Raw genomic sequence first — 54,169 nt, 5'->3', positions numbered from 1 at the left:
TTCGAACGCCAGCCAGCCGACGAAGCCGCAGGCGATAGCAAGCGCCGCGGCGAGCGCCAGCCTCTGCATCGCTCCCTTCAGGTCGCCGCGCTTCCAGGCCAGCAGCGGCCCGGCCGGCAGGATCAGGAAGGCCACAGCCATCAACGGCGTGAAGGTCAGGGCGAAATAGGGCGGGCCGACCGAGATGGTGGCGCCCGTCGCCGCTTCCAGGATCAGCGGATAGAGGGTGCCCAGCAGCACCGTCACGGCCGCCACGGTCAGGAACAGGTTGTTCAGCACCAGCGCCCCCTCGCGGCTGACCGGGGCGAACAGCCCGCCGCCCTTCAGCTGCGGCGCGCGCCAGGCGAACAGGGCGAAGGCCGACCCGGCTGTGAAGCCCAGGATGCCCAGCAGCATCAGCCCCCGCTCCGGATCGACCGCGAAGGCGTGGACGGAGGTCAAGACGCCCGACCGCACCAGGAAGGCCCCCAGCATGGAGAAGGTGAAGGCCAGAAGCGCCAGGAACACAGTCCAGCCCGCCAGCGCCCCGCGCCGCTCGGTCACCACCGCACTATGGAGAAGCGCCGTACCCGCCAGCCACGGCATGAAGCTGGCGTTCTCGACCGGGTCCCAGAACCACCAGCCGCCCCAGCCGAGCTCATAGTAGGCCCAGAAGGCGCCCAGCGTGATCCCGGCCGTCAGGAGGACCCAGCTCGCCAGGGCCCAGGGCCGCACCCAGCGCCCCCATGCGGGCCAGAAGCCGGAAAAGGCCTTGCCCTCGATCAGGGCGGCGACGGCCAGGGAGAAGGTCACCGAGAAACCGACATAGCCCGCGTAGAGCAGGGGCGGATGGATAGCGAGCGCCGGGTCTTGCAGCAGAGGATTCAGCGACATGCCCTGGAACGGCGCCGGGTCGATCCGCGCGAACGGGTTGGAGGTGAAGACCGCGAAGGCCAGGAACAACGCCCCCAGCCCGCCCTGCACCCCGATCGCGGAGGTCTTCAGCCCGAACGGAAGCCCCCTGGCACGCGTGAGGGCCGCGCCGAACCCGGTCATGACCAGGCACCACAGGACCAGCGACCCCTCGTGGCTGCCCCAGGCGGCGGCCACCTTGTAGAGCATCGGCTTGTCGGTGTGACTGTTGCTGGCGACGTTGGCGACGGAGAAGTCCGACGTCGCAAAGGCGAAGATCAGGGCTCCGAAGGCCAGGGCCGTGGCCAGGGCTGCGCCCATCGCCGCGCCTTCGGCTCCGCCGGCCAGCAGCGGACTGCGACGAGAACGGCCGGTCGCCGCCAGACCGGTCTGCAGCAGCGACAGCATCAGGGCGAGGATCAGCGCGAAGACGCCGAATTCGACGATCACAGGGCTTGGCTCTGCACAGGCCGTGCCGTCGACGCGCCGCCCTCGGGCCGCCATTCGCCCTTTTCCTTCAGCCGGTCGGCGACCTCGCGCGGCATGTAGGTCTCGTCGTGCTTCGCCAGAACGGTATCGGCGTGGAACACGCGGTCGGGGCCGAACCGGCCTTGCGCAACGATCCCCTGCCCCTCGCGGAACAGGTCCGGCAGGTCGCCTTCAAAGATCACCTGGCTGGTCGCGGCATTGTCGGTGACGGAGAAGGCGACGATCGTACCGTGTTGCTCGACGCTGCCGGCCTCGACCAGTCCCCCAAGGCGGATGACCCGACCGGCCGGCGCGGCATCCGCCGTCGCCTCCGACGGCGAGAAGAAATAGGTCACGCTGTCCTGCATGGCCCACAGCGACAGGCCGACGGCGAGCGCCAGCACCGGTGCGGCGGCGGCCGCGACCCACAGGCGACGACGCGCTTTCGGCGATTTGGGAAGCCAGCTCATGGGCGGACGACAGGTTCCAGGAACGGAGAAGTCGCGCCGTATAGCGCCTGTCCCGTCGGGCTCCAACGGGTCATGCGGCCGCGTCCAGGCGACCGACCAGATCGGTCCGGCGCGGATCGGCCGGATCCAGCACGGCGATCAGGGGCGCCCAGACCTCTCGCGCCTTCGCCACATCGCCCCGGGCCAGGGCCGCTTCACCGAGGAAATAGCGCGCGCCCAACTGGTCCGGGTCGAGGGAAAGCGCGCGGGTGAAGGCCGCCTCGGCGTCCACACCAACCTCCCCGTCCTGCGCCCGCACCAGACTTTCGCCCAGACGGGCCCAGCTGGTCGCGTCGTTTGCATCCAGCGCCAGAGCCCGACGGAAGGCCGAGGACGCGCCGATGGGATCACCGGCCTCAAACCGGGCCGCGCCCAGCATGATCAGGGCGGTGCGGTTGTCCGGCTCGCGTTCGACCGCCCGGCCGAGCACGGCGGCGATCCGGGGCGCGTCGAGGGTCTCCGGGCTGGAGGCCCATTCGTCGATCCGGCGCTCATAGGGCTGGTCCGGCAGTCCCGGGTCGCCGAAGACGAGATACAGGCCCAGAACCGCCGCGACCGCCACGACCAGTCCGACCAGAACGATCGTCCGGTCCCGCCCGCCGACGCGAGGCGCGGCGTCCGGCGACGCGCTCGTCAGCAGCCGCCGTCCCGCCTCGGCCCGTGCGGCGGCCCAGGCGTCCTCGTCCAGCAAACCTCGCGATTTCAGGCGATCCAGTTCGGCCAGCTCGGCCGCGCCGGTGTCAGACAGGGGCGGCTCATGGTCCGCGCGGAGCCGGGCCACGCTCAACACCAGCAGCCCGGCCAGCGCCGTGGCGAGCCCGGCCAAGGTCCAGAAAACGATCATCCGCCCTGATTAGCGGATCAGGCGGCCCGGGGCGAGCGCTCCTGCGTCGCAGCGGACGACGGGCGGGCCCCGGCGGCGGCGGCACGGCGGCGGGCGGTGCGGGCCGCGTCGGTCGCCTCGATCAGCGACAGGCATTTGGCCAGGGTCTCGACCAGGGCGAGCGACTTCCGCTGGTCCGGCGCATCGCCGGCGTTCACCGCCTCGACGACCTGATCGACATAGACGGTGACCCGCTCGGTCACCGACTGCACCAGCTGATAGCGCAGGGATTCACAGCCGAAGACCTGGGCCGCCGTGCGGATCGCGCCCAGCAGGGTCAGCAGGACGATTGCGGCCTGGACGGCCTCCAGCGGCGGCGCCTCGGCCTCCAGATCGGGCGCCTGACGGGTCATGCGGCCCGTGGTCTTGACCGACTTGGACGGCATCAGCCGGTCCAGCGCCTTGTCCAGAGATCGGAGCGACTTGGACAGGGCGCCGTTGATCCGGTCACGGGCCTCCCGCGCCTGCTTGCCCCATTCCCCCTCGGGATCCAGTTTCAGCGTGGCGTCCAGCTCGCCCAGGGTCTCGGCGCACCAGGCGATGTCGGTGCGCACCCCCGGGCCTGGGTCCGCCTTGGCGCCCGGCTTGTAGGAGGCGATGCGGGTGATGCGAGCCTCGACCTCTGCGATCAGGCGATTGACGAAACCGGCCATCTCCGATTCCGAAAGGAAGCCTTCCTTGGCCGCCGCATGGGACGAATGCACCACCAGCCGCAGGATCAGGGAGGCGTCGCCCAGGTGGGCGAACATGATCTCCAGCATGCGCGGCCCGCCGTCGACGGTGATCTCGGCGCAGTCCCGGATCAACAGACGCAGCTCGGCCAGCTGGTCGCCCGTCGGTCTCAGGATGAGGTCGGGCAGGTTCAGCAGGCCGCGCCGGGCCATGGCCGCCAGGTCAAAGCACAGGGCCAGTTCGTCCAGCCCCTTGATGCGGGCCCCCTCGTCGCCGCCGTTCGACGGCCAGACGACCTCCGGCTTGTCGCGCACGGCGGCGGCGGCGGCCACGCAGATGCGGTCGGCGACCGCGCACATCTTCGGATTTTCCTCGATCGGACGATAGTCGTCGAGCGCCAGCAACAGCTCCGGCTCCAGGCTCGAGGCCGCCTTCCACAGGCGAGGCAGCACGCCGGCCGGGAAGGTCAGCGATTCGACACCGTCGGGGCGCCGCTGAAACATCGGCAACAGGGGGGCGAAGGCGATGGCGCGGCGGCGGCGGTCGATGCTTTCGTCAGCCAGCATGATGCTGAGCGCGGCGGCACGCTCTCCGGGCATCTGGGCGACGGCGCCCGAAAGGATCGTCAACACGCGGTCGGGCACACGCTCCAGCATCTGGGCGAGCACTGCACGCTGCGCGACCGAAAGCTCGGCCATGCCACACTCCGTCGACCGCGAAACGGCGGCCAGGACTTACGGTGAAGGCGCAAGGTTAAGATTCCGGAAGCGGAGAATACGGCTCCGTCGTTTCAGGACTCGGCTGCGGGCAGTTCCAGCACGGCCTTGAGCCCGCCCAGATCGCTGGCCGCCAGCGTCAGCCGCCCGCCGTAGGCGCGGGTCAGGTCGTCGACGATGGCCAGCCCCAGACCCGACCCCGGCGCATCTTCGTCCAGACGGGCGCCCCGCTTCAACATGCCGTCGCGCTGACCGGCCGGGACGCCCGGTCCATCGTCCTCGACCACCGCGATCATCTGGCCCAAGCCGCTGGCGCCGGCGGAGACCCGCACCCGGCGCGTCGACCATTTGCAGGCGTTCTCCATCAGATTGCCGAGGATTTCCTGCAGGTCCTGGCGCTCGCCGAGGAAGGCCAGGTCGTCGGGCGCGCGCCAGTCGATCTCCACGTCCTTCGACTGGAACACCCGCTCCAGCATGACCGCCAGTTCGTCGATCACCTCGCCCACCGGCGTCTTTTCGCCCAGACCATGGGCGGCGCGGGCGGCGGCGCGGGCGCGGCGCAGGTGGTGATCGACCTGGCCCTTCATCACGTCGGACTGGCGCCGGACGATATCGGCCAACGGCCCGGCGTCGGTCCCGGCCTCGGCCAGCATGACCGACAGCGGCGTCTTCAGTGCGTGTGCCAGGTTGCCGACGTGGGTGCGCTGGCGCTCGACGACTTCCTGATTGTGGTCCAGCAGGCGGTTGACCTGTTCGGCCAGGGGCTGGATCTCGGTCGGATAGTCCTTCTCGATCCGGGCGGCCTTGCCCTTGCGCACATTGGCGATCTCGACGCGCAGATCGAACAGCGGCCGCAGCCCGATCTGGACCTGCAGGAAGACGGCGATGACCAGGCCGATCCCCAGGATCAGCAGCGCCGTCCAGGTGAAGGTCGCGAACTGGCGGGTATCGACATCGATCTCGGACCGGTCGAGACCCGCCATGAAAACGAACGGCCGTCCGTTCAGCGACTTCATGCTGGACGCGATCTGCAAGGGCTGGGTCCCGTCCGCCAGGATGCCGGGATCGTTGTAGCTGAGGGTCGCCCCCATCGCCGCCCGCAGCCGCTCGGGCAATTCCGGATCGACGTACAGGCTCTCACCCGCCAGGGACGGAGACTTCGCCAGCACGACGAAGCCGCCCTCGGCGTCCACCTCTCCGACCATCCAGTATTTTCCGGACAGGCCGCGCAGTGTCGGGGCGTCCTTGATCTCGGCGACTCGCAGGCCGTCGGGCGTCATGACGCTGGCGATCACCACGTCGTCGATCACGGCGCTCAGCTGATTGTCCAGCCGGCGAAGGGCGCTCTCGCGATACTGGCTGGTCAGCATCCAGCCGGTCAACATCAGGGCGACGACGATCCAGGCCGAGGCGAGCCAGATCAGACGGCGCGTGAGGCTGCGGCCCGGCCGACCGAACCAGCGTCCCCAGGACGGTTTTGGAACCGCCGGCGTCTCTGTCACGCCGCCTCGGACTCCCCGGCGAGCGGCGTCAGGCGATAGCCGAGTCCGCGCACGGTCTCGATCCGGTCCGACCCGACCTTCTTGCGCAGCCGGCCGATGAAGACCTCGATGGTGTTGGAATCCCGGTCAAAGTCCTGGTCGTACAGGTGCTCGACCAGTTCGGTGCGGCTGATCACCCGACCCTGGTGCATCATCATGTAGTGAAGCAGGCGGTACTCGAGCGACGTCAGCCGCAGGGGCTCGCCGTTGACTGTCGCCCGCGCCGCGCGCGGATCCAGCCGCAGCCCGCCGCAGGCCAGGGTCGCCGAGGCGATTCCTGCAGACCGCCGCAGCAGGGCCCTCAGGCGCGCCAGCAACTCCTCGGTATGGAAGGGCTTGGTCAGATAGTCGTCGGCCCCGGCGTCGAAGCCCGCGACCTTGTCCGACCAGGCGCCGCGCGCCGTCAGGATCAGGACCGGCGTCGCCTTGCCGTCGCGACGCCAGCGCTCCAGCACCGACACGCCGTCGATCTTGGGCAGGCCCAGGTCCAGCACCACAACGTCATAGGGTTCGGTGTCGCCCAGGAAATGGGCTTCCTCGCCGTCGGCGGCGTGATCGACCGCATAGCCGGCGTCGCCGAGCGCCTGTTTCAGCTGGCGCGACAGGTCGGCGTCGTCTTCGACCAGGAGAACTCGCATCGTGTTGGTCCCTCGTGTCCGTCAGCCGCGCGAGTCGACGGAGATGTCGATGATCTGACCGTCGCGCTCGAAGCGGAAGACATAGCTGTTGCCGCGCAGGCCGAGCGAGCCGACGAAGCGGGCGCCGCGAGCCCGCGACTGGGCGATCCCCTGGGCCTCCGCCTCGCTGATGCGACGCGGCTCACGCTGGAACTCCTGCCCGTTCCTGTCGCCACCGCGATCGCCACGGTTGCCACGGTCCTGCGCGTTCGCGGCGCTCAGCGGCGCTGCGGCGATCAGGACGGACAGAAGGAGGACGGTCAGGCGGGTCATGGGGCGTCTTATGGGGCCGGCGCTCTGAACGGCGGCTGAACACGAAGCTTAGGGACGTTTAACTTCCGGGGAAACGGGCCTCTCGCAGGGGATGAACGGAACCTGACCCGGCCCGTTCAGGATCGGCTCAGTGGCGATCAGCTTTCATCAGGTCAACGCAGCCGATCGCGGTTGCGGCGATCTGAGATGGAGAGATCCGATGATGAAGAAGATGCTCGTTCCCGCCCTCGTCCTCGCCGCGGTCTCGGCCGCCGCCCTGCCCGCCGCGGCCCAGAACTACAATCGTTCCGGCCAGCACCAGAACGACAATCGCGGCGCCTACGGCGGCTGGCAGTCGATCAACGTGCGTCAGGCCAATCTGGACCGCCGCATCGACCAGGGCGTCCGCAACGGCCAGTTGAGCCGCCGCGAGGCGACCCGCGTCCGCAGCGAGTTCAACGCCTTGCTGCGCCTTGAGGCGAATTACCGTCGCGGCGGCCTGACGGCCTGGGAACGGACCGACCTTGATCGTCGTTTTGACCGTCTGTCGGCCTCGATCCGCGAGCAACGCCGCGACCGCGACAATCGTCGCCACTAGCGGTTCGTGAGCTTCGTGCGGCTGTGCCGAAGACACGGTCGCTCGCAAGACGAGGGGCGCGGTCCGAAAGGGTCACGCCCCCTTTCCGTGCGTGGATCAGAATCGCAACACCGACCCCATGACGGTCACGGCATGCCCGCGGATCAGCACCCGGTCGCCCGCAAGGTCGGTCTCGAACCGCGCGCCCCGCCCGGGATAGGCCTGTTCGAAGGTGACGTTGCTCCGATCGAGCTTCATCGCGAACAGGGGCGCCAGGCCGCACCGGGCTGAGCCTGTCGCCGGATCCTCGTCGATTCCGCAGCCCGGTCCGAAAAACCGATCCACGACATCGACCCCGTCATCCGACAGGGCCGCAGCGATCACCTGTCCCCGCTCCATCGCCCCGTCTCCGAACGCCAGCAGGGCCGGGATGTCCGGGGTCAGACCGCGCACTGTCGCCGCATCCGCCATGACCGCGATCAGATACCGGCTGGCCCAGACCTCGACCGGCGCGGCGCCCAGGGCCTTCGCCAATCCCGCCGGGGTCTCGACGCGGCTTAGAGGATCAGCCGGAAAGTTCATTTCGTAACCCTCGCCGAACCGCCCCACAGTCAGCGGGCCCGACGCGGTGTCGAAGGTCAGTTGACGCGCCTCCACACCCAACTCGCGCCACAGCACATGCGCCGCCGCCAGGGTGGCGTGACCGCACAGGGACACCTCCACTGTCGGAGTGAACCAGCGCAGGTCGAACCGCTTCCGATCGGCCGTGCTGCGCAGAAAGGCGGTCTCCGAGTGATTGTTCTCCGCCGCCAGCGACTGCATCCATCCGGTTTCAGGCCAGGCGTCCAGCGGCTGAAGCACGGCGGCGGGGTTGCCCATGAACGGGCGTTCGGCGAAGGCGTCGACAGTCCACTGGCGCATGCCGCCGGGCTTAAGCTAGGACGCGAGGGGAGACCAGACGGACCCGCCCATGACCGCCGCCCTGACCAATGATTTCAACGAGGCCCGCCTGCGCACGGCCTGGCGCTGGATCGCCGAGGAAAGCTACTGGGGCGCCCGCATTCCGTGGGCCACGTTCGAGCGGGCCTGTCGCGGCTCGCTCTGCTTTGGTCTGGTCGAGGACGGAGACCTGCTCGCCTTCGCCCGCGTCGTCACGGATCAGGCCACCTTCGCCTGGCTGTGCGATGTCTTCGTCGACGACCAGGCGCGCGGCCGGGGTCTGGGCAAGCAGCTGATGCAGGAGATTCTCGCCGATCCACGCCTGCAGGATCTGCGTCGCTGGGGCCTCGCCACCGCCGACGCCCACGGCCTCTATTCGCAATACGGCTTCGAAGCCGCGGACCCTCTGCGCCATATGGAGCGGGTCGACCGGGACATCTATCCGGTGCTGTCGCCGACGACCTGAAGCTCGGGCCAGCGCGAGCGGGCGCTGGCGACGACCTTGCCCCAACCCCGGGCCAGCGGCCGGTTCGGATTGGGCCGGATGACCATGTCGAACACGTCCTGAAGCCCGAACGGCGCGGCGACGCTGATCGTATCGTCGTCCTCCAGCCGCACCCCGATCCCGAAGGCCGGCGCCACGAACCGGGCCAAGGCCGCATCGGTATCCGGCAGCGGCTCATAGTCCTCGCCGAACCGGTCGTGGAACCACAGGTGCACCCGCGCCTGGTTCCTCACCTCGACATCACTGCGGAAGGGCTCGTGGAAGGCCGCCGCGACCCGCTTTATGACCCCGTCCTCGGCGTCCCACGACGTGTCCGGATCGAAATAGCCGAGGTCGAAATCCTTGCGGCCATACCCCACGGGCCGCCCCGTCACTGCGTTCCACACCGACTGATAGACCGCGCCGGAAAAGACACGCCAGTCAGGCAGGCCCAGCCCGCGCACAGTCGTCAGCACATGCATCAGGTCGGCGTCCGCCCGGACGATCTCGACCAGCCGCGTCTCAAGATTGCTCATCGCGCGTCCCGCAGCGGCCAGCCGTGATCCAGCGGGCCGTGTCCGCCGCCGAGACCTGGCGCCCGTCGGATCGCCTCGGACACATACGCCCAGGCCTCGGCCACCGCGACCTCGAGCGGCCGGCCTTGCGCCAGACCCGCCGCGATGGCGCTGGCCAGGGTGCAGCCCGTGCCGTGGGTCGAGGTCGTTTCGATTCGCGGCCCCTCCAGCAGGGTCTCGCCCGACGGCGTGACCAGCAGGTCGACGACAGTCTCGCCCGGCACATGGCCCCCCTTCATCAGCACCGCCCGGGCTCCGAGCCCCAGCAGCGCCGCCCCCGCCCGACGCTGCCCCTCCAGATCCTCGACCGCGATCCCGGTCAGGGCCTCGGCCTCCGGCGCATTGGGGGTCAGCAGGGTCGCGCGCGGGATCATCAGGCTTCGCACCGCCTGCACCGCGTCGTCGTCCAGCAGGGCCGCGCCGCCCTTGGCCACCATGACCGGATCGACCACGAGCGGCGCACGCGACGTATCGAGAATGGCCGCGACCCGCTCGACCACCGCCACCGATCCCAGCATGCCGGTCTTGATCGCATCGGCCCCGATGTCGTCCAGCACCGCCCGCGCCTGGGCCTCGATCAGGTCCAGCGGCAAGGGGTGCACGCCGTGGACGCCGAGCGTGTTCTGCACCGTGATTGCGGTGATCGATGTCGCCGCAAAGCCCCCCATGGCGGTCACAGCCTTGATGTCGGCCTGGATCCCCGCCCCGCCGCCGGAATCCGATCCGGCGATGATCAGGACGCGGCCGAGGAAGGGGGATGATTCTGACATGGCGGCTGGATGCGTCACCGGCGCGGAATCGGCAAGGCCCGCCCTCTACCTGGCGGCGGCCGCCACCGCCGCCTGGACCGCCAGGGCCTGCACCGTCTCGCGCACATCGTGGACGCGGATCACCGACGCACCGCGACGGGCGCCTTCCAGCGCGAGGGCGATCGAGCCGCCCAGCCGGTCTCCCGCCTCCGTCGCCGACGGGTCGATATTCCGGATCATGCGCTTGCGACTGGCCCCCAGCAGCACCGGGAACCCCAGTTCCGCCAGCGTCCCCAGCCTGGCGATCAGCGCCAGATTGTGCTCGATCGTCTTGCCGAAGCCGATGCCGGGATCGAGCGTGATCTTCTCGCGCGCCACCCCCGCCGCCATCGCCGCCTCGGCCCGGCCGGCCAGGTAGTCGCGCACCTCGGCGACCACGTCGGCATAGCGCGGCTCGACCTGCATGCTGCGCGGTTCGCCCAGCATATGCATCAGGACGACGTCGCAGCCCAGTTCCGCCGCGACCTGCGGCGCATCGGGCGAATACGTCAGCGCCGTCACGTCGTTCCAGATCGTCGCCCCCGCCGCGACCGCCGCCCGGGCCGCCTCGGGCTTCATCGTGTCGATCGAGATCGGCCCGTGCCAGCGCGCGTGCACCGCCGCGATCACCGGCGCCGTCCGCGCGATCTCCTCGTGCACAGCGACCGGCTCGGCCCCCGGCCGTGTCGATTCTCCGCCGATGTCGAGGATGTCCGCCCCGTCCCCGATCAGCCGCATCGCCTGGGCCAGGCCGCGCTCGATCGAGGCGTGCAGGCCCCCGTCGGAAAAACTGTCCGGCGTGACGTTCAGGATGCCCATGACGCGGGGCCGGATCGAACTCATGCGCTGTTCCCGGCCAACCCGTCGTGGCAAGCCTTGCCGTCCTCGAACAACTGCACCCGCTCCGCATCGACCACCATCGGTGCCATCAGTCCCTCTTTCCGATCAGTCCGCCCAGGGCTTCAAGATAGGCGGCGAAAGCCTTTCGGCCAGAGGGTGTCAGGGTGACGCGGGTCAAGGGCTTGTTGTTCTGGAAGCTCTTGTCGATCGCGACATAGCCGGCCTCGTCCAGCTTCTTCAGATGGACCGACAGATTGCCCTGGGTCGCCTCCAGCACCGTCTTCAGCTCGGTGAAGTCGGCGGTCTCTACGTCGGCCAGATAGACCATGATCCCCAGCCGCATGCGGCCGTGGATGACCTCGTCGATCCGGCCAAGATCGGTCAGGGCCATGGAGTCAGGCGGCCCGGCCTGCTTGCGCTTCGCGCAGCATGATCCAGCCCGGCAGGGCGAACAGCAGGAACAGGGCGGCGGTGCAGACATAGAGATACTGGTCCGGCTGGCGCACCAGCAGGCCCAGGGCCACCGCCGTCAACCAGCCGCCGGCCGACGTCGCCAGCATCCACGCCTTCTTCTTCAGCACCCAGGCCACGGACCACGCCGCCGCCTGCAGCCCGAACACCACGGCCGGATAATAGAGCCAGAGGGCGAAGTCATTGTCCCGCCACGCCCCGACGCCGAAGATGATGATCATGGCCAGATTGACCATGCCCGCGCTGGAGAAGCCCGCGTTCAGCGTCCGCGTCGCGAGCGGCCCGCGATTGCCGCCGCCTTGGCGCATGTCCCGGATCGAGGCCCAGGCGATGGTGGCGCAGACCGCGACGGTGATGCCGATCACGAAGGCCAGATTGGCCAGGTCGGGCCAGCGGATCACACCGACCATCTGGCCGATGTGGAACAGGCACTGCAGTCCGTACAGCAGCCCGCCCGCAAGATAGCAGATGGCCATGGTGATCGACGGCTTACCGCCGCCCTCGACGATCGAGCGCAGGAAGGCGAGGTCGGCTTCCGCAGAACGGGGAGCGGACGGCTTGCTGGAGCTGGCGGGCATGGGCGATTCTCTCGTGCGACCGGCCCGCCCGGGGTGGACGAGCCGGCCGGGCTTGGCAAGCTATTCGGCGGGAACGGCCGCGACGGGATGAGCCTTGCGCCACGGCACGCGCCGCCCGTTCAGCCAGCGGCCCATGAAGCTGTGGCGGATCAGCAGCTCGTAGGTGATCAGGCAGACGGCGAAGACGACCAGCGACACCCCGCCCAGCTTCAGCCACCACGGCCCGGCCCAGTCCTGCACCCAGACCTGGGCCAGCATGACCAGCGGCAGGTGCAGGATGTAGATCCAGTAGGAGGCGTCGGCGAGGTAGCGCCGCACCGCGCTGTGCCCCGACAGGAAGCGCAGGCACAGTCCCATGGCCGAAAAGGCGGAACTGTAGACCGCCAGGGCCGTCACCGCCGCTGCGATCGCCTTCTCGTCGGTCAGCTCGACCATGGGCGTGATCTTCGGTCCGCCGGCCAGACTGTAGGCGGCGGCGCCCGACACCACGGCGATGGCCAGGAACGGGGGCGTCCAGGCGGCGATCCGGTTCAGCAGGTCGCGCCGACGGTCCAGCAGGAAGCCCAGGCCGAACGCCAGGCCGAACCCGACCAGCGACGCCGTGTGCGGAACCAGCCCCGCATCCGGCGTCGGCACGGCGAAGAAGGCGATCCATTTCGGATCCAGATACAGGGCCAGGGCCAGGGGCGCAGCCAGAACGGCAGGGGTCCATGGGCCGATCAAGGCGCCGGTGAACCGGTCCGCGACCCGCCCCCAGCCGCCGTCCTTGTCCAGCATCGCGAACGGCGCGCGCAGGATCAGGACCGTCGCGTAGAACAGCGTCAGCACATACAGGAACCAGAGATGGGTCAGCGGGACGTTGGTCCAGTCGTAGGTCGGCGGCGGAGGCGGCGGGGCGCCCGGCACGATCAGGCCGTTCATGTGCGACGTCCAGATCAGGGCTCCGACGATGCCGACCATGACCGGGAACCAGAAGGCGGCCAGCGGTCCCGTGATCCGCAGGACCCGGTCCTTCGCAAAGCTCAGCCACCCCCGACGCGCCAGCATCATATGGGCGAACAGTCCGGCGATCAGGAAGAAGGCGGTCATCCGGAACAGGTGGATGACGAAGAACAGCCCCGCCACGCCGATGGACCGGCTGTCGTCCGCGACGATCCAGATCTGCTGCGGAAAGAAGGCGAGGCTGGCGTGCAGGACGACGCCCAGCAGCAGGGCGCCCGCCCTCAGGGCGTCCAGTCCATGCAGCCGTTCCGGCCGGTCGGTGTCGGTGGTCATGATGGATCTCCCCTCGTGTGGAGAGCGGTTTCTCACAGACTTGTTTGAAATGCAAACCTGTTCACCAAGAAGAACCCCGCCTCGATCTCTCAAGGCGGGGTTCCAAAGGCCTAGTGGACGGTCGGGTGCTGTTCCGAGGCCACGACGCTGACGCCATCCGACACGGGGGTGACCGGCACGGAGACCGAGGGACCGGCGTTGGGGAAGTTGTTCTCGTCGCGGTTCGGCGCGGCGCCCTTCTCCAGCAGATCCTTGATCTCCTCGCCCGACAGGGTCTCGTACTCCAGCAGGGCCTGGGCCAGGGTTTCGAGGTCGGCAGCCCGGTCCGTCAGGATCTGGCGGGCCTCGTCCCAGCCCGAGGTGACCAGTTTGCGGACCTCGGCGTCGATAGTGCGCGCGGTCTCTTCACTGATGTTCTGGCTGCGGGCGACCGAGTGACCCAGGAAGACCTCCTGCTCGTTCTCGCCATAGGCCACGGTGCCCAGGACGTCGGAGAAGCCCCACTGGGTCACCATGCGGCGCGCCAGCTTGGTGGCCTGCTGGATGTCGGAGGAGGCGCCGGAGGTGATGTTGTCCTTGCCGAAGATGATCTCCTCGGCGACCCGGCCGCCGGCCAGGATGGCGATGCGATCGATCATCTGCTGGTACTTCATGGAATAGCGGTCGCCTTCCGGCAGCTGCATCACCATGCCAAGGGCCTGCCCGCGCGGGACGATGGTCGCCTTGTGCACCGGGTCGGCCATCTTGACGCTCATTGCCACGAGGGCGTGGCCGCCCTCGTGATAGGCGGTCAGGCGGCGCTCCTCCTCGTTCATGGCCATGGATTTGCGCTCGGCGCCCATCATGACCTTGTCCTTGGCGTCCTCGAAGTCGCGCTGGGTGACCATACGCCGGTCCTTGCGCGCCGCCATCAGGGCCGCCTCGTTGACCAGGTTGGCCAGGTCGGCGCCGGAGAAGCCGGGCGTGCCGCGCGCGATGGTCTTGGTGTTCACGTCGGCGGCCAGGGGCACGTCCTTCATGTGCACGCGGAGAATTCGCTCGCGACCGGCGACGTCCGGGTTCGGCACCACGACCTGACGGTCGAAGCGGCCGGGACGCAGCAGGGCCGGGTCCAGCACGTCGGGACGGTTGGTGGCGGCGATCAGGATGATGCCTTCGTTGGCCTCGAACCCGTCCATCTCGACCAGCAGCTGGTTCAGCGTCTGCTCGCGCTCGTCATTGCCGCCGCCGAGACCCGCGCCCCGGTGACGACCGACGGCGTCGATCTCGTCGATGAAGATGATGCAGGGCGCGTTCTTCTTGGCCTGTTCGAACATGTCGCGGACCCGCGACGCACCGACGCCGACGAACATCTCGACGAAGTCGGAGCCGGAGATCGAGAAGAAGGGCACGCCCGCCTCACCCGCAACAGCGCGGGCCAGAAGCGTCTTGCCCGTACCCGGAGGGCCCACCAGCAGCGCGCCCTTGGGGATCTTGCCGCCCAGTTTCTGGAACTTCGCCGGGTCCTTGAGGAAGTCAACGACCTCCTGCAGTTCCTCCTTGGCCTCGTCCACGCCGGCCACATCGTCGAAGGTCTTGCGACCCTTGTGCTCAGTCAGCAGCTTGGCCTTGGACTTGCCGAAGCCCATGGCCCCGCGCGCGCCGCCCTGCATCTGGCGCATGAAGAAGATCCAGACGCCGACCAGCAGCAGGATCGGCAGCAGGCCGATCAGCAGCCCCTGCCACCACGACTGGCGCGTGGTCTTCACATCCACCTCGGCGCCCGAGGCGCGGATAGCCTCGACCAGACCCTCGTTCGGATAGGGGGTGGTGGTCACGAAGCGGGTGTCATTGCGATAGGTCCCGGTGACCTGATCGCCGCGAACCGAAACATCCTTGATCTGACGGCCTTCGACCGCAGTGACCAGTTCTGAATAGGTGATCGGATCGGGCCGGCCCTGCGCCTGGGCGCCGGGGGCCTGGCCGGGCATCGTCGCGCCGCCATTCTGGCTGATGGCGGCATAGACGGCCAGCAGGCCCAGTATGATCACGCCCCAGATCGCCAGGTTACGCAGGTTCATTGGTCTGAAATCCTCGTCGCCGCCCTCGTGAGCCGGCAGATGTTACGTCGTTGTCGTCAAAATAGGTCAGGCGGCGGCGTTTCGCCATGGATGGTTCCGGCAAGGTCGCTTTCCTGCGTCGTTTCGCCCGAGGACTCCCACTGGGCGAGGCTCAGACGGCGCGGTCCCAGGGTGCGAACCTCGGCCTTTCTCCATGCAAGAACCGGCGCACCCCCGCCGTCCCGGATCAGGACCGGCAGGGCCGCCCGCGCCCAGGCCGGAACCGCATTCCCGATGGCGCGATCCGCCTTCGACAGGGCGTTCAGGCGACCCAGCGCGGCGGCAGCGGTCCAGCCGGGTTCGCGTCCGGTGATCTCATAACGACCGTCCCAGACGACAGACACGCCGGCCTGAAGCGCGACGTCCGGGACGGGACGGCGCCGCATCTCTCCGGCCTCGCGACCGACGATGACGCTCTCGCCGAGCGCCTCGATCCGTGCGCCGACGAGGGTGGCGATGAAGTCTTCGCCTGACGCCAGCCGACCAGCGAGCGCCTGCAGCCGATCCCCGCGCGGCGGCGTCTCGTTTCCGGACGCACACAGCAGGGCCGCGGCCAGAGCCGCAGAGGTGGTTGAGCGATCCACCACGAATCCCTCTCCCAGTGGGAGAGGGATTGAGCGCACGACGGCCTGCCGTCGTTCTTGCGCGAAAGGCTGAGGGGCAAGGCCCTCACCGGGACGCACCGGCCCCCTCACCCTTTCGGCTGAAGACGCATCGCTACGCTCTGCGAGCCTCAAGCCCTCTCCCCCCGGGAGAGGGCTCAATGCTGCACGCGCTCGTCCTCGCCCGAACGCCGCATTCCCCGGGTCCTCGATCCAGTCCTCCCCGGCCTCGCGCAGAACGGCACGCAGCGCCTCGCGCCCCTCCCCGAGCATCGGGCGCAGCAGCATCAGCCCCCGCCCCTCAGGCCAGGCCGGCGATGGCGACCATTCCCGCAACCGGCCGAGGGTCGTGCCCCGCTCCCGCATCCAGTCGCCCTCGGCGATGTCATCGACCGTGTGGGCGAACAGCACGACCTTCGCCCCCGCCTCGCGCGCGGCCTCCGCAATCAGGCCATGCCGGGCCCGGCGGGCGGCGGCGGGCAGGCCGGTCGACGGCTTCGCCCCCTCCCAGCGACGCTCGATCCAGTCCGCCCCCGACGCCCGGGCCGCCGCCTCGCAGCGCCGGCTCCAGTCGCGGCTGTCGGGGTTCAGCCGATGATCGACCGTGATCGCCAGCAGCCGTCGGCCGGACGCCCGGGCCCAGGCCGCCGCGATCCGCAGCAGCGCCATGGAGTCCCCGCCGCCGGACAGGGCCAGGGCCACGGGATGATCGACGTCCTTCTGAAGCCGCGCCTCCAGCCGCGCCGCGACCCGCCCTTCCAGCCCGGTCGGGTCGGTCGGGTTCAGCGGCAGCCTGCCCGCGTGCGGGTATCGGTGGCTATGGCGCGCAGGGCCGGCGTCGAGGTCGCCTGATAGCGCCGGACGTATTCGCCCAGGGCCGCACAGGCCTGAGCGTCCCGGTTCGTCGCTTCCAGCCCGCGCGCGAGCTTCAACGTCACTTCTCCGGCCCACGGCAGGGTCGGCCAGCCCGACAGGGCGGTGGCGTACTGCTGCACCGCGCCGGCCTGGTCTCCCGTGGCGCGGATGATGTCGCCGATGCGCCAGACGGCTTCCTTGCCCGACGGCGTGTCCGGCCAGTTGGTCGCCACAGCCTCCAGCGCGGCCCGCGAGGCGGCCGGGTCGGTCACGGCGCGGGCGGCGGCCAGGTCGGAAACCGCGTCCCCGGTCGGCGAGCGCGGCCCGCGCGCGGCCTCCTCGGCGGCGGCGGCGGCTCGGGCGGCGTCCTCGGCAGCGCTCTCGATCCGTTCGACGCGGGCGTCCGCATCGTTCAGCCGGCTGCGCAGGGCGGCATTGTCACGGTCGCTCTCGTCAAGCTGGAAGGTCAGTCGCTCGATGTCGCCGTTCACGCGCTGGACGGTCGCTTCCATGTCCTGCAGCCGGCGATCCATCTGGGACACGCGTCCCTGCAGGGCGATCAGTTCGGGATCAGACTCGACCAGCAGGGGCTCGCCGACCTGATTGTTACGCTGGATAAGGGCGCGCTCCAGCCGGCGTACGTTGCGGTCCAGAGTGTCGAGGCGGCGCACATCCCATTGGATGGCCGGCAGGGGCTGGGTCTGGGCGATGACCGCGCCGCCGATCAGGCCGCAGCCGACGACGGCGAGGGCGATGTTCCGGAACGAAAATGGGCTCTTCATGAGGCTACAGCTTTCATCGATTTGAGGCCGCCGCAAGGCGTCAGGAAGTCAGCCCCAGAACGATGATGCCCAGGATGAAGAAAACCACCACAAGGAAGCTGAAGATCAGCAGGGCGACCGTTCGCCAAAGCGCCGAAAAGATCGAAAGCCCGTAGGTCCCTCTGAGTTGTGCGAACATGTGGACCGGAACCGTGAGGGTCAGCAGGCCGCCGATCGTTCCCCCCGCCATCGCGCGCCAGTCCTTGCCAGTCCCGGCAAAGGCGTCGAGCGCGATCAGCGTCATGCTCAGGATCGCCATGAAGGTCAGCGAATACAGCACGAAGACCCCGTGATCATACCAGGTGAAGCCCCGCTTCCAGGCGAACAGCAGCCAGACAAACGGGATCGACAGCGGCACCAGCAGGAAGGCGAATTTGTAGAGGGTCTGCTGGATTTTGTAGAGGGCGAAGTCCGGGTTCGCGAGCTTGTGCAGGATCTTCTCCTGCAGCTTCTTGTCGCCGAATCCGATGGTGACGTTGCCGTCGTGGACGGCGTCGGCGACGCTGGCCTGCCAGCTGCCTTGTGTCAGGCCGTCCGCGCGCGGCCCGGCCGTGCGTGCGGCCTCGAGAGAGGCCAACTGGGACTGGCTTGCGGCGAGCCCGGCCCGCATGCCCGCGAGCGCGCCTTCCGCCCCCGGCTCGCCCGCTACTGCTCGCGCCTCTGCGGCGATGATCGATGTCTGCAACTCGGCGACGCCTGTGCGGGCGTCCGCGATTCGTTCTTCCAGGCTTTCGGTCTGGATGACCTGGGAGCCGCTGAAGCTCAGCAGGAAGAACATCAGGAAGACAGTGAACAGGAAGATGGCCAGGGGCGAGACGTAGCGGGTCCGGGCCCCCGCGATCCATTCGCGGGTCAGCCTGGAGGGATTGAGCAACAACAGCGGCAGGGTGCGCCAGATTCGGGCGTCAAAATGCATGACGCCGTGCAGCAGCTCCTCGCCGAGGTGCAGGAGGCTGCGATGCACGTGGGTCGGCTGGCCGCAGTTGGCGCAGAAATTTCCGGTGGTCGGCTCGCCACAGTCGCTGCAGGTCCCGGCGTGGTGCTCGCCGGCCTTGCCCGTCGGCTTCTCGACCGCCCCCGCGATCAGGCCGCCGGTCGCCAGACCGCCCGCCGCATCGATATCCACCATGGCCCCCTCCGGCGCTGTGTCGACCCTATGTGCAGCGCAGCGGGGGAGCGAGCAAGGGCGCAATGTCTCCTCCCCCTGCGAAGCATGGGGAGGTGGATCCGTAGCAAAGCGAAGGAGACGGAGGGGTTCTTGCCGCTCCTCAGAACCCTCGGTCAGCTCGCAAAGGGGCTCGCCGCCACCTCCCCATGCGCAAGGGCGCACCGGGAGGAGACAGGCTTCTTACTGGGCGCCTGAAACGATCGCCGTGTGGCCGTTACGGTTGCGGGCCCACGAGTCCTCGCTGGCGCCTTCCGCGATCGGGCGCTCCTTGCCGAAACTGATCGTGTCGATCCGGCCGGCCGAGACGCCGCGTTCGATCAGATAGTTGCGGATCGATTCGGCGCGGCGGGCGCCGAGGGCGAGATTGTATTCGCGGGTGCCGCGTTCGTCGGCGTTGCCCTCGATGCGGACCGTGATCTGCGGATAGCGGGCCAACCAGGCCGCCTGGGCGTCCAGGCGCGGATAGGCCTCGGGGCTGACCGAATAGGAATCGAGATCGAAATAGATCCGGTCGCCGACATTGACGACGAAGTCCTGTTCCGAGCCGGGCGCGCCCGAACCGATATTGCCGCCGTCGATGCCGCCGTTGCCGGGGCCCGGGTAGGCGGGGTTGTCGATCGCCGGTCCGTCCGTGCCGTCAGCCACGCCGGTCACCGGGCGGCGGGGCGCGCAGGCGGCCATCGAAAGGGCGACCAAACCGACCAATGCGAACCTGGTCATGTTGGATGCGGTCATCATCGGGTCATCTCCTCATTGGCGGTCCTGCGAAGCTTGAGCATAGGTCGCGAACCGTGGCTTTTGTCTGCGCCGTCACCGGCGATAACGCATTGTTGTTCGGGAAGGTCCCGAGCGGTCTAGGAAGAACAGCTGTCGGCGCCCTGGCCGCCGCCGAGGTTGTTCGGGCTGTCGTCCAGCAAAGGCGACCAGGCGGGGTCGGACCCCCGCCCCTGGTAGCCTGACTGGGCGATGACGCGGCCGGACAGATCGACCATCCACAGGTTGGTGTTTCCGCCCCGCGTCTGGCGCGAGAACATCAGATAGCGGCCGTTGGGGGCCCAGGACGGGCCTTCCTCGAAATAGGACCGGCTCAGCATCCGCTCGCCGGAGCCGTCGATGTTCATCACCCCGATGCCGAACTGACCGCCGCCGGACTTGGTGAAGGCGATCAGGTCGCCGCGCGGGCTCCAGGCCGGCGCCGTATAGCTGCCGCCGCCTCTGCTGATCGGACGCTGGCCCGAGCCGTCGGCATTCATGACATACAAGCGTGGAGTCCCCGTCCGGTCGGAGTTGAACACGATCCGCGTCGCGTCGGGGCTGAAGGACGGCGAGGTGTCGATGCCGGGATCACTGGTCAGGCGCGACAGCTGCCGGGTCCTCAGGTTCATCACATAGACGTCGGTATTGCCGCCCCGGATGATCGAGAAGGCCACCTTGGACCCGTCGGGCGAATAGCGGGGCGCAAAGGCCTGGCCGTCGAACTCGCCCAGGCTTTCACGACGGCCCGTGGTCAGGTTGTAGAGGTAGATGCGGCTGTAGTCCTCGCCCAGCGCCATATAGGTGATCTCGTCCGGGTTGGACGAGAAGCGCGGCGTCAGGATGATCTCCGAGCCATCGGTTAGGAAGACGGGATTGTACCCGTCCTGGTCCACGATCGCGAGGCGCGACAGGCGGTTCAGCTCGGTGCCGCTCTCGGCGACATAGATGATGCGAGTGTCGAAGATGCCGGTCTCGCCGGTCATCCGGGCATAGACGACATCGGCGATCTTGTGCGCGATCCGGCGCCACTGCTCTGGCGTAGCGGTGAAATTGTAGCTGACCAGCTGACACTGACGGTAGGGGTCGTAGAGGCGGAAGCCGAAGTCGTTGCGGCCGTCCGGGCGCGGCGTGACCGAGCCGTAAAGCACCGCCTGGGCGCCGATCTGGGTCCACTGCTGGAAGTTCGGCGCATTGGCCAGGCTTAGATTGGTCTCGATGAAGCTGGCCGGGTTGATCGGCTCAAAGAAGCCCGAGCGCCGCAGATCGCCCGACAGGACGTCAGCGATCGACGTGCCGTTCTGGCCGCTGAATGGCGCGACCGCGATCTGGAACGGCCGCAGCACCCCCTGGTCGATCTCGACCTCGATCGGTTCCCCGGTCTGGGCCGGCTGGGCCTGGGTCTGCTGGCGCGACGGACCGTTAGGGTCACGGGCGGACTGGGCCTGCGCGAAAGAGGTCGCCGCGATGCCGATAGCCGCGACGGTGCTCAGAAGCAGGTTCAGACGCATCGATGTCTCCAGGCGCAGCGGGAATGTCCCGGTCCTTATCGCCAGACCGTGTGACAAACGCCAGCATGGCGGCGAATGGGGCGACTTTCGGGACGGCAACCTTTGCCGGGCGAAGCGTCAGGGACGGTCAGGATCGCAATCAACGGTTCCGGCACGCCCGTTCGGTGACGAACACCGGGCGATAGGCGCCGCCGGGGAAACCCGCGGGCACGTCGAAGGGCGCGGTCTGACGGATGGCGCGCAGGGCGCCGTCGGCGGCGGCGCGATAGACGGAATCGGAGCGCGGATTGCGCAACGTCGGCCCCGCCGTGATCCGCCCGTCGGCCGACAGCGTCAGGTCCATCTCGATCCGCAACTGGTTCGCGCCCGGGATGTCGCAGGGCAGGGTCCAGTTCGGATAGACCTGGTTGAAGATGGCGGTCAGCTGCGGCCCCGTCGCCTGGGCCGCCTGTCCCCGCCCCTGCTGCCCCGTGGCCGGACGCGGACCGCGGGTCGGCGCGGGTCGGCGCGGACCGGCCAGGGCGTCCAGATCCAGCGACGGCTGCGGCTGGGCCGGGGCCGGGCGCGGCGGCGTGGGACGCGGCGGAGTCGGTCTGGGCGGCGTGGGCCGAGGCGGGACAGGTCTCGGGGTCGGCGTCGGCGTAGGCCGGGGCGTCGGGGCGGGCGGTGTGGGCGTCGGAGGAATCGGCTCCGGGGGCGTCTCGACCGGCGCGGTCGCCGCCTCGTCGGTGACCAGTTCCTCGGACGGATTGTCCGGCGCGGCCGCCTCGACCACCATGTCGGAGACGATCGACACCGGCACCGACGACACCGTCGGCAGGATCTCGGCCTCGCTCTCGGGCCAGCGGATCAGGAACATCGCCGCCACGCCCGCGTGCAGCAGGATGGCGCCGAAGATCGCCGGTGACGGACGCGTGGCCGCCATGGCTCAGCCTTCCCCGCCCGGAGCCGGTTCCGCCGTGTCGGTGATCAGGTTCAGCTTGGTGAAACCGGCCGCCGACAGCCGCGCCATGACCCGCGCCACGGCCTGATAGGGCGCCCGCCCGTCGGCCCGGACGAAGATCGACAGCTCCTCGCGGTCCACGCCATCGGCGGCCTCGGCCACCCGGTCGGTCAGGGCGTCGTAGGCCGTCTCGTCGCGCTGGACGAAGATCGCGCCTTCGCGGTCGATCGACACCGTCACCGGCGGCTTGTCGGTCTCGACCGCGCTGGCCTCGGTCTTGGGCAGTTCCACCGGAACGCCGACGGTCAGCAGCGGCGCCGAGATCATGAAGATGATCAGCAGCACCAGCATCACATCCACCAGGGGCGTGACGTTGATCTCGCTCAGCGGCCGTTTGCGGGCGCGGCGTCGGCCCCGAACGTGGCCTCCGCCTCCGCCTCCACCCATCGCCATGGCTCAGACGCTCCGGCGGAAGGACAGGTCGGGAGCGGACGGCGGCGGCGGGGGCGGCGGAGCGACCGGGGCCGGGCCTCCGCCCAGACGGCGCGCCACGGCAGCCTGCAGGTCGTCGGCGAAACTTTCGAGCCGGCCGGTGAACTTGCCCGCGTCGATCGAGAACTTGTTGTAGGCGATATAGGCTGGGATGGCCGCCGCCAGACCCACGGCCGTGGCGAACAGGGCCTCGGCGATGGCCGGTGCGACCGTCGTCAGATTGGTGTTTCCCGCCGCCGCGATCCGCCCGAAGGCGTTCATGATGCCCCAGACCGTGCCGAACAGGCCGATGAAGGGCGAGGCCGTAGCGACCACGGACAGCACGCCCAGGCCTTCCTCGATCCGCTGGCCCTCGCGTGCGATCAGGGAATCGAGGCTGCGGTCGATCCGCGAGATCAGGAGATTGCCCTCGGTATCGGTCAGCGGCCCCTTGCGCCGCGTCTCGCGCCAGTCCGACAGGGCGATCACCAGCATGCGCGGCAGGGCGTGGGCGGGCTCCGGTCCCGCCTGGGCCGCCACATCTTCCAGCGACCGGCCCGAGGCGATGGCCTTTTCGAAGGCGTTCGCCTGGGCGTTCAGGGCGGTGAAGCGGAAGGCCTTGTCGATGATGACGGTCCACGACCACACCGAGGCGACGGCCAGCCCGACCATGACGCTCTTCACCACCCAGTCGGCGGTCAGGAACAGGGTCACCGGGTTCAACATCGAGGCCTCGGAGGCGACAGTGGCGGCGACAGTCATGGGCGGATCCTGGGGAGAACAGTCGGATTCTATCGAGCCACGTGGCGTGGCGGTTCTATGGCCGAAGGGCCGATGGAGCGCCGTCGATTCCTGACGACCGCCGGTCTGCGGCGGAATGGCCACGGAAACGGGCACCGACGGAGTCTAGCCAGCGCCGCCCGGTTGCGCCAGCCAGGGTGTCACCGCCTCGACCAGCGCCCTGGTCGGACGTCGCGGCCGACCGTCCAGGTGGATGCAGACGGCGGTGACATCGGCCCGGCACAGCGCCTGCCCGTCACGCTCGATCACCTGGGAGATCATCAGCCGCACCCCCTTGATCGCGTCATAGGTGGTGCGCACCACCAGGGCGTCGTCGATCCGCGCCGGCTTGACGAACTGCAGTTTCATCTCAGCGACCACGAAGGCCAGCGGCGGATCGATCTCCAGCAACTGCGCATGACCGATGCCCGCCAGCCTCAGGAAATCCGACCGCCCGCGCTCGAAATACCGGACATAGTTGGCGTGATAGACCACCCCGGTGAAGTCGGTGTCCTCGTAATAGACCCGCAGCGGCAACAGGTGCGCGCGACCCTCGAAACGGCCGGCGGTGGGGCTGTCGGTCATGCGGCCGGCGGGTCCAGGGTGAAGTCCAGCGGCGTGTCGGCGACCGGCAGACAGCTGCGGTCCACCGGCGCCGACGGGTCGCGCAAGAAGTCCCGCGCCATCCTGCGCGTACAGGGGCTGGCGCCAATCACCCCGTGCGTCGCATTGGTCACGATCACCACCTGGCTGTTGGCGTAGCCGCGTGCGGCGGCCTCGGTCAGGGCCGGCGGGCAGCCGGGATCGATCTCGGCGGCGACGAACAGGGTCGGGATGTCGGTCACGACCGGGGCGTTCTCGATCGGGTCGGCCGGCCGCTCGCCGATGGCGTCGCAAACGTCAAACAGTCGCGACAGGGACGGGACCAGGACCTCCGCAACCGGATCGCCTGCCGCTCCGGCCACCAGCCGCGCCTTCGACTCGAACGGCAGCTCCTCCTTGCACAGGTGGGCCATGTGCTGGCCTTCGAAATAATAGGTCCTGTTCCCGGCGATCTCGGCGACGGGTGTCAGGTCGCCGGCGATGATCCTGTCCAGAGCGGCCGGCAGGCGATGCACGCCGACGCGGCTGTAGGTCGTGTCCATCAGGAAGGCGGACAGATCGTCGACATTGAACGTCCGCCCGTCCCTGCCCGTGATCGGCCCGGCCAGCCAGCGTCGCGCCTCGGTCTCGAACCGGGCCTGCATGTCGGGATAGCGGGCGCTGCATTCCGCCTGGGCCGCGCACTTCGCCAGGATGATCCGCACGGCGGTTGAGACCTGCTCGGGCGTGCCAACGGCCCAGTTGCCCTCGGGCGGCCACGGGCTGTCCATCACTACGGCGCGCACGATCTGCGGCTGATGGGTGATGACGGCGGCCTCGATCCGGGGCCCGTAGGATCCGCCGCGCAGGTCAATCTTCTCCAGCCCCAGCACCTGGACCAGGTCGCGCACATCGTCGGCGATGGCGGCGGCATTGTACCAGTTCAGATCGATCCCCTGGGCCTGATAGTCGCGCAGACAGGCAATCAGCCCGTCGCGATCCTCGTCCGAGGGCGGCCCGGCGTCGGTCAGTTCGACGCCCGGGCAGTCCATCGACGGCTTGCCTCGCCCGCCGCCCCTCTGGTCGAAGAAGATCATGTCCTGATCGACGGCGACAGCGTCCGGGTTCTGCTGCGCGGCCTGCAGCATCCGCCCGACGCCCGGCGTCGAGGCCCCGCCCGGCCCGCCGTGGAAATTCACCACCGGCGGCAGCAGACGCCCCGACGCGTCGCGATACGGCGTCGACGCCTTGACGATCACCACGGCGATATCGATCCGCCGCTCGCTCGACCCGTCACGCGCCTCGTCGACCGTCAGCGTGCCGCAGCGAACCTCGCGCACCCCGGTCGGCCACTCGGCCGGGCAGGCGGTGTCGATGAACACCGGATCGGCGGCGAGGGCGGGCGCGGCCAGCGCGATCCCGCCGAACAGCAGGCACAGGGCGGCGAGTGCGCGAAGGATCATGGACGGTCTCCGGTTCGCCGACACCAAAGTCCCGCGCCCGGCGCTTGGCAAGCCGCTCGCAAAAGTTATCTGGCGCGCCAGGCGAGCGAAGCGCTAGCTGTGCGGCGTTGGAGGGAAACGCCATGCATCGCAGCCTGACCGCCGCCGTCGCCGCCCTGGCCCTCGTCGCCGCCATGCCGGTCTTCGCCCAGACACCGGACCCGACCGCCCCGGCCGCTCCCACGCCGGCGACCTTCGACGAGGCCGTCGGCCAGATCGATGCGAACTTCGACCGCTGGCAGACCCAGGCCCACGCGCCCGGCCTGATCTGGGGCATCGTCCAGGACGGGCGTCTTCGTCATGTCCGTTTCACCGGCCAACGCAATCTCGACAGCCAGGCGCCGGTGGACCTGCACTCCCTGTTCCGCATCGCCTCCATGTCCAAGGCCTTCACCGCCCTGGCTATCCTGAAGCTGCGCGACGAGGGCAGGCTGTCGCTCGACGACCTCGCCGAAACCCATGTGCCGGAGATGGCGCACTGGACCTACCCGACGGCGGACTCGCCGCGCATCAAGATTCGCGACCTGCTCAATCACGCCGCCGGCTTCGTCACCGACGATCCCTGGGGCGACCGCCAGCAGGTCCTGACCGAGGCCGAATTCACCGCCATGCTGGAGGCGGGCGTTCCCTTCACCCGCAGTCCGGAGACAGCCTTCGAATACTCCAACTTCGGCTACGCCCTGCTGGGCCGGATCGTGACCCATGTCTCAGGTCGTCCGTACAATGAGTATATCCGGCAGGAGATCATGCAGCCGCTTGGCATGACCGCGACAGGCTACGATGTCTTCGCGTCCAACCCGACCCGGCGCGCCCTCGGCTACCGCTGGGAGAACGAGGCCTGGGCCCCCGAGCCCGACATGCGCCACGGCGTCTTCGGCGCCATGGGCGGGGTCGAGACCAGCGCGCCGGACTACGCGAAATGGATCGCCTTCCTGCTGTCCGCCTGGCCCGCCCGCGACGGCGAAGAGACCGGCCCTGTGCGGCGTTCGACGGTGCGCGAGATGGCGACCGGCTCCAACTTCGTCGCCGCCAGCCTCCGCACCCTGCCCGACGGCACGCCCTGCCCGGTCGGGGTCGCCTACGGCATGGGTCTGCGGGTCCCGGCCGACTGCGAGCTTGGACAGGTCCTGGCCCACGGCGGCGGCTATCCCGGCTACGGCTCCTATATGATCCTGCTGCCGGAGCGCGGCCTCGGCCTCTTCGCCTTCGCCAACCGCACCTACGCCGGCCCGTCCGCGCCCCTGCTGGAGGCCGCCAACCTGCTGGTCCGTTCCGGCGCCGCCCCCGTGCGCGACGCGCCCGTCAGCGACGAACTCGCCGCCGCCTACGCCGCGACCGGCCGTATCTGGGCCGCCGCCGACGTCTCGGTCGAACAGAACCGGCTGGCGATGAACGTCCTCATGGATCGTTCGGTCGAGAACTGGCGCACGGTCCTCACGACGGCGAAGGTCGATGCCGGCGACTGCGTCACCGACACGCCCGTCGTCGCCACGGGCGCCCTGTCCGGGATGTTCGACTGGACTTGCGAAAATGGCCGTATCTCGGGCCGGGTCCTGCTGGCCCCAACCACGCCGTGGTCGATCCAGGCCCTGAACTACCGCCTGATCCCGACCGAACCCTGACCCGTCAGGCCGCGTGCTTCTTCCGCGCCGCTTCGTTCAGGGCTTCGGCCATACGCTCACGCCAGTCGTCGCCCTCTTCGGCGAACGCCCGGATCGTCTCGGCCGGAAGTTTGAGACCCACCTCGCCCAGACCCGCCAGCCGGGCATAGGCCTCGGGAGACAAGACATCGCGCGCCGGTCGCATGCGCGCGATATCGGCGTCCGTCAGTTCGGGGTTGTCCCAATCTTCCGAAGGATCAACCGGTGCGGAGTTCGTCATACTTCCTGACCTCGCGCGGGTTCGCCCGACGCAGACTGATGATGCGGGTGATGTCGTCCCGCTCTTTATAGACAACGACGTGAACGCGGCCGTCGATCGGCAGATAAGCATACCATCGAGGTTCGCCGTAGTCTCGCCGATCGTCGGGCGCGATGAAGGCGGCCGTCCAATCGCCCGCTGCCGCCAAGGCGAGCGACACGCCATGCTTGGCGCGGTTGACGGCGTCCTTAGCCGGATCAAAGTCGATGCTCACTCGAACAGGCCGCCCTGCCCCACGCCCTGCGCCGTCGGAGGCTTCGGCGGCTCCGTCAGGCCCAGATGCGCATAGGCCTTCGCACACGCCATCCGTCCGCGCGGCGTTCGCTGGATGAAGCCCTGTTGCAGCAGATAGGGCTCGATCACATCCTCGACCGCGTCGCGCGCCTCGGCGATCGCCGCCGCCAGAGTGTCCATCCCGACCGGCCCGCCGCCATAGTTCTCGATCAGGGCCTTCAGGAAGCGACGGTCGTTCGCATCGAGCCCCGCCTCGTCGATCTCCAGCCGCGACAGCGCCCGCGCCGCCACGATGCGGTCGATCACCGCCGCCCCCTCCGCCTCGGCGAAGTCCCGCACCCGGCGCAGCAGCCGCCCCGCCACGCGCGGCGTGCCTCGCGCCCGTGAGGCGATCTCGCGCGCGCCCTCGTCATTGATCCCCGTTCCCATCTTCCGGGCGGCCCCGGTGATGACCCTCACCAGTTCCTCCGGCGTGTAGAATTCGAGTCGCAGCGGAATCCCGAACCGGTCGCGCAGCGGCGTCGCCAACAGACCCGCCCGCGTCGTCGCCCCCACCAGGGTGAAGGGCGCCAGATCGATCCGCACCGACCGCGCCGACGGTCCCTCGCCGATGATCAGATCCAGCACATGGTCCTCCATCGCCGGATAGAGGATCTCCTCCACCGTCGGGGCCAGCCGGTGGATCTCGTCGATGAACAGGACGTCGCGCGGTTCGAGATTGGTCAGGATGGCCGCCAGATCGCCCGCCTTGGCTAGGATCGGGCCGGAAGTGGCGCGGAAGCCGACGCCCAGTTCGCGCGCCACGATCTGCGCAAGCGTCGTCTTGCCGAGTCCCGGCGGCCCGAACAGCAGCACATGATCCAGCGCCTCGCCCCGCCCCCGCGCCGCGTCGATGAAGATCTTCAGATTGCCCTTGGCCTGCTCCTGCCCCACGAACTCCGACAGGGTCTGGGGCCGCAGGGCGCGGTCATAGGCTTCGCCGGGGGCGGGTTCCGGCGAGATGATGCGGTCGTCGGTCATACTGCCCTTCTCCCCTTGCGGGAGAAGGTGGCCGAGCGAAGCGATGTCGGATGAGGGGTCACGCTGACCTCAACCCTCTGCATTGGCCGAGCCCACTCCAGCCATCGGCGCGACCCCTCATCCGTCAGCGTTCGGCTGCCACCTTCTCCCGCAAGGGGAGAAGGGATGTTGATGTCCCTCACCGCCCCAGCTCCTGTAACGCGGCCCGGATCACGGCCGACAGTTCGGCGTCATCGCCCAGCCGGATCAGCGCCTGATCCACGGCCCGGCGCGCATTGACCTCGGCCACGCCCAGCCCCAGCAGGGCCGACACGGCCTCGCCCGTCACGCTCGGAAGCGGCGGTGCGATCTCGGCATGCACGCCCGCAGCGCTCGGCGTGAACGACACATCCCCCAGCGACTTGCCTTTCAGCTCGGTCACGATTCTCAGCGCCAGTTTCGGACCCACCCCGTTCGCTCGCCCGATCGCCGCCTTGTCGTCCCGCGCGACCGCGCTCGCCAGTTCGCCCGGCGGCAGGACGTCCAGCACCGACAGCGCCGCCTTCGGCCCAACCCCCTGAATCCCGGTCAGGGTCGTGAAGGCCCGCCGCTCGTCCCGCGTCAGGAAGCCGTACAGGCGCGGCCCGTTCTCCGCCGACCAGCTCGATTCGATATGCAGGGTCGCCTCGTCGCCCGGCGCCGGCAGTCGCTGCAGCGTCCGCGCGCCGCACGTCACCACATAGCCCACGCCCGCACAGTCGATCAGGCAATGCCCCTCCTCGACCTCGGCCAGAACGCCTCTCAGCCGCCCGATCATGTATTCCTCCCCCTTTGGGGGAGGGGGACCGCAGCGCGCTTGCGCTGGGGTGGAGGGGGCTCACCGCGAAGAAGGTGTCTGGCTTTGGCCCCCTCCACCGCTATGCGGTCCCCCTCCCCCAACGGGGGAGGAATAAGCAGGGCCCGCTTGCGCAGCTGCGCATGGGTGATCGCCACCGCCAGCGCATCGGCGGCGTCCGCCTTCACGTCCCCGGCGGCCCCTTGGCAAGACTGGGGCAACAGCCGTTTCACCATGAAGGCGATCTGGCTCTTGTCGGCGTGGCCGGCCCCGACCACCGCCTTCTTGATGAGATTGGGTGAATACTCCGCCACCGACAGCCCGGCCTGCGCCGGGGCCAGCATCACCGCCGCCCGCGCGTGACCCAGTTTCAGCGTCGACGACGGGTTCACATTGACGAACACCTCCTCGATCGCCGCCTCGTCGCAGGAATAGGCGGCGCAGACCTCACCCACTTTCTCGAGAAGCCAGAGCAACCGTTCCGACAGCGGCGCCCCTTCCGGCGGGGCGACCACCCCGTGCGCGATCCAGCGCAGCCGCGAGCCCTCGGCCACGATCACGCCCCAGCCGGTGCGGCGCAGGCCGGGGTCCAGTCCCAGAATTCGAGTCCCCCCGCCTTGATGAATCATGCTGTTCGTCATTCGTTCCAGTCATGCCTCAAACAAGGTTGACGGACAATGACCGCCGTCACTCCTCGCGAGGCAGGATCGAGAAGCCGGCCAGGCCGTCCTCGGCGCTGAGCTGGGTCACCAGGCCGTCGATGTCGATCGGCACATGCCCCTTTACCTTGAGATGATGCTCATGGATGGCCCCGTCATGGCTCATCACATGCCCCAGACGCACCACCTTCACACCCCTGAAGCGCAGCAACTCGCGCACGGCCACGCCGTTGGGCGCTTCGCCACGCTTCCAGCGCAGGGTTACGTCCATCACCCCGACATGCGGCAGCCTCGCGTCCAGCACGCGCAGGATCCCCAGCACGCCCAGGGTGGCGCCCGACCCCAGCAGGGCCAGGTCCAGCATCCCCACTCCGAACAGCACCCCGATGGCCGAGGTCACCCACAGCGACGCCGCCGTGGTCAGGCCGTGCACGGAAAACCCCTCGCGGAAGATCACCCCGGCGCACAGGAAGCCGATGCCGGTCAGCAGGCCGTGCGACATCCGTGTCGGGTCGATGACGACCGTCTGACCCGGCAAGGCCGTGAAGGCCCAGGTCGACTGGTGCATCGCCGCCAGCATCAGCAGGCACGAGGTCAGACAGACCAGGATATGGGTCCGGAAACCGGCCGGGTGGCCGTGATAGGTCCGCTCCACGCCGATCAGGCCGCCCGCCGTCATCGCCGCAGCGACCGGCCACAAAAGATTCAGATCGAACACCAAATACGCTCCGGGAACTGACGAATCTTCACGCTAGTCCCCTGATGTCGCCGCATGCAAGTCCGGCGTGATCCGGGGCGGGACAAGGGCGCGGCTTCACGCTAGCTTCGACGCCGAACGAGAGGGATCCATCATGTCGAACACAGCCGGCGCCGTCGTCGCGGCCCAGAGGATGCGGGCGGAGCGCCGGATGATCGAGGCGCTGCGGGCCGCCGAGGCCTTCTCGCCCGACAGGGCCATCCCCCTGGCGCCCGACCGGAACCTGGCCAGACTCGCCCTGCGCGGCCTGCTGCGCCAGAACGCCATCCGTCAGGCCCGGGCCGGCTTCTACTACCTCGATGAGCCCGTCTATGCGGCGGTCCGCAAGAGCCGCCAGCGCCTGCTGATCGGCGTGGGCGTCATCGCCGTCGTCTTCGGCGTGGCCCTCGCCATCGCCACCTCCACCAAGGCCCAGACCGCGCCGGCGCCCCGCCCCGACCAGCTCGCCTTCCGCGCCCTCTACGAGGAACTGGTCGAGACCAACACCACCCTGTCCGAAGGCAGCTGCACCCTGGCCGGGGAGCGTATGGCCGCCCGCCTGACCGCCGCAGGCTATCCGGCCGCCGACGTCCGCATCCTCGCTCCGGCGGACCGGCCGAAGGACGGCAATCTGGTCGCCACCCTGCACGGCTCGGACCCCGACGCCCCCGCCCTGCTGCTCCTCGCCCACATCGACGTGGTCGAGGCCAATCCCGCCGACTGGACCCGCGATCCCTTCACCCTGGTCGAGGAGGGCGGCTATTTCTACGCGCGCGGCGCCAGCGACGACAAAGCCCAGGCCTCGGTCTGGGTCGATACGCTCGTGCGGCTCAGGCAGGAGGGGTTCGCCCCCGCCCGCGACATCAGGATCGCACTCACCTGCGGCGAGGAGACCGCCGACGTCCACAACGGCGTCGAATGGCTGCTGGCCGAACACCCCGAGCCCCTTCAGGCCGGTTTCGCCCTGAACGAAGGCGCCGGCGGTCTGCTCGACGATCAGGGCAATCGCCTCGCCCTCGCCGTCCAGGCGGGCGAGAAGATCTATCAGGACTATACGCTCGAGCTGACCAACCCCGGCGGCCACTCCTCGCGCCCGAGGAAGGACAACGCCATCGTCGCCATGGCGGCCGGCCTCGCCCGCGTCGGCGGCTACGATTTCCCTCTCGAACTGAACCCGGTCACCCGCGCCTATTTCGCGGCCCTGGCCGGGACCCAGCCGCAACACGCCGCCGACATGCGCGCCATCAGCGCCGCCGCCGGTCCCGATGCGGAGGCCGCCGCCCGCGTCTCGGCCGCCAATCCGTCGTGGAACGCGACCCTGCGCACCACCTGTATCCCGACCCTGATCGACGGCGGCCACGCCCCGAACGCCCAGCCCCAGAAGGTCACCGCCAACATCAACTGCCGCATCCTGCCCGGCCATACGGTGGCCGAGACCCAGGCGGAACTGACCCGGCTGATGGCTGATGCCGCCATCTCCATCACCCCCGTCGGCCGCCCCAGCCCGACCGCCCCGCCGCCGGCGCTGTCCGACGCCGTCATGGGTCCGATCCGCGAGGTTGCGGGTGAGATGTGGCCGAACGTGCCGATCCTGCCGACCATGGCGACCGGGGCCACCGACGGCCGCTTCACCAATGCGGCAGGCATCCCGACCTATGGCGTCACGGGCATGTTCGGCGATCCCGACGGCGGCGGCGCCCACGGCCTCAACGAACGGATTCGCGTCCGCTCCCTCTACGAGGGCCGCGACTTCCTGTTCGAGATCGTGAAGCGCTACGCGATGCAGGGCGGCTGACATGCGCGGAGTGGTCCTCGCCGCCTTGATCGCGACCCCGGCGCTGGCGGGGTCGCAGTCCCTGTCGGACCAGATACGTCTTTTCGAATTCGAGGGCGGGCAGGCCGTCGTCCGGGTGCATGTGCTTCGCGAAACGCCATATGAAGGCGCGGAGATCACGATCTACGCCCCACGCAGGGGGCCGGCCGGGTCCGACCCCACGGATGATAAGCTGTCGGCTATCGCGGTCTACACGAGGGCCGCGCCGCAGGTCGCTCGATCTGAAACCTGTCCGGGTCTTCGGACTTCGCTTCAGACGCTCCGGGCCATTCCAGCCGTGCGAGGCGTTCCGACCGCCTTGAACCCGCGCCCGCCGATTCTCCGTCCCATCGAACCTACCAAGAAGGACGGGCAGCGCTACGAGATCACGATGGACGTCTCCGCACCCGGCAGGGGCCAGATGCTGATGACCGTCAACGACTACAACGGCGGCTATGCCAGCTGGGGTGACGAGTTGGTACAGAATCTCGCGCCGTGCTGGACAGTGTGGCGTTGACACCGAACTCAGGCGTCGCGCGGGTCGAGGTAGAAGCGGCACAGCCCGGCAACACCTGAAAGCGTCGCCGCCAGGATCAGCCCCGTCACTACCGTCGCCACGATCCCGAGCCCATAAAGGCCGACCCCGAGCAGGATGCCGATCGCCGAGGTGATCCACAGCGACGCCGCCGTCGTCAGCCCGTGGATCGAGAAGCCGGTCCGGAAGATCACCCCCGCGCACAGGAAGCCGATCCCGGTCAGGACCCCGTGCGCCATCCGCGTCGGGTCAGTGACGATGTTCTCGTCGGGCAGGGCCAGAAACGCCCAATGCCCCTGGGTCAGCGCCGCCTGCATCAGCAGCGCCGACGCCAAACACACGAGGATGTGCGTCCGCAGACCCGCCGCCCGCCCCTGCCACTCGCGCTCGATGCAGATGACGCCGCCCGCGAGGACCGCGCCGAGCACGGGAGTCCATTAGCCGGACTGGTCCTCGATCATCGCGCGTCAGCCATTGGCCTCGATATAGCTCTCGGGGTCCTTGTTGACGGGCCGCACGCCGGTGATGTGATCGGCCTCGAACGCGGCGAACCGCACGGCCAGTTCGTGCCGCATCGACACCGGCGCGTGGCGGCGGAAGTCCGTCAGACCCTGCCGTTCCTCCTCGCCCATGTGTTTGGAGTTGACCACGTTGGCCTTGCCGACCGCCTCGATCCAGGCGCCCGTGCCGACCTTGTACTTCTCGACCGCCTTGACCGCGTCGCGCAGCCTGTTGTGATCCTCGATGGCGTCTTCAGTCTCGCCCTCGACCGTGCCGTCCTCGGCGTCGTTGGCGCCCTCGCCCAGCTTGAGCAGCTCGGGATAGAAGAACCGCTCCTCGGCCTCGGCGTGGACATCCAGGAACGCCTTCAGCCGCGACCAGACCGCCGTCAGCGCCTCGATGTCCTTCGGATCGATCTGTTCGAGGATCGAGAACAGCCGCCGTTGCTCGGCGTGGTCGTCGAGGATCAGCTGGGTGATGTCCATGGGGCGGCTCCGGCGCGAACAGTGAAGCCTCGATACGCCCGCCGCAGGGCGCCGGTTCCGTGCGAACGACTCGCGTCGGTCAGCTGAACGGTTCGCGGCTCGTGTGCCAGACGCGCAGAACCAGAACACAGTCGAGCTCCGTCCGGTAGACGAGCAGGAAAGGCTTGGCGGCGACCACCAACTCCCGTCTGCCGTCGGGACGAGCCCGCCCCTTGCTGGGGAAATCACGCAGCCCATCCGCTGCTTCCAGAACGCGATCTTCTGTCGCGATGGCGGCCGAGACATTGTCTCGCGCGATGTAGTTGACGCCCTCTTCCAGATCAGCTTCCGCTTCCGGCGTCCAGATCAGCCTCAAGCAGCGTCCGTCCATCGGGCTCGCCGTGCGTGCAGCCGGGCAACGACCTCCTCATGCGGGATGCCTTTGCCCGCCGCCAGAGAGGCTTCCGCTTCGACGATCGCGGCCTCCAGAGCGTCATGCTCGCGAGCAATAAGCTCCGCCGCTTCCACCAGCAGTTCACCGGCCACTCGGCCTCTGGCGCTGGAGAACGCATCCAGCTTGGCCTTCACGGCCTCATCCATCTCGATAGTCACATGCACGGTCATGGCGTGGAGATTACCACCACGCCCGACCGCCGCCAAACTCAGGCCACGATGGCCTGGACCGATCCGCTTTCGATCGGGGCCGGCCGGCCGCCGCGTTCGCGACGGGCGGCGTCCAGCGCGGCCGACGACATCGCGGCCTCGGCCCGGGCGCCTTCCAGCTCCGCGCGCAGGGCGGCGGCCTGCTGGATCATGGTCTGGGCCTTGGCGTGGTGCTCGTCCTGCGCCGCCGCCAGCTTGGCCTGGATCTTCAGCATCCGGTCCTCGGCGCGGGCGATGGCCTTTTCGTGGGTGGTCGCGGCCTTGGCCAGGGTCTCGGCGCGGTCGACGGCGGCGAGGCGGGCGACCTCCATCCCGGCCAGGCGCTGGCGGGTCTCTTCGGTCTCGGCCTCCAGGCCGCGGATGCGCTCCATGGCGCGGTCCAGGCTGACCTGCAACTGTTCGGCCTTGCGCTCGGTCCCGTGCGAGCCGGTCTGCAGCTCGCTCAGACGCGACGCCTGTTCGGTGTTCAGGACTTCCAGCCCGTTGGCGCGGGCTGTGGCCGTATCGAGCCGCGACGACAGGGAGGCGATCTCGGCCCGGGCGGCCTCGGTCTGGTTCTCCAGCGTGCGCAGGGCGCGGGCGGCTTCGCTCTGCTCGGAGGCCGAGCGGGCGCGTTCGGTGGCCAGCTGGCCTTCGCTGGCGGCGGACGATCGGGCCAGGGCGGCGATCTCGGCCGAGACCTCGTCGACGCGACGACGAAGGACGGTGTTCTCTTCAGAGGCCAGGGCGTGATCGCGCTGGATCTGCGCCCGGCCGGCCTCGGAGTCGGTGCGCAGGGTCTCGGCCTGCTTCAACTGGGTGCGCAGGGCCTCCTGGTCCTGTTCAAGTTCCTTGATCCGCTGACCGGAGACGCGTTCACCCGTCTCGAGCGCCTCGATCTTGCCGGTCGCCAGCGACAGTTCGCTGCGTGACGATCGGCCTCGACCCGGGCTTCCTGCGAAGCCGCGGTCTGTTCGCGGAGCCGCGCCGCCAGGTCTTCCGCCCGCGCCTCGCTCTCGGCCAGGGCGTCGGCCAGCTTGCGCACCTCGACGGTCGCAGCCTCCAGCCGGGCCCCGTTGTCGATGCTGGCGGCGCGCAGGTTGATCAGTTCGACGTGGCCGTCGCGCCGCGACCGGAACTCCGCCTCCAGCGGATCCCGCAGCTGCGCCAGCAGGCTCTCGAAAGTCCCGAACCGGCGCGCCATGTCCGACAACTGATCGAGGCTGTCCTGAATGGTCTCGAACCGTTCGCCGATGACGCCGGCGGCGTCGCCGCCGCTCTCCCGCTCGTCGATGGACGGCGCGACGCCCTGGGCGCTCTTGCCGGTCCGTTACAGAACTCGATCGATCCTGGACAACATCGTCATAACGCCCCCGTTGACGGGCGGATGACGCCTGATGCAGGCGCCTCGAATCGAGCCGCCCCCGCCCGTTAAGGAATGATTAACGGTCAGCGTCAGGAGTGTCGATACCGGCGATCCTGTACGACTGTGGACAGTCAGCCCGCGAACTTCGCCATCTCTTCGTCGGAGATGTCCTCGTTGGAATAGACCATGGAGACATCGTCCTCGGCGTCCAGGGCGTCGAGCAGCCGCATCAGCGTCCCGACATGCTCGCCGGTCACAGGCACCTCGGTCTGGGGCTTCCAGACGATGGCGGTGGACTTGGCGTCGCCCAGGATTTTGGACATGGCCTCGGCGACCTCGTTCAGATCCTCGAAGGCGGTCCAGATCGTGTGACCCGGCGCGTCCTCGTAGATGTCGGGCTTCACCAGGTCGGATTCGACGTCCTGGGCGCCGGCCTCGATGGCGGCCTCCATGACGGCGTCCTCGCTTCCGGCCTCGGCGGCGTAGGTAATCTTGCCGACCTTGTCCCACATGAAGGCGACCGAGTTCATCTCGCCCAGCGCCCCGCCATTCTTCTTGAATGCCGTGCCGATGTTGGAGTTGGCGCGGTTACGGTTGTCGGTCAGGGCCTCGACGATGATGCCGACCCCGCCGGGGCCCCGGCCCTCGTAGCGGACCTCCTCCATCGTATCGACGTCGCCGCCGGACGCCTTGTTTATGGCCCGCTGGATCACGTCCTTGGGCAGGCTCTCGGCCTTGGCGTTGTTGACTGCCAGACGCAGGCGCGGGTTCAGGGCGACGTCGGGCATCCCCGATTTGGCCGCCACGGTGATGTCGCGCGACAGCTTGGAGAACAGTTTGGAGCGGGACGCATCGGCGCGTCCCTTGCGGTGCATGATGTTCTTGAACTTGGAATGGCCGGCCATTGTTATCTCTTCAGTGCGCTATCGCTCGACGCGCCCCCCGGTCCGATCTGCGATCGGCCGGAGGACAAGCTACGTCTCGCTACTTGAGCCCGGATCTCGCTGCTTGAGCGCGTTCCGTGCGTGGGTTGGGGCCGTCTAGCCCGCCCGCGCTGTTCTGTCACCAATCGGTCGCTGGAACCGGCGATCCTGCGGGGGATTAAGGCAGCCACCGACGGAGCTTGACCATGTCCGACAATCCCCTGCACGACGCCGACGCCTATCTCGAGGACGATCTCGACGACGCCGACATCGTCGAATGGTACGAGAGCCGTCCCGTGACGGTCTCGACCGCCGTCGCCACCGGCTCCATCGTCGCGGCCTTCGCCATCGGCGTCCTCACCGCCGTCGGGGCTCTGGCCCTGCTGGGCTACATGGACGAGGACTGGGCCCCCTAGGCGGCCCTCCCCCAAGCCGTTGCACTGATCGAACAATGGTGCATAAACTCCTCCTACGGTTTTTGGGGTAGGTGCCAATGCAAGTTCCAGTTGTTTGCCGATGGCTGCTGGTCATTGCCGTATCGATCATCACCGGGACCACTACCGCACACGCGCAGACGGCCGCGCAGACTGCGGCCTGCGGGCGTCCCCATTTGCCGTCGGCAATGCTGTCGGCGGGGGAGAAATCTTGGCTCGCGCTGGCGAGAATGCACTGAAGCGGCTGCCTGGCTTGGAGGTTTCGGCAGGGCTGCAGATTTCGCGGACTGTTTACGCTGGAATGCGAAATCAGGCGCTCGGCGAAGTCCTGGGATGGTACCAGTGCTTGATCCGTGAAGCTGTGACGGCCCAGGGCGGACCCGATCTCGCGGCACGGCTCGACAGCATCGATCTGACATTTTTGGAGCTTTCCACCCAGTTTGACATGGCTGAAAGCGCCTCGTCGGAAAGTTCGGCCGCGTTCAACGCGCGGCTGACCGAGTTGAGCACGTACCAGCGTCCGGCCGACGCCTTCGTGATATCGCCCGCGACCTTCGCGCAATATGTGGCTGGCGTGAATCCCTCTGCGACATGGATACGGGTCGAATCAATCGAGGTCTGGGGCACGGCCAGTGCAGGAGCAGTCAGCGTTTCAGCGTGCGGCGGCGTCGTTCGAAAAGCGATCAGCGACGGCGGGAGCGCGCTTCAGCGCGGGATGGGCTCCATGCAGGCGGGGCTGGTGAACTTCCTCGACCCCCAACGCAATCCCCGCGTCGGGTTGACAGCTCTCCTTAGGCCGTTTGCGGCCAATCCGGCCACGATTCGGGGAATACCTCCGACGTCCTTTCGGGGGTGCGCACAGGGCTTGGCGCAGCAAGCCGCCGTAGTTACTCCCCCTGGCAAGCGACCCGTGACGTCGCCAGAAGCCGGTAGTCCGCCTGTCGCTCTGCCTCCCACGCCCACGCCCACGCCCATGCCCATGCCCATGCCCACGATGCGCCAGACGGCCCAAACGCTGTCAGTGGCCCCCTTTGAACCGGGCGTCGGCCAAACGGGATCTGAGCTTGTCGCAATGGTCGCCGCCGAAGCGCTCAGGCCGTGAGGGCGTCTATTCTGCTGCCTTGCCTGCTCGGCATGACTATCACCGGCTGTCACCCGAATCTGACGCCGTCAGAGCTCGCCGTGGCCGTAAGCACCCAATGCGCCCCGGTTACCGACCTACTCAGCAAGAATGTCAAACGGACGGGCGAACTGCGTGTTGTAGGGCAGGCCATCGGCGGCGAGTACACCCGAGAAGGTGCCGTGTTGGAGAGCGCCGTTGCGCAGCAGACGCACCAACTGGACGCGGCGTGCCGCGCATGGGTGTCTGGCGCAATGAGCGATGAGGCGTACACGGATTTCATGGTCGCTCAGATGGGTGGTGCGATATCCCTGAGTACTCGCCTTGAGGATCAGCAGGCCGCTATACGTGCGCTCGGAAAGTCACTTGGAGATCTGAGATCTGGACTTCCTGGACGAATTCCAGATGCGGCCGAGATTGCAGCAGCGGTCCAGAGATACAACGCGGCCCCCGCGTCTCCTGTCTCCTCCGCCTTGGGGAACACTGTCGCGGGCAGCGCCGCAGCGGACGACGCTCTGCCCCTTGTCGTCGCGCGCCTGGATTATCTCGAACAATTACTTGAGCGACCGGGCCAAACAGCTTCAGCCAGCGACGCTGCAGTGATCGATAACTGGAACGGGTTCGAAGTATATTTCGCGACTAACAGTGCGGAGCTTACCTTCGAGAGTGCGCAACAAATCGAGGCAAGATCCATCGCCCTGTTACGAAACAATGTCAGCGTGATCGTTACCGGCTACGCCGACGCTAGGGGGAGTGCCGAAACAAATACAAGGTCGAGTGCGGCACGTGCCAAGGTCGTCGCCGATCTTCTCGCGCAGGCTGGCGTCAGGATACGGGATCAGACTGCGTTCGGTTCAGAACATTCCGACCCAAATGGCTACAGCCGAGCACGACGAGTAACCGTGAGATACGACCGTCGCGACTAGCGTAGTCGAGGCAGGCCGCTTGCTCACCCCGCCCTCAGGTTCTCGACCACGCCCCGCAGCACCGCCGGCAAGGGCTTGGGCCGCCGCGTTTCCGCATCCACATAGACGTGCACGAAATGGCCGATCGCGGCGGGCTGGGTCGAGCCCCGGCGGAAGACGGCGAAGCCGTATTTCACGCTCGACGTGCCGATATGGTCGACCTTGATCCCGACCTCGATGACATCCGGGAACGCCAGCGACGAGGTGTAGCGGCAGCCTGAATCGACCACGAGGCCGATCGATTCCTTCAGCCCCCCGCCGATGATCAGGTGGGCGTTCACCGCCGAGTCGACGAACTCGTAGAATTTGGCGTTGTTGATGTGGCCGTACTGGTCGTTGTCCGCCCAGCGCGTCGAGACCGTATGATAGGCCTTGTAGGTCGCCCGGTCGGCCAGCGGCCCCTCGTCGCGTTTCGGCATTCTGTTTTCGTCCCTCGCAGCGCCGGCTTGATCGCCGATCCTTGTGCGACGCTCGGGCTTGGCCTTCGTCGCGTCAAGCGCCTATCGAGGGTCACCCGCGCGTTTCCGACGAGGCTGCTCATGACCCGGACCACCACCCGCGCCGCCGTCCTGCGCGCCATGGGCGCCGCCCGCCCCTATGCCGACAGCCGCCCGCTCGCGATCGAGACCGTGACCCTGGACCCGCCCGGCCCGGGGGAGGTCCTCGTCGCCATCAAGGCCGCGGGCCTGTGCCACTCCGACCTCTCCGTCATCAACGGCGACCGCCCCCGTCCCATGCCCATGACCCTGGGTCACGAGGCCGCCGGCGTGGTCGAGGCGCTCGGCGAAGGCGTCACCGACCTGGTCGTCGGTGATCATGTCGTCATGGTCTTCATGCCGTCGTGCGGTCACTGCAATCCGTGCGCGGAGGGTCGCCCCGCCCTGTGCGAACCCGGCGCCGCCGCCAATGGCAAGGGCGAGCTCCTGACCGGCGGCAAGCGCATTCATCGCGATGGCGAGAGCCTCAACCACCACCTCGGCTGTTCCGCCTTCGCCGAGCGCGCCGTGGTCTCGCGCCGCTCGCTGGTGAAGATCGACCCGGCCCTGTCCTTCGCCGAGGCCGCCCTGTTCGGCTGTGCGGTCCTGACCGGCGTCGGCGCGGTCGTGAACACGGCCCGGCTCAGGGCGGGCCAGAGCGCGGTCGTCGTCGGCCTCGGCGGGGTCGGTCTGGCCAGCGTGCTGGGCTCCCTGGCCTCGGGCGCCACGCCCGTGATCGCGGTGGACCTGTCCGAGGACAAGCTGGCCCTCGCCCGCACCCTCGGTCCGGTCCAGACCGTCAATGCCGCCGATCCCGACGCGGTCGATCAGGTCCGCGCCCTGACCCGTGGCGGCGCCGATTTCGTGTTCGAGATGGCCGGCTCGGTCCGCGCCCTTGAAGCCGCCTGGAAGATGACCCGGCGCGGCGGGACGACGATCACCGCCGGCCTGCCCCCACCCGACGCCGCCCTGCCGGTCAATGTCGTGTCTCTTGTCGGTGAGGAGCGCACGCTCAAGGGCTCTTATATCGGGACCTGCGTGCCCGGCCGCGACATCCCCCGCTACGTCGCCCTCTACCGCCAGGGCCGCCTGCCCGTGGACCGGCTGATGAGCGGAACCATATCGCTCGACGACATCAACGCGGGCTTCGACCGGCTGCACGCCGGCGAGGTCGTCCGGCTGGTGGTGACCTTCTAGGTGTCCGGCGAGTGAGTTGCGGGTCCCTTGGAGCGCGGACCTCCAGGTCCGCTCTTCGGTGGCGCAAAGAGCGGACCTGGAGGTCCGCGCTCCTTTGAGTCCCGTTGACCGCCGAACGCTCTAGGTCTTCGGCGCCTCGACCGCGGGAGCCTCGACAGCCGGGGTCGCCGCCGCCGCCGCGATGGCCGCATCCTCGGCCTCGGCCGCCTCGACGGAATAGGTCGGGTCCTTGCCCGTGTCGCAATAGTCGAAGAAGGCGGCGATCGCGCCCTTGCCCGATTCCTTGGCGACCAGCCGCATGTCCGCGCCGCTCAGACCTACGTCGATGGCGCCGCTGGCCTTCAGGGCGGAGATCACCGGGTGGTCGGTCGGTGCGCTCGCACCTGGCTGGAAGGTGCCCGTCGCCGTGCCCGACGTCAGCACCGCCTCGTTCTCATAGCCCCAGGTCATTGCGACGGTTTTCGACTGCGGCAGGCAGGACATGCCGAAGACGCTGACCCCCTCGGCCCAGTCGCCGTCGCCGAAGTCCAGGTCGCCCGACCCGCCGTGCGCCACGAAATGCCAGTCATAGGTCGCAGGCAGGGCGTCGCCCGAAGGCAGGGTCGCCTGACCGGCCGTCCGCTCGCCCTCTCCGCGACCGGCAGGCTGACAGGCGGCGAGCGCGAGCGCGATGGCAGCGGCGGAAACGATGCGGATCATTAAGGTCGTCTCTCGATCACCGTCCCCCCGACGGCAATCCAACCCTAGTCCTGCGATGGGCGCTTCGCCAAGGGCGTCACAATCGTCTAAGGCAGGGCTGGAGCGACACAAAGTCCTCAAAGGAAACTGACCCATAGCGACTGAACTCTACGACCTCACCGTTCCGCCATTCTCGCGCGGTCTGCGCGCCCTGTCCGGCCTGCTCGACAAGGCCGTCGCCCATGCGAAGGAAACGGGCGTCGATCCGGACTCCTGGCTGTCGCTGCGCATCATCGACGACATGAACCCCCTGGTGAAACAGGTCCAGACCGCCTGCGACAGCCCCAAGCTCTGCCTTGCCCGCCTGTCCGGCGTCGCCGCCCCGGTCAACGACGACTCCGAAACCACCATCGCCGAACTGCAGCAACGCATCACTGACACCCTGGCCTATCTGGCCTCGGTGCCGCGCGACAAGGTCGATGGCCAGGAAGGCAAGGAATTCACCCTGACCTTCCCCGGCGGCGAGATGAAATTCCTCGGCCAGCCCTATGTCACCGGCTTCGCCATGCCGAACTTCTACTTCCACCTGACCACGGCCTACGACCTGCTGCGCGGCGCCGGCGTCCCGCTCGGCAAGCGCGACTACATGGGCGCCCCGGCCTGATCCGTCCGCTTGCGTACAAAGGAACCTTTGCGGCCACCGGCTCTTTCGCCACCGTCAGTTTGCGGAAGAGTTGGTGTCGCGTGGTCGTCAAACAGTTCAAGTGTCGGGGCCGGCATGCCACAGTCAGCGTCACCGACCGGTCACGTCGGGGCGGCTGGCTGTTCCGCCTCTATATGGCGTGGTTCTTCAGCGGCCTGAAGAGGCGCTAGACGCGGCCCAGCAGGGCCTCGACCTCGGCCCGCGTCGGCAGCGAGGGTTGAGCCCCCGGCCGTGTCGCGGCCAGGGCCCCGGCGGCGCAGGCGAATGTCAGCGCGTCCTTCGGCTCCAGCCCGTCCAGCAGGGCCACGACGATCGCACCGACGAAGGCGTCGCCCGCCCCCGTGGCATCGACGGCGACGACCCCAGGCGGCGTGGCCCAGGCCATCTTGACGCCCCGGTGATACATCTCGGCCCCCCGGGCCCCTTGGGTGATCACCACCCGACCCCCGCCCCGGTGCAGCAGGTCGCCGTAGAACGCCGCCTCCCCCTCGTTGACGATGATCAGGTCGCAGCGTTTCAGCAGCGCCTCTGACACCGGCGCGGCGGGCGCCAGGTTGGCGCAGACGAACCCGACCGCCCGACCCACCGCCGCCTCGACCGTCTCGATCGGCAGCTCCAGCTGCACGATCAGCGGGCTTTCGATCCGCACCGGCAGCTGTTCCGGCGTCACCAGATGGTTCGCCCCCGCCGCCACCACGATCTGGTTTTCGCCCGACGGATCGACCGCGATCAGGGCCACCCCCGTCGCGGCCGCGATATCGACCGCCACCCCTGACAGATCGACGCCGAAGCTTTCCATCAAGGCCAGCGCCTCCTGCGCCATGGCGTCGTCGCCGACCCGGCCGATCAGATTGACCTCGGCCCCCAGCTTCTCGGCCGCCAGCGCCTGGTTCGCGCCCTTGCCGCCCGGATGCCGCGCCAGGGTCGCCCCCGTCACCGTCTCCCCCGCCGCCGGCAGCGACGGCGCAGAGGCCACCAGGTCCAGGTTGATCGATCCGACCACGGTGATGTTCATGCGACCGCCCCCAACCGCTGGGTGATCAGGTCGAACACCCCCTGCCCGTCGGCCCAGACCGCCCATAGATGCCGGGCGCTCGCCGGATCGACGCGGAACTCCACCGCGGTATGGCCGCGCGTCAGATCGCTGTCGGTCTCGACGTCGATCCGGCACGGCTTCAGGCGGAACAGCCCGGGCTTCAGCAGCCAGGCCACCGTGCACGGATCATGCAGGGGCGCGGCGTCCCATCCGACGATGTCCCGCTCGATCCGCTGCGAGAACCGCACCATCGTCGCGGCCGTCAGCGCCGGTCCATTGTCGATCGCCTCCAGCGCCGCGATCCGTTCCTCGGTCCCCCGCACCTGATGGGTCGCGTCCAGTCCGAACGCGACCATCTCGCAACCGCTGGCGAACACCTCCGCCGCCGCATCGGGGTCGGCCCAGATATTGAATTCGGCGGACGGCGTGATGTTGCCGCCCTCCGACCGCGCCCCGCCCATGACCACCACCGGCCCCAGCCGTTCGGCCAGTCGCGGCTCGGCCCTCAGCGCCAGGGCGACATTGGTCATCGGCCCCATGACCGCCAGCGCCACCGATTTCGGCTCGGCCGCCATCACGATCCGCACAATCGCCTCGACCGCCGAACCCTCCGCCGCCGGAGCATCCGGCTCGACCGCCTCGATGTCGCCCAGCCCCTCGGCCCCGTGGAATTCGCCCGCCCCCGCCGGTTCACGCCTCAGCGGCCGGGCCGCTCCGGCGAATACCGGCACATCCTCCCGCCCGGCGACCTGACGGATGATCCGTGCGTTCCGCGTCGTCTTCTCGACCGACACGTTGCCGCCCACCGTCGTGACCGCCTTGAGGTCCAGCTCCGGCGAGGCGAAGGCCAGCAGCAACCCCACGGCGTCGTCCACCCCGGGGTCGCAATCGATAATCAGGCTTTGTCTTTTCACCCGCCCTGAATGCGGCGGGTCGCGTTTCGTCGCAACGAAAAAGGGGCGCGCCGTCTCCGGCGCGCCCCTCGTCTCGATCAGCGAAGGCGGCTCCTACAGACCGACCACGCCGCCGTCGTCCTTGGTGATCACGATCGTCGCCGAGCGCGGGCGAGCGCCCGTGCCGCCGGTCTGGCTGGCGGGCCAGAACGAGGACGGCGTAGAGGCAGAGCCGTTCTCGCCCGGGTGCTGAATGTTGACGAAGATGGTCTTGCCGTCCGGCGTCGAGTCGATGCCGGTCAGTTCGCACTCCTTCGGCCCGACCAGGAAGCGGCGCAGGGTCATGCCCGGCGCCTTGCCGACGAAGGTCGACTGGGTGCGGGTCGCGCCGGTGGAGTCGGTGTTGGTGATGGTGAGGGCGCCGCCGTCGCCGACAGTACCCGGCTGGGCCACCAGCATCATGCAGTTGGTCTTGTCGGTGAAGGCGCCGTCGTCGGTCTGGATCCACAGCAGCGGATTGACCAGGCCCGAGGCATTCTGCGGGCGGCCGAACCACAGGCCGTCCGGCGACGAGAAGTCGTTGGTCGCGTCGAGGCCCGACAGGTTGATGTTGGCCGCGTTCAGGTCCGAGTCGGCGCCGAAGGCGTAGATGTCCCAGCGGAAGGTGGTCGCCTCGGGATTGTCGCCCGTCTCGCGCAGACGGATGATGTGGCCGTTCGGGTTGCCGAACTGGGCCGAGTTCGAAGCCCCCTTCGGGTCGTTGTAGTGGCGCGGGTTGGCGGCATCGGTCCCGGTCAGCGGCCGCTGGGCCGCAGAATTGTTGGTCAGGGTCAGATAGACCTCGCCGTTCACGGGGTTGACCGCCGCCCACTCCGGACGGTCCATCTTGGTGGCGCCGACGGCGTCGGCGGCCAGACGGGCGTTGATCAGGACATCGGCCTGGCTGGCGAAGGCGTAGGCCGGGTTGGCGGCCGTGACCACACCCGTGCCGAACACCAGAGGCAGCCACACGCCGTTTCCGGTCGCGTCATAGCGGGCGACATAGAGGGTGCCGCTGTCCAGATATTTGTCGCCGATCGACAGGCGGTCGGCGCTCTGCGCGTCGGCGGCGACCCAGGGGGTGGCTGAGACGAACTTGTAGAAATACTCGCCGCGCGAATCGTCGCCCATGTAGAAGACCGGACGGCGGCCGGCGACGAAGTTGGCCGGCCAGGCGCCCTCGTGGCCCATGCGACCGAGCGCCGTGCGCTTCCTCGGGGTCGAGGCGGCGTCATAGGGGTCGATCTCGACGACCCAGCCGTACTGGTTCGGCTCGTTGCGGAAGTCCGCGGTCGCGTCAGAGCCGGTGGCGGAGGCGTTCCACTTGGCGAAGATCGTCGAACCCGGAACCGTCGGAACCACCGAGGCCCAGCCATTGGCGCCGCCCGCGCCCTGGCTCACGCCGTAGCGGTTCAGGGCGACGACTTCCTTCGCCGTGCGGGCGGCGTTGTCCGTCGACGAGCGGCGGAAATAGCCGGCCCAGTTCTCTTCGCAGGTCAGGTAGGAGCCCCAGGGCGTATAGCCGTTGGCGCAGTTGTTGACGGTGCCGCGACCGGCGACGCCTGTCGGCGAGAAGGCGGTGCGAACCCGGACGTCGCCGCGCGCGGGACCGCGGATGTCCATGGGCGTGTTCGGGGTGATGCGGCGGTTGAAGGTCGAGTTCTGGACATAGTTCCAGCCGCTCGTGCCCTTCAGGACCTCGATCACGGCCACGCCGTGGGCCTCGATCTCCTTGATGGCCTCGGCTTCCGGGCGGACGCCGCCGACCGAGGTGGGGCCGTTCGGGTGCAGATAGGCGGCCGAGATGTTCTCGTGGTTCATGGCCAGCAGGCCGCGTGCCGATGCGTTATCGTCGCGCAGGCCGGTCGTCGCGCCGAGGCCGAAGAAATAGAGCGCGTCGTGGTGGTCGCCGGCGCGCGAAGCGAAGTTCGTGTCCGTGCCGTTGTTGGCGTAGGCGGGGGTCGTCGCGTTGATCGGGTCGCCCAGTCGATACAGGACCGACACCGAGTAGCCGGCCGGCACGGTGACGACGTCCAGCAGGTTCTTCGCGACGGCATTGAAGCCCAGCACCGCCGGGCTGACCGTCACCGTCGTGTTGGCCGAGGCGATGATGCTGTTCGAGCCGGAGGCGTTGAACGAGAAGACCAGCGTCGTCGCTGCGGTCACGCTCGGCGCCGTGAAGGTGGCGTTGCTGGCGTTGGCGTTCGTCAGGACGACCGTCGGACCCGAGACCTGGGTCCACAGCACGCCGGTCGAACCGGTCGAGGTCCCCGTCAGGGTGACCGTCTTGCCCGAGGTCGTGGCGCCGTTTGAGCCGGCCGAGACCGTGGCGTCCGACTTCGGCTGCTCGCTGTCGTCATTGCAGCCGGCCAGGCCGAACAGGGCGGCGACCGAGGCCATGCCGCCCATGATCGTGCGGCGCGACTGGCGCTCCTCGATGATCGAGCCGAAGGTCGGGTTGAACGAGGTGTTCAGTTCGACGTCACCGTCGTCATGGCTGCCGGTCAGGTGGATTTCGGACATGGTTGCTCCCCGGAATGTCTGGGGACCAGCGGTAGCGTTCGTGTTTGTGAAGTTCGTGTCTGAAATATTGCCGTTTTATATTGCGAACAAGCCGGACAATACAGCACGATTACAGTTGATCCGCGACCGGATCATGCGGCCGATTAGTCGATGCAGGCCCTGACGCAGTCTTTGGCCAGGACCTCTGCTGAATCGACAAGCGGAACAGATACATCGGCGGCGTCGAGCAACAGGGGAACCTCCGTACACCCCGCAATCACCGCATCGGCGCCCGCGACGTTGAGCGCCTCGGCCAGCCGCGCCATGGCCGCACGATTGTCCACACCCACGTCGCCGCGCTTGACGCCGTAGACGCAGGCCATGAATGCCGCGCGATCCTCGCCCTGCAGAACCACCGGCTTCACCCCGGCCGCCATCAGGGCCGCAACGTACAGAGCCTCGCCGCCCGGCGTCGCCAGAATGCCGATGGAGCGGGCGTCATACCCCTTGGCCGCCGCCACGGTCGCCGCGATCATGTCGATGAAGGGCAGGCCGGCCGCCACGATGCCCGGCTTCTGCGCATGGGCCGTGTTGCACGGCATGGCCAGAACCTGCGCCCCTGCCGCCTTCAGCCGTTCCGCCATCCGGCCCAGTTCCGCCTCGGCGTCCCCCGGTCGCGTGTTCCTGTCCGGCACCTGGGGGTTCAGGTCCATCACCACCCGGATGTGATCCGCGTCGCCCTGCGCCGGCGTCAGCGCCTGCACCCGCGCGAGGAACGCCACCGTCGCGGCGGGGCCCATGCCGCCCAGAACACCCAGAGTCTTCATCGCGCCGTCGTCTCCCCAATCTTGCCGGTCCCGATGTCCGGGACCGGATCCTGCGTGCCCGGGTCCGCCGAGCCAGTCCCGCCCGGAAGCCGGCCTCTCATCTGTTAGCGCCAAACCGGGAAAGCGCCAGCGCGGGCGGTCACAGCCCGTCGACACGGCCGGCCGTCACACCTCGGGAACGGCGAGGGTCCCGGCCGATCTTCGCATCTCGTCGCTATGCGACATTGAAATCCCCGTCGCAGGCGATAAGGTCCCGCTCGAACATCGGGGGGTGGTCATGACAACATCAAACACTGAGCGTGCACCGGGCGGAGACCGCGTCTTTCAGGGCCTGGCCATCGCCATGGTGCTGATCGTGGTGGCCGGGTTTGCGGTCCAGCTGGCAACCGGGCGCTCCAGCTTCGACGCCCCGCTGATGGTCCACGCCCATGCCGTCGTCTTCATGGGCTGGCTGGCCATCTTCCTTCTCCAGAATCTTCTGATCGCCACGGGACAGGTGCGCTGGCACCGGCCGCTGGGGTGGCTGGCGACCGTCTGGCTGGTCCCCATGCTGGTCCTGGGCTGGCTGGTCACCGAGGCCATGGTCCGTCAGGTCACTGTGCCCTTCTTCTTCCGGCCCCTGCAGTTCCTCGTCTTCGACCCCCTGTCGCTCGTCACTTTCGTCGGACTGACGCTCGCGGCGGTCGCGCTTCGCCGGTCGACCGACTGGCACCGCCGCCTGCACTATTCCGCCATGGCCATCCTGATGGGACCGGGGGTCGGCAGGCTTCTTCCGGTCCCGCTGCTGGTCCCCTGGGCGTGGGAGGCGACCGCCGCCGTCACCCTGCTGTTTCCGGTCATCGGCATGATCATCGATCTGCGAAAGACCGGCCGGATTCACCCGGCCTGGGTCTGGGGCTTCGGTGTCCAGGTGGCGATGATCATCGCGATCGAGGCCATCACTTGGTCGCCGCTCGGGACCGCCTTCTACGACGCGGTCGTCGCCGGCTCACCCGGCGCCGCCGTCGCGCCGCTGGACTTCCCGCCGCCGCCCGGCCCGCCGCCCCCGGCCGCTTAAGCCAGCATCGCGTCCAGTTCGCCCTGGTAGCCGGCCAGGCCCTGCGCGCCGCCGGTGTGCAGGAACACCACCCGCTGTCCCTCGAACGTCCCGGCCCTGGCCAGGGCGATCAGCCCCTTCATCGCCTTGCCGGTATAGACCGGGTCCAGCAGGATCGCGTCGGTCCGCGCCGCCAGCACCAGGGCGTCCACGACGGCCTGATCGATCAGGCCGTAGCCCGCGCCGACATAGTCGCAGTCGGCCACCACCATCTCGTCCTTCACCCGATCGGGATGCCCGAGCAGGGCCGCCGTCTCCTTCGCCAGCTTCAGGACATTGGCTTCCTGCCTGTCCTTCGGCGCCCGCACCCCGATGCCCAGCACCGGAATGTCGGCGCCCAGCACCGCCAGACCTGCGACCAGACCGGCGTGCGTCCCTGCGCTGCCCGTCGCCGTCACGATCAGGTCGATGGCCAGATCCAGCTCATCGGCCTGCACCACGATCTCGCGTGCGCAGTCGACGTAGCCGAGCGCGCCGATCGCGTTCGAGCCGCCACCGGGGATGACATAGGGCTTGCCGCCGCGCGCCCGGATCTCCGCCGCCGTGGTCTCCAGCTCGGCCGGCATGTCCGATCCTCCGGGCACGGAGCGAATGACCGCGCCGAACAGCCGGTCCATCAGGACATTGCCGTTATGGACGTAGTCGACGGCTTTCGACCCCGTCCGTTCTTCCAGGATGACCTCGCACTTCAGACCCATGACGGCTGCGGCCGCCGCCGTCTGACGCACATGGTTCGACTGCACCGCGCCCTGGGTCACCAGGGTGTCGGCGTCCTGCTCGAACGCATCGCCCAGCAGGAACTCCAGCTTCCTCGTCTTGTTGCCCCCGCCGGCCAGCCCGGTGCAGTCGTCCCGCTTGATCCACAGGTCGATGCCCAGCGCCTGCGACAGGCCCGGCGCGGGCTCCAGCGGCGTCGGCAGATGGGCGAGGCGCACACGAGGGAAACGGGCGAGATGCATGGGGACGGCCTTTCGGTTTCGCCCCTCTCCTATAGCGCGCCGCGTCGTGTGCGAAGCCTCAGGCGGCGCGCACCGCTTCAACCTCGAGCGTTTCGCGCAGCAGGGCGATGATCTCGAGGGCGGAGGTGTCAGGCGTCGCCATGAGCCGATCCAGAGCGGTCGCCGACTCTGGCCCCAGGCGCGAGCTCGCCATGCTCCAGCCCGAGAACTGTCTTTGCGTAATCGGCCTGCGGTCCAGAATGACGATATCGCGGTGGCGCGGGTCCCCGGCGAGGCGGCGCAGCAGGCTGTCCAGAACGCCCGACTGTCCCTCGATGACCTGGATGAAGCGACCGTCGTGCGCGCCCAGCGCGCCGGTCAGCCCGTCCCGGTCATTGTTCCGCTGCGACTCGCCGAGGATCGTCGCCATGTTCAGAAGGCTGTCCGTCCGCCCCGTCGCCGTACTGGCATAGAGCATTCGTTAAGTCCCGGCATACTGTACTCCACTGGGTGAATGCGAGTTCTGCGCCCATACCGGTATCCGTCCGGTAAACATTTGCAATCGAACGCGAATATCCGACAGAGACCGGTCTAGGACGGCGCCTCGGTTTCGCAGACGGCCTCCATCTCGGCGAAATGCTGTTCCTCCTCCGGCGCCGCCATTGCGGGCGTGGCGCGGGTGATCACCCGGGCGCCGGCCTCCAGCGTGCGGTGGACCGGGCATTTGTCGGCGATGGCGAACAGCCTGCCGCGCTGGGCCTCGCTCAGCGCCCCGTCCAGGATCAGGGTCCGTTCGAACACGTCGGGCGGCGTCTCGCCGCTCCGCTTCTCGTGGCGCACCTCGACCGAGCCGCGCTCCAGCGGGATGCCCTTCAGGTCGGCATAGAGCCGCAGCGTCATCACCGTGCAGGCCCCCAGCCCCGCCGCCACCAGCTCATAGGGTGTCGGCCCCGAGGCCAGTCCGCCGACCGAGACCGGCTCGTCGGCCATCAGCATGGCGCCGCCCGCCTCGACCCGCGTCTGGAACTTCCCAGCCCCCGTCTCGGAAACCCGCACCACCCCGTCGGCCGCCGGGACCGTCAGAGGCGTGGTCATCCCGTCGATGTAGCGAGACGCCCAGGCCGCGATCATGCTGGCCGCATAGGCCGCGTCTTCGGGCTTCGACAGAAGGTGGTCCGCCGTGTCCAGCGACACGAAGCTCTTGGGGTGTTTCGCCGCCAGATAAAGGCCCGTCGATTCCTCGATGCCGACGATCTGATCGGCCGGGGAATGCAGGATCAGCAGCGCCCGCTTCAGGGCCTTCAACCGCGCCGCCTGGTCCTGGGTCTTCAGACTCTCGGCGAAGCCCGGCCCGACCGTGATCGCCTTGCCGGCCAGGGTCACGCAATGGGTCTCGCCGTGCTTCAGTCCCCCGGCCTCGGGGCCGAGCAGCTTCAGCACATGGGCCACATCGAACGGCGCGCCGATGGTCGCCACGGCCTTGATCGTCTCCATCCGGCCCGCCGCCGCGATCGCCGCCGCCCCGCCCAGGCTGTGCCCGATCAGCAGGCCCGGCGCGCAGCCATGCGCGACCATATGGGCCCCCGCCGCGACCAGATCCTCGACGTCGACGGTGAAACCCGCCGGCATGGCGGCCACGCCCTTTTCGCCAATCCCGGCGAAGTCGAGCCGCAGCGTCGCCACCCCCTCGGCCGCCAGCGCCCTCGAGATCCGCGTCGCCGCCAGATTGTCCTTCCCGCAGGTGAAACAGTGGGCGAACAGCGCAAACGCCCGCGCCTGCCCGTCCGGCCGGTCCAGCACGGCTTCGACATGGCGTCCGCCGGGCGTCGTGAAGTCGAAGGGTTCGGTCCGCATGTGGTTCTCCGGTTCGCGCCAGCCTAATCCAATCCTCCTCCCTTGGGGGAGGTGGCTCGTAGCGCAGCGTAGAGACGGAGGGGGCTCACCGCGAGTTCGACGTCTGGTGCCGGCCCCCTCCACCGCTTCGCGGTCCCCCTCCCCCGTCGGGGGAGGAATGGACACCTCGCGATGGCAGGCCTATCGTTCCAGCGTTCTCCCGGGGGCGGCGCTCGAGCCGCTGAGATAGGCGTAAGCGCCTGACCGGCCGAACCTGATCCGGGTCATGCCGGCGAAGGGATGGGAATGTCTTTTCCATCCGTGCACCCCGGCCTTCGCCGGGATGCACGGTGAGAAAGCGATCTACGCCCGGAGTCGGCAGACCTCAACGCGTAGAGGCCGCCATGAACGTTCACGTCACGCCAGAAGCGAATGCCGAAGAGGCTCAAGCAGCGAGCGATAGCCTCCCCCTCGCGGAAGCGAGGAAGGAAGTCATGCGCGAGACCGGGACCATCCCGACCGGCGAGCGCGCCGGGTCGCACAAGGTCTATGCCTCGGGCGAGCTCTACCCCGACCTCCGCGTGCCCTTCCGCGAGGTGGCCCTGCACCCCTCGGCCAATGAGCCGCCGCTGACCATCTATGACTCCTCGGGCCCCTATACCGACCCGACCGTGACCATCGACATCAAGCGCGGGCTTCCGTTGGTCAAGTCCAGCTGGCAGCTGGACCGCGGCGACATCGCCCCCGTCCTGAACTCGCGCGAGGTCAAGCCCGAGGACAACGGCCACGCCGAGGGCAAACACCTCGCCCCCCGTTTCGACACCTCGCACCACAAGGTCTTCAAGGGCGTCGAGGGCCGCCCGACGACCCAGTACGAATACGCCAAGGCCGGCATCATCACCCCCGAGATGGAATACGTCGCCATCCGCGAGAACCTGCGCCGCGAGCAGAACAGCCCCTGCATCCGCGACGGCGAGGACTTCGGCGCCTCCATCCCCGACTTCGTCACGCCCGAGTTCGTGCGTCAGGAGATCGCCCGCGGCCGGGCCATCATCCCGCACAACATCAACCACCCCGAGGTCGAGCCGATGATCATCGGCCGCAACTTCCTGGTGAAGATCAACGCCAACATCGGCAACTCGGCCGTCCTGTCCTCCGTCGACGACGAGGTCGACAAACTGGTGTGGGCCACCCGCTGGGGCGCCGACAACGTCATGGACCTGTCGACCGGCCGCAACATCCACAACATCCGCGACTGGATCATCCGCAACTCCAGCGTCCCCATCGGCACCGTGCCGATCTACCAGGCGCTGGAGAAGGTGAACGGCGTCGCCGAGGACCTGACCTGGGAGGTCTATCGCGACACATTGATCGAACAGGCCGAACAGGGCGTCGACTATTTCACCATCCACGCCGGCGTCCGCCTGCCCTTCGTGCCGATGACGGCGAAACGCGTCACCGGCATCGTCAGCCGCGGCGGCTCCATCATGGCCAAATGGTGCCTGTCGCATCACCGCGAGAGCTTCCTCTACGAGCATTTCGAGGACATCTGCGACATCATGCGGGCCTACGATGTCAGCTTCTCCCTCGGCGACGGCCTGCGCCCCGGCTCCATCGCCGACGCCAATGACGAGGCCCAGTTCGCCGAGCTGCGCACCCTCGGCGAGCTGACCAAGATCGCCTGGGCCAGGGGCTGCCAGGTCATGATTGAGGGCCCCGGCCACGTGCCGATGCACAAGATCAAGGCGAACATGGATGAGCAGCTGAAACACTGCCACGAGGCGCCCTTCTATACGCTGGGGCCGCTGACCACCGACATCGCCCCCGGCTACGACCACATCACCAGCGCCATCGGCGCGGCCATGATCGGCTGGTTCGGCACGGCCATGCTCTGCTACGTCACGCCCAAGGAGCATCTGGGCTTGCCCGACCGTCAGGACGTCAAGGACGGCGTCATCACCTACAAGATCGCCGCCCACGCCGCCGACCTGGCCAAGGGCCACCCCGCCGCACGGTTCCACGACGACGCCCTGTCCCGCGCGAGGTTCGAGTTCCGCTGGGAAGACCAGTTCAACCTCGGCCTCGACCCCGAAACCGCCCGCAAATACCACGACGCCACCCTGCCCAAGGAGGCCCACAAGACGGCGCACTTCTGTTCGATGTGCGGCCCGAAATTCTGCTCGATGAAGATCAGCCAGGACATCCGCCGGGACGCGGCGGCGCAGAATGATGCGGGGGGCTCGCTGGTGGATGCGGAAGCCGGGATGGCGGAGATGTCGGCGAAGTTCCGGGCGGGGGGGAGTGTCGTGGAGGTGAAGGTGTGAGAGTTCCCCGAAAGCCGGTCATGTGGACAGCTCCCTGATTACCCCTCACACTCGTAGTTTATCGTAACCAACCTACACAGGGTTGTACGAAACCACGACTTCTGGGCAGGAAATGGGAAACGAGGCGGTCAAGGACATCCTAGTGGATTGATTCCATCACTTGGTGCCCGCGGTTAGCGGCGGCGATGATTTTGTCTGGATCGGCGGTCCAGACGAAGGGTTTGGGCTGCTGATTGTGATCGACGACGAAGCGGTTGA

The 54,169-nt window shown here is 68.5% G+C and carries 58 protein-coding genes, 2 pseudogenes and 1 riboswitch (1 of these 61 cut by a window edge); of the genes and pseudogenes, 12 read left to right on the top strand and 48 right to left on the bottom strand.

What is annotated here, in order from left to right; genetic code table 11:
* From ACP7A5_RS00300 to ACP7A5_RS00270, 7 genes are all read right to left on the bottom strand, one after another.
* A protein-coding gene (locus tag ACP7A5_RS00300) for a heme lyase CcmF/NrfE family subunit (RefSeq protein ID WP_426040042.1) crosses the window boundary here: on the bottom strand, positions 1 to 1,341 show its 5' portion. 648 nt of this gene lie to the left of the window's left edge; 1,341 of the gene's 1,989 nt are visible here — the first part of the coding sequence; the start codon lies at positions 1,339 to 1,341; its stop codon lies beyond the left edge, outside the window.
* Positions 1,338 to 1,829, bottom strand: coding sequence for a cytochrome c maturation protein CcmE (gene ccmE, locus ACP7A5_RS00295; RefSeq protein ID WP_426040041.1), 492 nt, complete (start codon positions 1,827 to 1,829; stop codon positions 1,338 to 1,340). Before ccmE ends, ACP7A5_RS00300 begins: the two co-directional genes overlap by 4 nt.
* A 70-nt stretch (positions 1,830 to 1,899) precedes the next feature.
* The gene (gene ccmI / locus ACP7A5_RS00290; protein WP_426040040.1) at positions 1,900 to 2,712 is read right to left on the bottom strand and encodes a c-type cytochrome biogenesis protein CcmI; all 813 of its coding nucleotides are present in this window, start codon (positions 2,710 to 2,712) and stop codon (positions 1,900 to 1,902) included.
* Between the two features lie 17 nt (positions 2,713 to 2,729).
* Complete coding sequence (locus ACP7A5_RS00285; RefSeq protein WP_426040039.1) at positions 2,730 to 4,121, bottom strand: hypothetical protein; 1,392 nt, start codon at positions 4,119 to 4,121, stop codon at positions 2,730 to 2,732.
* Between the two features lie 92 nt (positions 4,122 to 4,213).
* Positions 4,214 to 5,641 carry a sensor histidine kinase gene (locus ACP7A5_RS00280; RefSeq protein ID WP_426040038.1) on the bottom strand — a complete coding sequence of 476 codons (1,428 nt, stop codon included), beginning with the start codon at positions 5,639 to 5,641 and terminating at the stop codon, positions 4,214 to 4,216.
* The gene (locus tag ACP7A5_RS00275) at positions 5,638 to 6,318 is read right to left on the bottom strand and encodes a response regulator transcription factor (protein WP_303694183.1); all 681 of its coding nucleotides are present in this window, start codon (positions 6,316 to 6,318) and stop codon (positions 5,638 to 5,640) included. The genes ACP7A5_RS00280 and ACP7A5_RS00275 overlap by 4 nt, the downstream gene beginning before the upstream one ends.
* A 21-nt stretch (positions 6,319 to 6,339) precedes the next feature.
* On the bottom strand, positions 6,340 to 6,630 hold the full coding sequence (locus tag ACP7A5_RS00270) for a hypothetical protein (protein ID WP_426040037.1): 291 nt from the start codon (positions 6,628 to 6,630) through the stop codon (positions 6,340 to 6,342).
* Positions 6,631 to 6,829: 199 nt separating this feature from the next.
* On the opposite strand from ACP7A5_RS00270, the gene ACP7A5_RS00265 reads away from it, so the two are divergent.
* On the top strand, positions 6,830 to 7,207 hold the full coding sequence (locus ACP7A5_RS00265; RefSeq protein ID WP_426040036.1) for a hypothetical protein: 378 nt from the start codon (positions 6,830 to 6,832) through the stop codon (positions 7,205 to 7,207).
* 96 nt (positions 7,208 to 7,303) lie between these two features.
* On the opposite strand, the gene ACP7A5_RS00260 is transcribed toward ACP7A5_RS00265, so the two are convergent.
* The gene (locus tag ACP7A5_RS00260) at positions 7,304 to 8,107 is read right to left on the bottom strand and encodes a PhzF family phenazine biosynthesis protein (RefSeq protein WP_426040035.1); all 804 of its coding nucleotides are present in this window, start codon (positions 8,105 to 8,107) and stop codon (positions 7,304 to 7,306) included.
* A 49-nt stretch (positions 8,108 to 8,156) separates the two neighbouring features.
* Here ACP7A5_RS00260 and ACP7A5_RS00255 point away from each other — a divergent pair, with 49 nt between their 5' ends.
* Positions 8,157 to 8,591, top strand: a complete 435-nt coding sequence (locus ACP7A5_RS00255) for a GNAT family N-acetyltransferase (protein ID WP_426040034.1) — start codon at positions 8,157 to 8,159, stop codon at positions 8,589 to 8,591.
* On the opposite strand, the gene ACP7A5_RS00250 is transcribed toward ACP7A5_RS00255, so the two are convergent.
* From ACP7A5_RS00250 to ACP7A5_RS00170, 17 genes are all read right to left on the bottom strand, one after another.
* Positions 8,564 to 9,145 carry a nucleotidyltransferase family protein gene (locus ACP7A5_RS00250; RefSeq protein ID WP_426040033.1) on the bottom strand — a complete coding sequence of 194 codons (582 nt, stop codon included), beginning with the start codon at positions 9,143 to 9,145 and terminating at the stop codon, positions 8,564 to 8,566. The two genes, ACP7A5_RS00255 and ACP7A5_RS00250, sit on opposite strands and share 28 nt — an antisense overlap.
* Positions 9,142 to 9,954 carry a bifunctional hydroxymethylpyrimidine kinase/phosphomethylpyrimidine kinase gene (gene thiD / locus ACP7A5_RS00245; protein WP_426040032.1) on the bottom strand — a complete coding sequence of 271 codons (813 nt, stop codon included), beginning with the start codon at positions 9,952 to 9,954 and terminating at the stop codon, positions 9,142 to 9,144. Before thiD ends, ACP7A5_RS00250 begins: the two co-directional genes overlap by 4 nt.
* A gap of 45 nt (positions 9,955 to 9,999) precedes the next feature.
* Positions 10,000 to 10,815, bottom strand: a complete 816-nt coding sequence (gene folP, locus ACP7A5_RS00240; protein ID WP_426040031.1) for a dihydropteroate synthase — start codon at positions 10,813 to 10,815, stop codon at positions 10,000 to 10,002.
* 85 nt (positions 10,816 to 10,900) lie between these two features.
* The gene (locus ACP7A5_RS00235) at positions 10,901 to 11,203 is read right to left on the bottom strand and encodes a winged helix-turn-helix domain-containing protein (protein WP_303694190.1); all 303 of its coding nucleotides are present in this window, start codon (positions 11,201 to 11,203) and stop codon (positions 10,901 to 10,903) included.
* 4 nt (positions 11,204 to 11,207) lie between these two features.
* The gene (locus ACP7A5_RS00230; protein WP_426040030.1) at positions 11,208 to 11,861 is read right to left on the bottom strand and encodes a hypothetical protein; all 654 of its coding nucleotides are present in this window, start codon (positions 11,859 to 11,861) and stop codon (positions 11,208 to 11,210) included.
* A 60-nt stretch (positions 11,862 to 11,921) separates the two neighbouring features.
* Entirely contained in the window at positions 11,922 to 13,136 is a 1,215-nt protein-coding gene (locus tag ACP7A5_RS00225; protein WP_426040029.1) for an acyltransferase family protein, read from the bottom strand.
* A gap of 110 nt (positions 13,137 to 13,246) precedes the next feature.
* A complete protein-coding gene (ftsH, locus tag ACP7A5_RS00220; protein ID WP_303694193.1) occupies positions 13,247 to 15,196 on the bottom strand; it encodes an ATP-dependent zinc metalloprotease FtsH in 1,950 nt (649 codons plus the stop codon).
* A 56-nt stretch (positions 15,197 to 15,252) separates the two neighbouring features.
* Complete coding sequence (locus ACP7A5_RS00215; protein WP_426040028.1) at positions 15,253 to 16,539, bottom strand: tRNA lysidine(34) synthetase; 1,287 nt, start codon at positions 16,537 to 16,539, stop codon at positions 15,253 to 15,255.
* Between the two features lie 80 nt (positions 16,540 to 16,619).
* Positions 16,620 to 17,474, bottom strand: coding sequence for a tol-pal system protein (locus ACP7A5_RS00210; protein WP_426040027.1), 855 nt, complete (start codon positions 17,472 to 17,474; stop codon positions 16,620 to 16,622).
* A 40-nt stretch (positions 17,475 to 17,514) separates the two neighbouring features.
* Complete coding sequence (locus ACP7A5_RS00205) at positions 17,515 to 18,642, bottom strand: DUF3667 domain-containing protein (protein ID WP_426040026.1); 1,128 nt, start codon at positions 18,640 to 18,642, stop codon at positions 17,515 to 17,517.
* Between the two features lie 219 nt (positions 18,643 to 18,861).
* Entirely contained in the window at positions 18,862 to 19,416 is a 555-nt protein-coding gene (pal, locus tag ACP7A5_RS00200) for a peptidoglycan-associated lipoprotein Pal (protein ID WP_426040394.1), read from the bottom strand.
* A gap of 119 nt (positions 19,417 to 19,535) precedes the next feature.
* The gene (gene tolB / locus ACP7A5_RS00195; protein WP_426040025.1) at positions 19,536 to 20,945 is read right to left on the bottom strand and encodes a Tol-Pal system beta propeller repeat protein TolB; all 1,410 of its coding nucleotides are present in this window, start codon (positions 20,943 to 20,945) and stop codon (positions 19,536 to 19,538) included.
* Between the two features lie 139 nt (positions 20,946 to 21,084).
* On the bottom strand, positions 21,085 to 21,870 hold the full coding sequence (locus tag ACP7A5_RS00190) for a hypothetical protein (RefSeq protein ID WP_426040024.1): 786 nt from the start codon (positions 21,868 to 21,870) through the stop codon (positions 21,085 to 21,087).
* 3 nt (positions 21,871 to 21,873) lie between these two features.
* Entirely contained in the window at positions 21,874 to 22,341 is a 468-nt protein-coding gene (locus ACP7A5_RS00185; RefSeq protein ID WP_426040023.1) for an ExbD/TolR family protein, read from the bottom strand.
* A 3-nt stretch (positions 22,342 to 22,344) separates the two neighbouring features.
* On the bottom strand, positions 22,345 to 23,121 hold the full coding sequence (gene tolQ / locus ACP7A5_RS00180) for a protein TolQ (RefSeq protein ID WP_426040022.1): 777 nt from the start codon (positions 23,119 to 23,121) through the stop codon (positions 22,345 to 22,347).
* Between the two features lie 144 nt (positions 23,122 to 23,265).
* On the bottom strand, positions 23,266 to 23,724 hold the full coding sequence (locus tag ACP7A5_RS00175; protein WP_426040021.1) for a YbgC/FadM family acyl-CoA thioesterase: 459 nt from the start codon (positions 23,722 to 23,724) through the stop codon (positions 23,266 to 23,268).
* A complete protein-coding gene (locus ACP7A5_RS00170) occupies positions 23,721 to 25,184 on the bottom strand; it encodes an alpha/beta hydrolase (protein WP_426040020.1) in 1,464 nt (487 codons plus the stop codon). The genes ACP7A5_RS00175 and ACP7A5_RS00170 overlap by 4 nt, the downstream gene beginning before the upstream one ends.
* A 122-nt stretch (positions 25,185 to 25,306) precedes the next feature.
* On the opposite strand from ACP7A5_RS00170, the gene ACP7A5_RS00165 reads away from it, so the two are divergent.
* Positions 25,307 to 26,845, top strand: a complete 1,539-nt coding sequence (locus tag ACP7A5_RS00165; protein ID WP_426040019.1) for a serine hydrolase domain-containing protein — start codon at positions 25,307 to 25,309, stop codon at positions 26,843 to 26,845.
* 4 nt (positions 26,846 to 26,849) lie between these two features.
* On the opposite strand, the gene ACP7A5_RS00160 is transcribed toward ACP7A5_RS00165, so the two are convergent.
* From ACP7A5_RS00160 to ACP7A5_RS00135, 6 genes and pseudogenes are all read right to left on the bottom strand, one after another.
* Complete coding sequence (locus ACP7A5_RS00160; RefSeq protein WP_426040018.1) at positions 26,850 to 27,104, bottom strand: BrnA antitoxin family protein; 255 nt, start codon at positions 27,102 to 27,104, stop codon at positions 26,850 to 26,852.
* Positions 27,082 to 27,357 (bottom strand): BrnT family toxin, encoded by a 276-nt coding sequence (locus tag ACP7A5_RS00155; protein WP_426040017.1) that lies wholly within the window; start codon positions 27,355 to 27,357, stop codon positions 27,082 to 27,084. The genes ACP7A5_RS00160 and ACP7A5_RS00155 overlap by 23 nt, the downstream gene beginning before the upstream one ends.
* A complete protein-coding gene (gene ruvB, locus ACP7A5_RS00150; RefSeq protein ID WP_426040016.1) occupies positions 27,354 to 28,397 on the bottom strand; it encodes a Holliday junction branch migration DNA helicase RuvB in 1,044 nt (347 codons plus the stop codon). The genes ACP7A5_RS00155 and ruvB overlap by 4 nt, the downstream gene beginning before the upstream one ends.
* 178 nt (positions 28,398 to 28,575) lie before the next feature.
* Positions 28,576 to 29,193: a Holliday junction branch migration protein RuvA gene (gene ruvA, locus ACP7A5_RS00145; RefSeq protein ID WP_425988875.1), complete on the bottom strand. Its 618-nt coding sequence runs from the start codon at positions 29,191 to 29,193 to the stop codon at positions 28,576 to 28,578.
* Between the two features lie 137 nt (positions 29,194 to 29,330).
* Positions 29,331 to 29,852: pseudogene (ruvC, locus tag ACP7A5_RS00140) on the bottom strand (crossover junction endodeoxyribonuclease RuvC); the annotation flags it as partial.
* 46 nt (positions 29,853 to 29,898) lie between these two features.
* Entirely contained in the window at positions 29,899 to 30,588 is a 690-nt protein-coding gene (locus tag ACP7A5_RS00135; protein WP_426040015.1) for an MgtC/SapB family protein, read from the bottom strand.
* A gap of 133 nt (positions 30,589 to 30,721) precedes the next feature.
* Between ACP7A5_RS00135 and ACP7A5_RS00130 the strand changes: the two genes are divergently transcribed.
* Both ACP7A5_RS00130 and ACP7A5_RS00125 read left to right on the top strand, forming a co-directional pair.
* Entirely contained in the window at positions 30,722 to 32,401 is a 1,680-nt protein-coding gene (locus tag ACP7A5_RS00130; RefSeq protein WP_426040014.1) for a M20/M25/M40 family metallo-hydrolase, read from the top strand.
* A gap of 1 nt (position 32,402) precedes the next feature.
* A complete protein-coding gene (locus tag ACP7A5_RS00125) occupies positions 32,403 to 32,936 on the top strand; it encodes a hypothetical protein (protein WP_426040013.1) in 534 nt (177 codons plus the stop codon).
* An 8-nt stretch (positions 32,937 to 32,944) separates the two neighbouring features.
* Here the strand turns inward: ACP7A5_RS00125 and ACP7A5_RS00120 are convergent, their stop codons facing one another.
* The 7 genes from ACP7A5_RS00120 to ACP7A5_RS00090 form a co-directional block, all read right to left on the bottom strand.
* Positions 32,945 to 33,382: an MgtC/SapB family protein gene (locus ACP7A5_RS00120; protein ID WP_426040012.1), complete on the bottom strand. Its 438-nt coding sequence runs from the start codon at positions 33,380 to 33,382 to the stop codon at positions 32,945 to 32,947.
* Positions 33,383 to 33,421: 39 nt separating this feature from the next.
* Positions 33,422 to 33,940: a hemerythrin domain-containing protein gene (locus ACP7A5_RS00115; protein ID WP_426040011.1), complete on the bottom strand. Its 519-nt coding sequence runs from the start codon at positions 33,938 to 33,940 to the stop codon at positions 33,422 to 33,424.
* A 79-nt stretch (positions 33,941 to 34,019) separates the two neighbouring features.
* The gene (locus tag ACP7A5_RS00110; protein ID WP_426040010.1) at positions 34,020 to 34,295 is read right to left on the bottom strand and encodes a type II toxin-antitoxin system RelE/ParE family toxin; all 276 of its coding nucleotides are present in this window, start codon (positions 34,293 to 34,295) and stop codon (positions 34,020 to 34,022) included.
* On the bottom strand, positions 34,292 to 34,543 hold the full coding sequence (locus ACP7A5_RS00105) for a CopG family ribbon-helix-helix protein (RefSeq protein WP_426040009.1): 252 nt from the start codon (positions 34,541 to 34,543) through the stop codon (positions 34,292 to 34,294). The genes ACP7A5_RS00110 and ACP7A5_RS00105 overlap by 4 nt, the downstream gene beginning before the upstream one ends.
* Before the next feature lie 38 nt (positions 34,544 to 34,581).
* Positions 34,582 to 35,460 carry a hypothetical protein gene (locus ACP7A5_RS00100; protein WP_426040393.1) on the bottom strand — a complete coding sequence of 293 codons (879 nt, stop codon included), beginning with the start codon at positions 35,458 to 35,460 and terminating at the stop codon, positions 34,582 to 34,584.
* A complete protein-coding gene (locus tag ACP7A5_RS00095; RefSeq protein WP_426040008.1) occupies positions 35,373 to 35,765 on the bottom strand; it encodes a hypothetical protein in 393 nt (130 codons plus the stop codon). The genes ACP7A5_RS00100 and ACP7A5_RS00095 overlap by 88 nt, the downstream gene beginning before the upstream one ends.
* A 293-nt stretch (positions 35,766 to 36,058) precedes the next feature.
* Positions 36,059 to 36,832 (bottom strand): YebC/PmpR family DNA-binding transcriptional regulator, encoded by a 774-nt coding sequence (locus tag ACP7A5_RS00090; protein ID WP_303694213.1) that lies wholly within the window; start codon positions 36,830 to 36,832, stop codon positions 36,059 to 36,061.
* Between the two features lie 224 nt (positions 36,833 to 37,056).
* Here ACP7A5_RS00090 and ACP7A5_RS00085 point away from each other — a divergent pair, with 224 nt between their 5' ends.
* From ACP7A5_RS00085 to ACP7A5_RS00075, 3 genes are all read left to right on the top strand, one after another.
* A complete protein-coding gene (locus ACP7A5_RS00085) occupies positions 37,057 to 37,266 on the top strand; it encodes a hypothetical protein (protein WP_426040007.1) in 210 nt (69 codons plus the stop codon).
* A 229-nt stretch (positions 37,267 to 37,495) separates the two neighbouring features.
* A complete protein-coding gene (locus tag ACP7A5_RS00080; RefSeq protein ID WP_426040006.1) occupies positions 37,496 to 38,386 on the top strand; it encodes a hypothetical protein in 891 nt (296 codons plus the stop codon).
* A gap of 80 nt (positions 38,387 to 38,466) precedes the next feature.
* Positions 38,467 to 39,330, top strand: a complete 864-nt coding sequence (locus tag ACP7A5_RS00075; protein WP_426040005.1) for an OmpA family protein — start codon at positions 38,467 to 38,469, stop codon at positions 39,328 to 39,330.
* A gap of 23 nt (positions 39,331 to 39,353) precedes the next feature.
* On the opposite strand, the gene ACP7A5_RS00070 is transcribed toward ACP7A5_RS00075, so the two are convergent.
* A complete protein-coding gene (locus ACP7A5_RS00070; protein ID WP_426040004.1) occupies positions 39,354 to 39,788 on the bottom strand; it encodes an acyl-CoA thioesterase in 435 nt (144 codons plus the stop codon).
* Positions 39,789 to 39,908: 120 nt separating this feature from the next.
* Between ACP7A5_RS00070 and ACP7A5_RS00065 the strand changes: the two genes are divergently transcribed.
* Complete coding sequence (locus ACP7A5_RS00065) at positions 39,909 to 41,042, top strand: zinc-dependent alcohol dehydrogenase family protein (RefSeq protein ID WP_426040003.1); 1,134 nt, start codon at positions 39,909 to 39,911, stop codon at positions 41,040 to 41,042.
* Between the two features lie 120 nt (positions 41,043 to 41,162).
* On the opposite strand, the gene ACP7A5_RS00060 is transcribed toward ACP7A5_RS00065, so the two are convergent.
* Positions 41,163 to 41,741 (bottom strand): hypothetical protein, encoded by a 579-nt coding sequence (locus ACP7A5_RS00060; RefSeq protein WP_426040002.1) that lies wholly within the window; start codon positions 41,739 to 41,741, stop codon positions 41,163 to 41,165.
* Between the two features lie 133 nt (positions 41,742 to 41,874).
* Here ACP7A5_RS00060 and ACP7A5_RS00055 point away from each other — a divergent pair, with 133 nt between their 5' ends.
* A complete protein-coding gene (locus ACP7A5_RS00055; protein ID WP_426040392.1) occupies positions 41,875 to 42,384 on the top strand; it encodes a DUF1993 domain-containing protein in 510 nt (169 codons plus the stop codon).
* Between the two features lie 205 nt (positions 42,385 to 42,589).
* On the opposite strand, the gene ACP7A5_RS00050 is transcribed toward ACP7A5_RS00055, so the two are convergent.
* The 4 genes from ACP7A5_RS00050 to ACP7A5_RS00035 all read right to left on the bottom strand — a co-directional run bounded on the left by ACP7A5_RS00050 (position 42,590) and on the right by ACP7A5_RS00035 (position 47,720).
* Complete coding sequence (locus tag ACP7A5_RS00050) at positions 42,590 to 43,438, bottom strand: ribokinase (RefSeq protein ID WP_426040001.1); 849 nt, start codon at positions 43,436 to 43,438, stop codon at positions 42,590 to 42,592.
* Positions 43,435 to 44,373 (bottom strand): nucleoside hydrolase, encoded by a 939-nt coding sequence (locus ACP7A5_RS00045; RefSeq protein WP_426040000.1) that lies wholly within the window; start codon positions 44,371 to 44,373, stop codon positions 43,435 to 43,437. Before ACP7A5_RS00045 ends, ACP7A5_RS00050 begins: the two co-directional genes overlap by 4 nt.
* Positions 44,374 to 44,466: 93 nt before the next feature.
* On the bottom strand, positions 44,467 to 46,914 hold the full coding sequence (locus ACP7A5_RS00040) for a PhoX family protein (RefSeq protein ID WP_426039999.1): 2,448 nt from the start codon (positions 46,912 to 46,914) through the stop codon (positions 44,467 to 44,469).
* 143 nt (positions 46,915 to 47,057) lie between these two features.
* Positions 47,058 to 47,720, bottom strand: coding sequence for an aspartate/glutamate racemase family protein (locus ACP7A5_RS00035; RefSeq protein WP_426039998.1), 663 nt, complete (start codon positions 47,718 to 47,720; stop codon positions 47,058 to 47,060).
* 277 nt (positions 47,721 to 47,997) lie between these two features.
* Here ACP7A5_RS00035 and ACP7A5_RS00030 point away from each other — a divergent pair, with 277 nt between their 5' ends.
* On the top strand, positions 47,998 to 48,777 hold the full coding sequence (locus ACP7A5_RS00030; RefSeq protein ID WP_426039997.1) for a hypothetical protein: 780 nt from the start codon (positions 47,998 to 48,000) through the stop codon (positions 48,775 to 48,777).
* Here the strand turns inward: ACP7A5_RS00030 and ACP7A5_RS00025 are convergent.
* The 3 genes from ACP7A5_RS00025 to ACP7A5_RS00015 form a co-directional block, all read right to left on the bottom strand.
* A complete protein-coding gene (locus tag ACP7A5_RS00025; protein ID WP_426039996.1) occupies positions 48,774 to 49,775 on the bottom strand; it encodes a D-cysteine desulfhydrase in 1,002 nt (333 codons plus the stop codon). The genes ACP7A5_RS00030 and ACP7A5_RS00025 overlap by 4 nt on opposite strands.
* A gap of 58 nt (positions 49,776 to 49,833) precedes the next feature.
* Complete coding sequence (locus ACP7A5_RS00020) at positions 49,834 to 50,232, bottom strand: BLUF domain-containing protein (RefSeq protein ID WP_426039995.1); 399 nt, start codon at positions 50,230 to 50,232, stop codon at positions 49,834 to 49,836.
* Positions 50,233 to 50,345: 113 nt separating this feature from the next.
* Positions 50,346 to 51,608: an alpha/beta fold hydrolase gene (locus ACP7A5_RS00015; RefSeq protein WP_426039994.1), complete on the bottom strand. Its 1,263-nt coding sequence runs from the start codon at positions 51,606 to 51,608 to the stop codon at positions 50,346 to 50,348.
* Positions 51,609 to 51,797: 189 nt separating this feature from the next.
* Positions 51,798 to 51,906: riboswitch (TPP riboswitch) on the top strand.
* Positions 51,907 to 52,081: 175 nt separating this feature from the next.
* Here ACP7A5_RS00015 and thiC point away from each other — a divergent pair.
* On the top strand, positions 52,082 to 53,911 hold the full coding sequence (gene thiC / locus ACP7A5_RS00010; protein WP_426039993.1) for a phosphomethylpyrimidine synthase ThiC: 1,830 nt from the start codon (positions 52,082 to 52,084) through the stop codon (positions 53,909 to 53,911).
* A gap of 139 nt (positions 53,912 to 54,050) precedes the next feature.
* Here the strand turns inward: thiC and ACP7A5_RS00005 are convergent.
* Positions 54,051 to 54,169 (bottom strand): annotated as a pseudogene (locus ACP7A5_RS00005) (IS630 family transposase); the annotation flags it as partial.

Origin of the sequence: Brevundimonas sp. TWP2-3-4b1 (assembly GCF_049897665.1) — a bacterium.
GTDB lineage: Bacteria > Pseudomonadota > Alphaproteobacteria > Caulobacterales > Caulobacteraceae > Brevundimonas > Brevundimonas subvibrioides_B.
This window is presented reverse-complemented; position numbering and strand designations above follow the sequence as displayed.

Bases quoted from the DNA above. Each gene is read 5' to 3' on its own strand.
- ACP7A5_RS00165 (WP_426040019.1), top strand. From the start codon at position 25,307: ATGCATCGCAGCCTGACCGCCGCCGTCGCCGCCCTGGCCCTCGTCGCC.
- ACP7A5_RS00050 (WP_426040001.1), bottom strand. From the start codon at position 43,438: ATGAACATCACCGTGGTCGGATCGATCAACCTGGACCTGGTGGCCTCT.
- ccmI (WP_426040040.1), bottom strand. From the start codon at position 2,712: ATGATCGTTTTCTGGACCTTGGCCGGGCTCGCCACGGCGCTGGCCGGG.
- ACP7A5_RS00260 (WP_426040035.1), bottom strand. From the start codon at position 8,107: ATGCGCCAGTGGACTGTCGACGCCTTCGCCGAACGCCCGTTCATGGGC.
- ACP7A5_RS00105 (WP_426040009.1), bottom strand. From the start codon at position 34,543: ATGACCGTGCATGTGACTATCGAGATGGATGAGGCCGTGAAGGCCAAG.
- ACP7A5_RS00250 (WP_426040033.1), bottom strand. From the start codon at position 9,145: ATGAGCAATCTTGAGACGCGGCTGGTCGAGATCGTCCGGGCGGACGCC.
- ACP7A5_RS00060 (WP_426040002.1), bottom strand. From the start codon at position 41,741: ATGATCCGCATCGTTTCCGCCGCTGCCATCGCGCTCGCGCTCGCCGCC.
- ACP7A5_RS00090 (WP_303694213.1), bottom strand. From the start codon at position 36,832: ATGGCCGGCCATTCCAAGTTCAAGAACATCATGCACCGCAAGGGACGC.
- ACP7A5_RS00205 (WP_426040026.1), bottom strand. From the start codon at position 18,642: ATGGTGGATATCGATGCGGCGGGCGGTCTGGCGACCGGCGGCCTGATC.
- ACP7A5_RS00265 (WP_426040036.1), top strand. From the start codon at position 6,830: ATGATGAAGAAGATGCTCGTTCCCGCCCTCGTCCTCGCCGCGGTCTCG.
- ACP7A5_RS00170 (WP_426040020.1), bottom strand. From the start codon at position 25,184: ATGATCCTTCGCGCACTCGCCGCCCTGTGCCTGCTGTTCGGCGGGATC.
- ACP7A5_RS00270 (WP_426040037.1), bottom strand. From the start codon at position 6,630: ATGACCCGCCTGACCGTCCTCCTTCTGTCCGTCCTGATCGCCGCAGCG.
- thiC (WP_426039993.1), top strand. From the start codon at position 52,082: ATGCGCGAGACCGGGACCATCCCGACCGGCGAGCGCGCCGGGTCGCAC.
- ACP7A5_RS00025 (WP_426039996.1), bottom strand. From the start codon at position 49,775: ATGCATCTCGCCCGTTTCCCTCGTGTGCGCCTCGCCCATCTGCCGACG.
- ACP7A5_RS00115 (WP_426040011.1), bottom strand. From the start codon at position 33,940: ATGGACATCACCCAGCTGATCCTCGACGACCACGCCGAGCAACGGCGG.
- tolB (WP_426040025.1), bottom strand. From the start codon at position 20,945: ATGCGTCTGAACCTGCTTCTGAGCACCGTCGCGGCTATCGGCATCGCG.
- ftsH (WP_303694193.1), bottom strand. From the start codon at position 15,196: ATGAACCTGCGTAACCTGGCGATCTGGGGCGTGATCATACTGGGCCTG.
- ACP7A5_RS00070 (WP_426040004.1), bottom strand. From the start codon at position 39,788: ATGCCGAAACGCGACGAGGGGCCGCTGGCCGACCGGGCGACCTACAAG.
- ACP7A5_RS00210 (WP_426040027.1), bottom strand. From the start codon at position 17,474: ATGAAGAGCCCATTTTCGTTCCGGAACATCGCCCTCGCCGTCGTCGGC.
- ACP7A5_RS00275 (WP_303694183.1), bottom strand. From the start codon at position 6,318: ATGCGAGTTCTCCTGGTCGAAGACGACGCCGACCTGTCGCGCCAGCTG.
- ruvA (WP_425988875.1), bottom strand. From the start codon at position 29,193: ATGATCGGGCGGCTGAGAGGCGTTCTGGCCGAGGTCGAGGAGGGGCAT.
- ACP7A5_RS00125 (WP_426040013.1), top strand. From the start codon at position 32,403: ATGCGCGGAGTGGTCCTCGCCGCCTTGATCGCGACCCCGGCGCTGGCG.
- ACP7A5_RS00065 (WP_426040003.1), top strand. From the start codon at position 39,909: ATGACCCGGACCACCACCCGCGCCGCCGTCCTGCGCGCCATGGGCGCC.
- ACP7A5_RS00185 (WP_426040023.1), bottom strand. From the start codon at position 22,341: ATGGCGATGGGTGGAGGCGGAGGCGGAGGCCACGTTCGGGGCCGACGC.
- ACP7A5_RS00285 (WP_426040039.1), bottom strand. From the start codon at position 4,121: ATGGCCGAGCTTTCGGTCGCGCAGCGTGCAGTGCTCGCCCAGATGCTG.
- ACP7A5_RS00035 (WP_426039998.1), bottom strand. From the start codon at position 47,720: ATGAAGACTCTGGGTGTTCTGGGCGGCATGGGCCCCGCCGCGACGGTG.
- ACP7A5_RS00235 (WP_303694190.1), bottom strand. From the start codon at position 11,203: ATGGCCCTGACCGATCTTGGCCGGATCGACGAGGTCATCCACGGCCGC.
- ACP7A5_RS00095 (WP_426040008.1), bottom strand. From the start codon at position 35,765: ATGGCGCGCCGGTTCGGGACTTTCGAGAGCCTGCTGGCGCAGCTGCGG.
- pal (WP_426040394.1), bottom strand. From the start codon at position 19,416: ATGACCGCATCCAACATGACCAGGTTCGCATTGGTCGGTTTGGTCGCC.
- tolQ (WP_426040022.1), bottom strand. From the start codon at position 23,121: ATGACTGTCGCCGCCACTGTCGCCTCCGAGGCCTCGATGTTGAACCCG.
- ACP7A5_RS00175 (WP_426040021.1), bottom strand. From the start codon at position 23,724: ATGACCGACAGCCCCACCGCCGGCCGTTTCGAGGGTCGCGCGCACCTG.
- ACP7A5_RS00230 (WP_426040030.1), bottom strand. From the start codon at position 11,861: ATGCCCGCCAGCTCCAGCAAGCCGTCCGCTCCCCGTTCTGCGGAAGCC.
- ACP7A5_RS00190 (WP_426040024.1), bottom strand. From the start codon at position 21,870: ATGGCGGCCACGCGTCCGTCACCGGCGATCTTCGGCGCCATCCTGCTG.
- folP (WP_426040031.1), bottom strand. From the start codon at position 10,815: ATGAGTTCGATCCGGCCCCGCGTCATGGGCATCCTGAACGTCACGCCG.
- ACP7A5_RS00160 (WP_426040018.1), bottom strand. From the start codon at position 27,104: ATGACGAACTCCGCACCGGTTGATCCTTCGGAAGATTGGGACAACCCC.
- ACP7A5_RS00020 (WP_426039995.1), bottom strand. From the start codon at position 50,232: ATGCTCTATGCCAGTACGGCGACGGGGCGGACGGACAGCCTTCTGAAC.
- ACP7A5_RS00130 (WP_426040014.1), top strand. From the start codon at position 30,722: ATGTCGAACACAGCCGGCGCCGTCGTCGCGGCCCAGAGGATGCGGGCG.
- ACP7A5_RS00225 (WP_426040029.1), bottom strand. From the start codon at position 13,136: ATGACCACCGACACCGACCGGCCGGAACGGCTGCATGGACTGGACGCC.
- ACP7A5_RS00015 (WP_426039994.1), bottom strand. From the start codon at position 51,608: ATGCGGACCGAACCCTTCGACTTCACGACGCCCGGCGGACGCCATGTC.
- thiD (WP_426040032.1), bottom strand. From the start codon at position 9,954: ATGTCAGAATCATCCCCCTTCCTCGGCCGCGTCCTGATCATCGCCGGA.
- ccmE (WP_426040041.1), bottom strand. From the start codon at position 1,829: ATGAGCTGGCTTCCCAAATCGCCGAAAGCGCGTCGTCGCCTGTGGGTC.
- ACP7A5_RS00040 (WP_426039999.1), bottom strand. From the start codon at position 46,914: ATGTCCGAAATCCACCTGACCGGCAGCCATGACGACGGTGACGTCGAA.
- ACP7A5_RS00030 (WP_426039997.1), top strand. From the start codon at position 47,998: ATGACAACATCAAACACTGAGCGTGCACCGGGCGGAGACCGCGTCTTT.
- ACP7A5_RS00255 (WP_426040034.1), top strand. From the start codon at position 8,157: ATGACCGCCGCCCTGACCAATGATTTCAACGAGGCCCGCCTGCGCACG.
- ACP7A5_RS00085 (WP_426040007.1), top strand. From the start codon at position 37,057: ATGTCCGACAATCCCCTGCACGACGCCGACGCCTATCTCGAGGACGAT.
- ruvB (WP_426040016.1), bottom strand. From the start codon at position 28,397: ATGACCGACGACCGCATCATCTCGCCGGAACCCGCCCCCGGCGAAGCC.